The organism is Leifsonia sp. Root112D2, assembly GCF_001424905.1.
In the GTDB taxonomy this organism is placed as follows: Bacteria; Actinomycetota; Actinomycetes; order Actinomycetales; family Microbacteriaceae; genus Root112D2.
On record NZ_LMCU01000001.1, the window covers coordinates 628,153 to 675,149 of the forward strand.

The window sequence follows — 46,997 nt, forward strand, 5'->3', positions numbered from 1 at the left end:
AACTCCATCGAGATCGTCAGCGACGGCATCCTCATTCGGCTGTTCTCGGCCGTGGCCGATGACCTGCGTGAGGGCGCGCTCAACACCGACGCCTACGCCGAGCCCGACCAGCGAGCGGCTCCCCTCGAGCCGTGGCCCGATCCGGTTGGCGGTTTCACGCTGCGGGTCTACAAGCTCGCCGATACGCCCATCGCAGAGGGCCGATTCGGGCGCATCTTTAGAACCACCAACCTCATGGTGAACTTTCTTGCCGAGGAGCCCGGCCCGCGCGACAAATACAAGCTCTCGCCACACTTCCACGACGATTTCGAACAGATCTCGCTGGCTGTGAAGGGCACGTTCGTGCACCACATTCGCTACCCGTGGGGACCGGACTCGACACAATGGCGAGCGGATGAGAGCCGCGAGATCGACACCCCGTCGATCTGCATCATTCCCCCGCCCACCGTGCACACGACCCAGGGCATCGGGGCCCACCAGCAGTTGCTCGACATCTTCTCGCCACCGCGCGAAGACTTCTCCGCGTCGGGCTGGGTGCTCAACGCCGACGACTATCCGGCGAAGTGACCACGCTTCCGCTGCAGCGCAGCCTCTTTCGCGCCGCGCTGGCCAACCCCACGGCTCCCGCGCTCGGCACGTGGGTGAAGATTCCGGCGATGGAGAGCATGGAGCTCGTGGCCCTTGCCGGCTTCGACTTCGTCGTCATCGATCTCGAGCATTCGGCCATGAGCATCGAGTCCGCCTACCGGCAGATCGGGGTCGCACTGTTCGCGGGTGTCGCACCCATCGTTCGAATCCCGTCACTGGATGCGGGCATCGTGCAGCGCATTCTGGATGCCGGCGCCGAGGGCATCATGGTTCCCCACGTCGACACGGTGGAGCAGGCGCGCGCGGCGGCATCCGCTGTGCGTTTCGCGCCGCTGGGCACCCGTGGCGTCGGAAGCACGAGTCGGGCGGGGGCATGGGGCGCGGTCTCTCGCGAGGAATACCTGCGCTATGGCCAGGAGGAGGTTGTGCTGATCACGCAGATTGAGAGCAGGATCGCCGCACAGAACGCGGGTGCCATCGCTGCCGTTGACGGGGTGGATGCCTTGCTCATCGGCGCCGCGGATCTCTCGACGAGCGAGGGCAGATCCGAGAACGACCCGGCGGTGGCGGCGATAATCCACGAGGCTATTCGCGACACCAAGGCTGCCGGAGTTCCTATCGGCAACGCAGGCGGGCCCACGGCGGCATCGGTTCAGGCAGCCGTTGACGCGGGCTACAGCTTCACCCTGATGGGCAACGATGCGAGCCTGCTCGGCGGGGCCGCCGCGGCGGCGCTCACCGCCGGTCGCACCGTGAACTACGCCTGACACCACCCCCGTCATACGACGGCGCCGGCGTGCCGGTTAGCATTCAGCAATGAAAGAGGAATCGACGATGGACGAAAACGCACAGGGCAGCACCGGTCTGTTGAACGGCAAGGTCGTGCTCATCGTGGGCGCGAGCACCGGAATCGGAGCGGATGCGGCGCGCGTGTTCGCGCGAGCCGGCGCATCCGTCATGCTCGCGGCTCGCAGCGAGACGCTGCTGAAGGCCATCGCCGACGAACTCACCGCCGACGGACACAAGGCTGCCTTCGTCGTCGGAGACATCAGTGTCGGCGCGGACGTGGCACGATTCGTCGACGAGACCGTCGCAACCTTCGGTCGTCTCGACGGTGCGTTCAACAATGCCGGCATTACCCAGAGCGGCCGTATCGACGAGGTCTCTGAAGAAGATTTCGACCGCCTCATGGCCGTCAACGTGAAGGGCATGTGGCTGTGTCTGCGCGAGGAACTGCGCGTGATGCGTGTGCAGCAATCGGGGGCGATAGTGAATGTGAGCAGCGTCGGTGGCGTTCGCGGCAGCTCCGGCTTCGGCGCGTACCAGGCGACGAAGCATGCGGTCATCGGCCTGACCCGCACGGCCGCGCATGACAGCGGTCCTGAGGGCATTCGCGTGAACGTCGTGGCGCCGGGACCGATTCTGACCTCGATGCTCGTGAAGACCGACGGCGTGATTCCGCCCGGCGTGCAGGCCCGTATCGCGGCCACTCCCCTGCGCAAGGCCGGCACGGGTGCCGAGGTTGCCGAGACCGCGGCCTGGCTGCTGAGCGACCGCGCAAGCCACATCAGCGGCGTCGTGCTGCCCGTCGACGGAGGCTTCACCGCGTAGGCGGGCTAGCTCGCCGCCCCAGATCCGGGCAGGGCGTGAATCCTCACCCCTTCGACGACGCGGTTCACGGTGCCGTCGGGAAAGGGATTGTCGGGTGTCATGCCCAGCTCAACCGAGAAGGCCAGTGCCAGAAGCTGCGCGAAGACCACATACGGCACGGCCAGCATCGCGTCTTCGACCTCCGCCAGCCCGGGCACGATCCACTCGCGCAGGCCAGAGACGCCTTCGAGAGGCGTGGATGAGATCACGACGAGATTCTGGGCGGGAAGGGCGCGGCTGAGTTCGGCGATGATGTCGAGGTCGTACTGGCGCGTGTACGCATCCGAGGAGACGTAGACGAGAACGAGCGTCCTGTCGTTCAGCACCGACTTGGGCCCGTGCCGAAAGCCGAGGGCGGAGTCGAAGTACGAGACAATCTTTCCGGCCGTCAGCTCCAGGAGCTTAAGGGCAGATTCGCGGGCAAGGCCGGTCAGTGAGCCGCTTCCCAGGTATACGACGCGTTCGAAGCCGCCATGGGCGAGCTCACGAATGACGTCCTGTTGCGATTGGAGCGCATCCGTCGCTGCCGTCGAGAGGGCTTCGAGCAACTCGTCGTTGCGCCCACCGAGTATGACCAGGCACGACAGGAGCATCGACGTGAAGCTCGAGGTCATGGCGAAACCCTGGTCGTTTGCCTGCGGCGGCATGAGAACCACTGCGGAGTTCTCGCGACCGTTGTGGTTGGTGAAGAGGGTGCCCGTGGCGTCGCAGGTGATGATGAGGTGCTTGATGCTGCCCAGAACCTCATCGGCGAGGTCGGTGGCTGCGGTGCTCTCGGGGCTGTTGCCTGACCTCGCGAACGAAACGAGAAGGGTGGGCACGTCTTCGGCGAAGGCCTCGCGCGGGTTCGAGACGATGTCGGTCGTGGCTATCGCCTCGACGCGGCGACCGAGGGCCCGGCTCAGCGCGGGAGCCGCGATGTTTCCCACGAAGGCGGATGTTCCGGCTCCGGTGAGCACGATGCGCAACGTCGGCAGTGCCAGCAGCGGGGCGAGGAACGCATCCAGATCGGGCCGCTGCCTCTCGATGTCGCGGGCGAGCTCGCGCCAAACATCCGGCTGCTGGGCGATCTCACGGCTGGTCGCTTCCGCTCCGTGAGCGCTCATGAAGTCGGTGCGGGTGGTGCTAGACAAAGGAGACTCCTTGGGCCTGAATTCGAAGGCGCTCGCGGTTCTGCATGGTGCCGCCAGCACCAGCCGGCGGCGTACGCAATATTTGCACCCAGTGCGCGATTTACACAAGATTCGCTCACTTTTTATGCGCGTTCTTGCATGCGTTGTGCAATTGAAATGAACACCAATGGACACGTGCGCAGAACCTGGCGCACGGTACTCCGTACGAGTGCGAGGTCATCCGCATCCGGTCGCGGGCGTCGCAGCTGATTATGAACAATTGCTTCGGGCATCCGGGGACGCTGCGATAGCGTCTACGCTATGGAATCGACACTGAGGCCTCCGTTCCGCGCCGACGCCGTGGGGAGCTACCTTCGCACCGAGAACATCCGCAACGCGCGGGATCGCCACGCCGCCGGAGAGATCGATGATGCAGCGCTGCGTGACGTCGAAGACCAGGAGATTCGCCTGGCGATCACGCAGCAGGAGAGCCTCGGGCTTCAAGCCGTGACCGATGGCGAATACCGGCGTGCCTATTGGCATTTCGACTTCTTTGGCGGGCTCGACGGCATCGAGATCGGCGAGGGGCCGACCGGCATGGATTTCCAAGGGATGAAGATCAAGCCGCTGGCCGTGCAGATTGTCGGAAAGGTGGGTTTTCCCTCCGACCACCCGATGCTGCGCCACTTTAGCTTTGTGCGAGACCACACCGACCGGGTGGCGAAAATGACCATTCCGTCACCCACCGTGTTGCACTTCCGGCTGGCGAGCGAATCGCTGTTGACCCCCATGTACCCCACCACCGACTCGCTCTTCGAGGATCTCGCCGCCGCATATCGCGACGCGGTTTCGGCGTTCTACGAAGCCGGATGCCGGTACCTGCAGTTCGACGACACCGCATGGGCGTACCTGTGTTCCGACGCGGAGCTGGCGAAGGCCCGCGCGCGTGGTATCGATGTCGACAACATTCAAGCCGCGTACGTGAGGCTCATCAACGACTCGATTCGCGACAAACCGGCCGACATGGTGATCACCACCCACGTGTGCCGCGGCAACTTTCGGTCGTCGTGGATCGCATCCGGGGGCTACGAACCGGTGGCCGAGAACCTGCTCGCAGGGTGCAACTACGACGGCTATTTTCTCGAGTACGACTCGGAGCGCGCCGGCGGTTTCGAGCCGCTTCGATTTCTGCCGCACGGCAACAAGGTGGTTGTGCTGGGCCTGATCACCTCGAAGTCAGGTGATCTCGAAGATCAGGGTGACGTCGAGAAGCGCATAGCCGAGGCAACGAAATACGCTCCGCTCGAGCAACTCGCGCTCAGCCCCCAATGCGGCTTTGCCTCGACGGAAGAGGGCAACGTTCTGACGCAGGATCAGCAGTGGGCCAAGATCCGCGAAGTGGTCGACATCGCGCACGCGGTGTGGCGGTAGTCCTCAGCCCAGCGCGGCTGTCGCCGCTCGCAATTCATCCAGGGCCGTCAGGGTTTGCCTGGTGAGTTCATCGGGGGCATCGCTGCTGCTCTCTGACCACGCGGCATAGCCGCGCTTGAACGCGAGGATGCCGAGCTCCCCCGCCAGATGCGCCGTCGCGTCGGGAACGCCGCGAGCGATGAGGGCGGTGGTCATGGCGGCCGCCAGCCCGACGCTTTTGAGCGCGTCTCGCTCCTGAAGCTCGGCGCTGGCATCCACTGCGGCTTTCAAACGAGAGCTGAATGCATGGTTCATCGGGCCCATGGCGCCCGACACGCGCTCAAGTCCGGCGGCGACCGCCTCGAGCGGGCTGACACCAGCGGGCGCCTCGGCGACGCCCTCGGCCAGCAGTTGGCTCAGCGTCTCCTGCCCCGCCACCAGCAGTTCGCGCTTGTCAGGAAAATGGCGAAAGAACGTGCTCTTGGTGAGCCCAGCACGCTCGGCGATCTGTGCCACCGTCGTGGCGTCGTAGCCCTGTTCCGTGAACAGGTCGACGGCAGACATGACGAGCCTCTCGCGCGCCCCCGGTTGCCATCGACCCATGGGTTCATTCTACGCGATGGTACTTTTGTCCCATCACGGTGTAGAGTTATGGGATACAAGTCCCATCACTCATTAGGAGAATCTCATGCATGTCTTCGTCACCGGCGGCACCGGTCTCATCGGTTCCGCCGTTGTCGCCGAGTTGCTCGGCGCAGGCCACACCGTTCTTGCGCTCGCACGCTCCGACGCGTCCGCTCAGGCGGTTGAGACAGCGGGAGCCAAAGCACTGCGCGGAGACCTCGCCGACCTGAATGCCCTGCGTGCCGGGGCAGCAGACGCAGATGGCGTGATCCACCTGGCATTCGGCAACGACTTCAGCAGCACCGAAGCGTTCACCAAGGCGATCGACGAGGAGAGCGCCGCACTCGTAACACTGGGTGAGGAACTTCTCGGCAGCGACCGCGCCTTGGTCACCGTGTCGGGCACGCCGCGGGCGTCCGGCCGCGCGTCGACAGAGGCCGACCCCGTGCCGACGGATGGCCCGGTCGGCGGTCGCGGGCGCACCGTCATGGGCATCCTCGACCTTGCCTCTCGTGGGGTTCGCAGCAGCGCCGTGCGCATGCCCCGCACGGTACACAACCAGGGCAATGGTGGATTCGCCGGCGTACTGACCGCCGTCGCCCGCCAGACCGGCGTGTCCGGCTACCCTGGCGATGGAACCCAGCGCTGGCCGGCCGTGCACGCGCTCGACGCCGCCGTGCTCTTTCGCCTGGCGCTCGAACTGGCGCCGGCCGGAACGTCCTGGCACGCCGTGGCAGACGAAGGTGATGCGGTGCGTGACATCGCCGCGGTCATCGGTCGGCGGCTGGATCTTCCCGTTGAGAACGTGCCGGAAGAGAGGTTCGGCGCACTCGGCCCAATCTTCGCAGCCGACCAGCCCGCATCCAGCACCCACACGCGAAAAGCGCTCGGCTGGGAGCCGACCCACCCAGGCCTCCTGGAAGACCTCGAGAATATCCAACGCTGAGTGGCCGGACCTTGAGGCGCTGCTCATCGCCGTCGTGACGCTCGGGCATCGACGCGACGTCTACGAGAGATAGAACACGAACGGGGCGCAAGGGCACTCTATGAAGACCGCAAAGACTACCGACCGTAAGCCCCCTCCGCTTCCTCAGCCGTCGGTCGCGTGGGCCTCACGCGCAATCTCTTCGAGTTTGGCGTCGGCACCGAGAAGCTGCACCAACGCATCCTGCACATCGGCGACGCGGCCTTGGCCCACGAGCGATTCCCACTGGGCCCGGAGTTCGTCGAACACGGCCTCGCCCTCACGCATCAGCAGATTTCCGCGATCCGTCACGCGCAGGCGCGCCCGCCTCGCGTCTCCCGGATCGGGGCTGCGAAGAATGTAGCCGCCCTCTTCCAGAAAGGCGACGGTCTTCGCCGCGGCCTGCTTGGAGACCGACGTGCGCCGCCCCACTTCGGAGACCGACTCGGCTCCAGCCACGACAGCACGGAGGGCAAAATCATGGGCCGGGCGCACACCGGGATGGCCTCGCGCGGCGAGTCGATCCGTCGCCTCTTCTGCCAGGAACCGGAACCCGCCCAGCAGCAGCAACGCAAGATCGGCACCACTTCGAGACATGGGTCAATCGTAGACACTGGCCACATCGACAACCAGGTTGTTTATCTCAATCAATTATGACAACCTAGTTGTCTTACTCATTGACTTTCGCCAGGAGACCCTCATGAATCTCGACCACGCAACCGCTGCCGGCGTTCGGCACGAAACCATCGCTGTGAACGACACCAGGCTGCACTACGTCGCCGCAGGAGACCATGGCGCCCCGGTGCTTCTGGTGCACGGATTCCCGGAGACGTGGTGGGCCTTCAACAGGCTGATCCCGCTTCTCGCCGCCCACCACCGCGTCTACGCCGTGGACCTTCGCGGCTTCGGCGACTCGGAGACCGCCGACGAGAGATTCTCGGCTGCCGTCGCCGCCGAAGATCTGCACGCGCTGATCGAGCACCTGTCCGTGGGGCCGATGCATGTGGTGGGGCAGGATGTCAGCGGCGGCGTGGTCTATCGGCTCGCCGCCACGCATCCCGAGACCGTCATCAGCCTCACCGCGGTCGAGTCGGCGCTGGCAGGATTCGGCGCCGACGCACTCGCCGACGCCACTCACGGCGGCGCCTGGTATATCGGCGCGCTTGCGGCCCCGGGCATTGCCGGGATGCTGTTCGAGAAGCGAGCGCGCGACTTTATTGGAGAGTATCTGTACCCCCTCTATGGCGTCCCCGCTTCGGCCGTCAGCCCGGCAGACGTCACCGAGTACGCTCGCACATACGGCAGGCCCGGCGGATTCTCCGGCGCCGCAGGCCTTTATCGCAGCATGCTTACCGAAGGCGAAGAGTTGCGCACACTGGCACACGACACGCCATTACGGATGCCCGTGACCACGATTGGCGCCCGCGGTGGTGGGTTCACCCACGACGCGTTCCGCAACGTCACCACGCAGGACGTGGCAGACATCCGGCTTGACGGAATAGGCCACTACGTTGCGCAAGAGGCCCCGCAGCTGCTCGCGAACGCGCTCATCGAGGCATTCGCCGGCAATGCTCCCCTCCCGCTCAGTAGCCGAGGCCTCCGGAGTGTTTCCGGGCGGGGGTAGAGCCAAGTAGGTTCAAGAAGTGCTGAGATCCGCTACCCAGAATCGTTGGTTGACCGTGTGGTCACGCTCATCGCCGTCACGAGGGGTGATCGTACTTCGCGACGGGGTTGCGGGCGCGCTGCTGTTCGTACTGGCGCTCCTTCCGCTCGGCATCCCCGGCCTCGAGCTTGGTGGCTTGCACCACAGCGTCCCGCTGTGGCTTACAGTGATGCTCACTTTCGGGCAAACAGTCGGTCTTGCCCTTCGCCGGGTTTGGCCAGTGGGTGCGCTGTTGCTGATCGGTGTGTCGTTTGCGGCGGCGCAGCTCAGTGGGACCGATACGGGTCTGGCCGGCCTCGGCCTGCTCATCGCGATCTACTCGTTCGCCGCATACCAGAGCGTGCGGAGAACCGAATACGGTGCTCTAGGGACTGCCGGTTACATCGCTCTGGCGGTGGCGCTCCATCTAGCCGGATCTCCCGCGCCCTTTCTCGACTGGGTAACGTTCTTTTTCGTTCTGAGTACGCCGTGGCTCGTTGGCCTGCTGGTTCGGCGCCGCATGGCGGAGCAGAGTGCCCGTGAGACCCTTGCTGCGGAAGCGGCCGTGCAAGCCGCGAAGAGCGAGTTAGCGCGAGACCTTCACGACATCGTCACGCACCATGTCACGGCAATCGTGGTGCAGGCCGATTCGTCGGCGTACCTCGATCCGCACGATGTAGCCGAGCGTGCCATGACGCTCACATCCATCAGCGCCACAGGTCGCCGGGCCCTCCAGGAACTTCGCTCACTCCTCGGGGCCCTCGAATACACTCCCGTCGGGGCGACGTCGGCAAACCAGCCGCTGGGGCCCGCGCCAAGTGACGTATCCGCGCTCGTTAACGAGATTCGTGCCACCGGATACCCGATCACCCTGACCCAGGGTGATCTGCCCGACTTCTCACAGGCGCTGTCCATCACCCTCTATCGCATCGCGCAGGAGGCCACGACGAACGCCATGAGGCACGCACCCGGCGAACCGATCGCGATCACGCTGGTGAGCGTTGACGACCGCGTCGAACTGACGATAGAGAACCGTACCGCATCGAGTAATCCGGGTCCGCCCGGCCGCGGCCGACGTGGCATCGTCGATCGCGTGGCGCTTCTGGGTGGCACCGTCGACATCGGCGTCATCAGCGGATTCTTTCACGTCAGGGTCGTCGTCGATGCCGGGGCTCAGCCGTGAGCGCCCCGCTGCGCGTCGCCCTCGTGGACGACCAGATGATGGTGCGTGACGGCTTCGCGCGCATCGTGCGGGCACAACCCGACATGGAGCTCGTTGGTGTGGGCTCGAACGGCCACGACGCCATTGAGCTCGCCCAACGGTTGGAGCCGGAGGTCATGGTCATGGACATCCGCATGCCGTTATTAGACGGGATTTCGGCGACTCGTGAGATTGTTACCGCGGCTGCGCGACCACCGAAAATACTTGTCGTCACGACCTTCAACCTCGACGAGTACGTGTTCGATGCCCTCCGCGCCGGTGCAAGCGGGTTTCTCCTGAAGGACTCGGCGCCCCAGCAGCTGCTCGATGCGATTCGCACTATCGCGCGTGGCGAGGCGCTGGTTGACCCGACGGTAACACGGGCGCTGATCGGGGCATTCGCCGGCCGGATTCGGCCGCCGGTCGATGCCGCCGCCTCCGCCGATCTACTCACTCCCCGAGAGACCGACGTGCTGCGCCTCCTCGCGAGAGGAATGTCGAATACCGAGATTGCGGCGGAGCTCGTCGTGACCCGCGAGACGGTAAAAACCTACGTGTCGAGGATTCTCCTCAAGCTTCAGGTGAGGGACCGGGTTCAGGCGGTCGTCTACGCATTCCGTACCGGAATCGCGAACGACTGAGAACTGTCACCCTTTGGGGGACCCGCGCCGGTCGCGTGTTTTCTAACGTCGGTAGTGCGGCAATCGCCGCAGCCACGAAGGAGAATTCGCCATGAATGCACAACGCAACGCTCAACTGCTTGCCGATCGGAGGCCAACTTCTCCACACGGTGTGAAACGAGGATGGGCAGCCCGAATCTTCCAATTCCCGCTGACCTGGATGGTCATCGGGGTCGTCTTCGTGTTCCTGACTGACGCCATCCTCGTCGGCATCGGATCCGAGATGGACACAACCGGCGTGGTCGTCACCGCGCTGATCGGGGGTGCAGCAGGGCTGGTGTTTTACACGCTCGTGATGAAGTTCGTCGCGCGCAGGCAGACGCCCGAGCTGGCCGTGCGCGGCATCGCACGCGAAACGCTGCTCGGGATGGCCATCGGCACAGGATTCATGGCCGTCTCCTACCTCATCGTCATCGCCACCGGCGCCTACCAGGTCACCTGGGCGCCCCAGAACGTATTCACCACAGTGGCTGTCGCGATAGCAGTGAACGCCGGTGCAGCCGTCGTCGAGGAACTGACCTTTCGCGGCCTGATCTTCCAAGCTGTCGAGCCGCTCGGCGGGCGCTGGCTCGCCCTCGCAGTTACCGCGGTGGCTTTCGGTGGGGTGCACCTTCTCAACCCCGGCGCAACCCTCTGGAGCGCGCTCGCCATCGCTATCGAGGCGGGGGTTCTGCTGGGGGCCGCATTCCTCTGGCGCCGCAACCTCTGGTTCGTCATTGGTCTGCACTTCGCCTGGAACGTCGTCGAGGGCCTATTCGGCATTCCCGTCTCAGGTCACCGCGACCCCGGCCTGTTCGTCACCACGCCCCACGGTGCCGGGATACTCACAGGCGGAACCTTCGGAATAGAGGCATCGGTCGTACCAGTTCTCGTCAGCCTCCTCATTGCCGTGCCGATGCTCATCGCCAGCGAGAGACGCCGCCGCGCCGCCATATTGGCGTGACCGATGCCGGCGCCTTCTGCGGAGCGAGCGGTCGGTGTCTGGGCGGCGGCCAGAGACATCCGCTTGACGACAGACCGGAGATTGCACGATACAGAGGACGAATCTGCGCAAATTGCCGGTCTATCATCAAGAGTCCGGTTTATCGTGCAGCGCCCTCACGCATGCATCCACCAGTCTTTGTGCGGTTCTGAGAAAAAGAACCCCCGGACTAGCGCGACTTCCGCGTAATTCCGGGGGGTTCCAGAGCCTTAACAAAAGTGCGCCCGAAGGGATTCGAACCCCCAACCTTCTGATCCGTAGTCAGATGCTCTATCCGTTGAGCTACGGGCGCAGGTGGTGTGTCGGGCAAGGCCCGGAACACCGTGACCGCGGCGGTAAACCGCGCGCAAGCCACAGTAGAGACTACAGGAGCCACCCGCGACGCGCCAATCGTCACCGAGGACGATAATGGAGGCATGAAAGTCATCATGTTCCTGATCTGCTTCGCGATCTTCCTGCTCGGCTTCTACCTCATGAGCATCGCTGACGTGGTCACCGGCGGCGAAGCCATCACGTTCATCGGCGGCATTCTCGCCGTGGCACTCTCCATCGCGATTCCCGTGCACATCCTGCCCAAATTCGACTGATTCAGGCGCACGTTCAGTTCGCGGCCCGGGTCACTCACCGATGATGGCGAGACCGCGACCGCGCAGTGGGCGATGATCCGCGGCGAGCGAGGCCAGCAGCCGTTCGTTCGTGCCATGCACGTGCTCGACCAACAGCCGGGAGGCGGTGTCGGCGTCGCGGGCAACGACCGCATCGACTATCGCGCGGTGTTCCCGCCAGGCCGTCTCCCGCGCCTCGGGCGTGCGAATCTCCAGCCACCGCGTGCGCGCGAGACGCACCATGGAGGCGCGCACGGCATCCGTCATGAACTCGTTGGCCGAGAGCCGCGCGAGTTCCACGTGAAAGTCGGTACCCGCCCGCAGCCCGGCCTCACCGTCTGAGCCCGCATCGCCGGCCACCGCCGCGGGCCTGGCCGCCTCCAGAAGTTCCATCACCGCAGCAATATCGGCGTCGGATGCCCGCTGCACGGTGAACCGCACCGCCGCCGCCTCCACCGCCTCCCGCAGCTCTGCGAGCGCCCGGATCTCGCCGAGGTCGATGGGCGCCACTCTCCAACCGCGACCGACACGCTGCACGAGCCCCTCGGTCTCGAGGCGCATGAGAGCGGCGCGGGCGGGGGTGCGGGATGCCCCGAAACTGGCCTCAAGGCCGCGCTCGGTGAGGCGCTCCCCCGGCGCGAGGTCGAGCGCGAGAATAGCCGCGCGCATCCGGTCGTAGATCTGCAGGGTCTGAGCTGCCTCGGCCACGGTACTCCCGAATTTCACGTCACTTTTTTTGGTATACCAACCCGGTATACCGTAGCCTAGCAAAGTTCAGTGAGGAGTTCCATGACCGCGCCAGTCAGTACCAAGCGCCGCCCAACGATGGCCCACCCGGGCCGCGCCTGGACGGCGCTCGGTCTGGGCGTCGCGGCGCAGACATCCGGCACCGTGTTCGTCAGCGCCCCCGCATTCCTCATTCCACTGCTGCACACCGAGCGCGGCATGTCGCTGGCGCAGGCCGGCCTGCTGGCGGCCGCGCCCACCCTCGGCATGGTGATCACCCTCATCGCCTGGGGTGCGCTCGTGGACTGCATCGGCGAAAAGTGGGTGATCGCCGGCGGGCTCGCCCTCACCGCACTCGCGGCCGCCGCAGCCATCGCCGCCCAGGGCTATGTCGCACTTGGGCTCTTCCTGCTGCTCGGCGGCATGACCTCGGCGAGCACGAATGCGGCCAGCGGTCGCGTGGTGGTGGGCTGGTTTCCGAAAGATCGACGCGGGCTGGCCATGGGCATCCGCCAAATGTGCCAGCCGCTGGGCGTGACCATCGCGGCGGTCACCATTCCGACTATCGCATCGGCGTCGGGTGTCGGCGCGGCCATGCTGGTGCCGCTCGTAATGACCGCGGTCTTCGCGGTGGCCAGCGCCGTCGGCATCAAGGACCCGCCGAGAGCACCCCGACCGACGGATGCTGCCGCCACGGCATCCGCAAACCCCTACCGTTCCAGCGGGTTCCTGTGGCGCATTCATGCCGTGTCGATTCTGCTCGTGGTGCCGCAGTTCACGCTCTCGACGTTCGGCCTGGTGTGGCTCGTGGCCGAGCTGCACTGGCCGCCGCTCGCCGCCGGAGTGCTCGTGGGCATTGCGCAGTTCGTGGGAGCGGTGGGGCGCCTGTTCGTCGGCGTGCTCAGCGACCGGGTCGGCAGTCGGGTGCGACCGCTGCGGTGGGTGGCGATGGCCGCGTGTGCCGCGATGCTACTTCTCGCCGCGTTCGACGTAAGTTTCTGGGGCGCGGCCGCCGTCATGTTCGTGATAGCCACCACCATCGTCGTGGCCGATAACGGGCTGGCCTTTACCTCGGTGGCCGAGGTGGCCGGCTCGGCGTGGGCCGGTCGCGCGCTGGGGGCGCAGAACACCGGGCAGTTTCTCGCGGCATCCGTGGTGGGCCCCGCCGTGGGCGCCCTCATCGGACTGGTGGGGTACCCGTTCGCCTTCGTCATCGTCGCGCTGTGCCCCGCGGTCGCGGTGCCGCTCATCCCTGGCGCCCACGCCGAGCACGACCGGCTGTAGCCGCGCCTGGGGCGTGATTCACATGTTATGTCCAGAAACCGTGGCGTAACGTGGCCTGCCGTGCCATGACGCACACGCGTTTCGAACCGCGCCCTCGCGCGTGATTCGACGCAACGACGGTTGCTGCCGCGCTATCCCGGCTCGCTCCCTCATCTGACGATCCAGTTCTGGTGAAGCGGATGCGACGCATGCGGTGCACCGTCGTCGATCAGCTTGCCCTGACATCCGCGCCCCTGCGATGGGTCGCGCTCTGTCTACTCCGCTGACAACCATGGTTGTCGACGGCGACGGGCAAGGAAGCCTCCAGCATTGGAACCGCGTGCCCCGCTCCTCAACCCCCCGCAAGCAATCCACCCATCGTTCTCCTCTCTTCTCTTTCTCCTCCGCTCATTCCCGCGGCCACACCCGTCGAAGCCGCATTCTGAGCCGCGTGCTCGCGCTGACGGTCGCCACCGTCGCCGTCGGCACCGTGCTGCTCTCCGGACTGGCCACACCGATGATCGAGCGCGCATCGGCCGACTCGCCCTCCTCGACAACTGCCGCCGTGACGCCCACCGGCCTGAAGCCGATGGACATCGCGTACTTTCCGAAACTCGCCCGCGAAAGGGCGGATGCGCAGGCTGCCGCAACACTCAAAGCCGCGCAGGCCCTCGTCGCCACGGCTCCCGGCAAGGTGAACACCAGCGCCGTCACCGTGAAGATCGCGTCGCTGAGCAACTACACCCTGCTCGACGTCGGCACGGTGATAGCCCTGACGAAGGACACCAACGCCGCGGTGGCGCAGACGGCGCCGGCCGTCGCATCCGCCAATCGCGCCATCGCTGAAGCTCGCGCCGCGGCCGCCGAAGCACAGCGCGCGGCCAACACCGTTGACGGGGCCCGGGCAACCGCCCGGAGCCTGGCCTCATCGCAACACGGTTGGGGCGACGGCGAGTTCCAGTGCCTCGACAGTCTCTGGCAGAAGGAATCCGGCTGGTCGTACGCGGCGAGCAACTCCGGCAGCGGAGCGGCAGGAATCCCCCAGGCGCTTCCCGGCAGCAAGATGAGCTCCGCCGGCGCCGACTGGGCCACCAATGCCACCACGCAGATTCGCTGGGGCCTCGACTACATCGCCCGCGCATACGGCACACCGTGTGCCGCGTGGGGTCACTCGGGCTCGTTCAACTGGTACTGATCCGGGCTGCGTGCTGCGTCGCGATCAGGGCACGCGGTAACCCGCAGCGCGGAACAGTTCGTACCACTCGGCGCGCGTGAGTGGGATATCGGATCCCTGTGCCGCGCCGGCGACACGGTCGGGAGTGGTGGTGCCGAGAACGACCTGCATCTGCGCCGGGTGCCGAGTGATCCATGCGGTTGCAACCGCGATCGCCGGCACGTCGTAGGTGCCAGCCAGACGGTCGATGACGGCATTCAGCTCGGGGTACTCATCTGAGCCGAGGAAGGTTCCGGTGAAGAATCCGGCCTGGAACGGCGACCACGCCTGCACGGTGATCTGGTTGATTCGGCAGTAGTCGAGAATTCCGCCGCCGTCGAGCACGACGGACTGGTCGAGGCCCGCCATGTTCGCCGCCACACCATGCGCCACGATCGGGGCGTGCGTGATCGACAGCTGCAGCTGGTTGGCGACGATCGGCTGCTTCACCGCCGTCTTGAGCAGGTCGATCTGACGGGGCGTGTGATTGGAGACGCCGAACGAGCGCACCTTGCCCGAGGCCTCAAGCTCATCAAACGCGCGCGCTACCTCGTCGGGTTCGACCAGCGCGTCGGGGCGGTGCAGCAACAGGATGTCGATGTAGTCGGTATTGAGAGCCTTCAGCGAGCCCTCGACCGAACTCACGAGATGCTCGTACGAGTAGTCGAAGTATGGCCCGTCCGGCACGATGCCGGCCTTGGTCTGAATCGTGATCTCTGCCCGCTGCGAGGCGGTGAGCTGCATCGCCGTGGCGAAACGATCCTCGCACTGGTGCAGCCGCGCACCATAGACATCCGCATGATCGAAGAAATCGATGCCGGCATCCCGCGCAGTGCCGATGAGGGTTCGGATCTCGTCGTCGCTCTTCTCTGCAATTCGCATCAGGCCCAATACGACGTTCGGGGCGGTACGGCCTTCGGAGCCGAGGGGAACAGTCTTCACGGTGAGTCCTTTCGAGATGACGATGAGGTGAGGGCGCTGCTCAGAGTGCGGCCGCGAGGATTTCGCGTTCCTCGTCGGTCAGAGTGAGTTCCGCGGCGAGCACCGAATCGCGGATGCTCGCGGGCCGCGAAGCTCCCGGGATCGGCATGACGACTGGGGCCAGCGACAGCTCCCAAGCCAGTGCGATCTGCTGCGGGCTGACGCCGCGCGCGTCGGCAACCTTCTGGAAGATTCCGTGATCCGTTCCGATGCTGCCCGCCCGCGAGATGCCACCCAGCGGCGACCACGGAAGGAACGCAATGCCCAGCTCGGCGCAGTGCGTGAGCTCGGCCAGACTGGAGTTGAACGCAGGCGAGAACTGGTTCTGCACCGAAACGAGACGGCCACCGAGAATCTCGTTCGCCTCGTCGATCTGAGCGACGTTGGCGTTGGAGATACCTGCCATCTCGATCACTCCCTCGTCGAGAAGATCACGGATCGCGCCGACGGAATCACCGTAGGCAACCTCGGGGTCTGGCCGATGGAACTGATACAGCCCAATCGCCTCTACCCCGAGACGCCGAGCGGATGCCTTCGCGGCCTCCTTCAGATACTCCGGTCGCCCGTTCAGCGTCCACGATCCGTCGCCGGGCCGCAGATGTCCGCCCTTGGTCGCGACCAGCACGTGCGACGTGTCGGCACCATACTCGCGCAGAGCCTGGGCGATGAGCTGCTCGTTGTGACCAACTTCGCCGGGGTCACGCTGGTACGCGTCAGCCGTGTCGATGAGGGTCACCCCGGCCTCGAGAGCGGCGTGAATCGTCGCAATCGAACGTTCAGCATCCGGTCGCCCCTCGATCGACATAGGCATGCCGCCCAGACCGATCGCCGACACCGAACGAGTACCAATGTTGCGCTGTTGCATCGCGTTTCCCCTTGCCCGTAGCTCGTCGTCCTGCAGCTTTACGATACGGAGCCACGGGCGAGAAAGTCCAACTGCTGAAACTCATGCAATTCAGCAGCGGTAGCTATGAATGGGTGGTCGTCACGAACGGGCAGCCTCCTACTCTGCAGTGAAATATTTCTCTGCGGCCTCAAGGCGTGGCACCGGTACGCCGAACCGGCGCGAGTCGGCGAGGGCGTCTCGACAGATCGCACGCGGCTCTTCGGCGGTTGGATCAGACTGCGCCTCCAGGTTCGTGCGCAGGGCCTTGATGTGGTTGATCAGCCATGACATCACCGCGGCTGTCATGCCGGCCGGCATTCGGAATGGCAGAACGGCCATGCGATGCCGATCGAGGTCAATGCCTCGCTTCTGGACGACGGGAAGCATCTCGCGCGCCACGAGCAACGCGTCGCGCAGATCTTTGGGTGCACCGATGAGGTGCGACAGCGACCCCAGCCGCACGCCCTGAGAGTGCATCCCCGCGTTGAAAGCGAAATGGATCCACAACCAACCGCGGATGTCCGATTGTTCCGAGATCGAGAATCCTGCCCCCCGGAACACACGCCGCACCGCCTGTTCGCGAGGAGTCGGAGGCTGGCCCAGGGTACCGAATACGACGGTCGGACTGAGCCCCACGCGCAGCACGTCATCTTTTCCAAAGCCGCCCCCGGCTCCGGGGAATCCCCATGCGAGCCGATCCGCCGGGAGGGGAGCGACGGCCTCCAAAGGTTCCGCCCAGAGGTTGCCGAAGATCAGAACCGTCGCGTTGCCAATGCGCGGGGCCAGGAAGTCTGCAGCCTCGGCGAGGCGATGGTGCGACACGCTCACCACGATGAGCTCGTAGTCGTGGTCGGATGTCAGCTCCTCCCTGTAGCGAACCGGCCAGGTCCCGACGACCCGTTCGCCCCACGGACGTCGGCGCAGATCGCGCAAATCGATGTCGATCGAATCGCCGTACATCGCGGAACGGCCCGGACGCACGTAGAAATCGACCTCGTTTCCGGCACGCGAGAGCGCCCACCCGTACGCTGACGCGATCACGCCACGGCCGAACATCAGGATCTTCATGTCAGTCTCCACCTATGATAATTTCAAACGGAGACAATCTCCATTAGCGAGAATATGGAGACGATCTCCAATTGTCAAAGCGAGGAATGATGGTCGAAGGCAAGCCGCTGCGCGCGGACGCTCGTCGGAACAGGGATGCCCTGATCTCCAAGGGCCGGGAGATCTTCGCCGCCGGCGATGAGAGCGTTCGCTTCGATGATTTCGCCAATCTGGCCGGTGTCGGCACTGGCACGCTGTATCGGCACTTTCCGACGAGGGAGTCTCTCGCCGCCGCGGTGTACGAGGCAGAGGTCTCAACGCTGTGCGAACTGGCCCGCACACTCCGGAACGCCCTGCCCGCCGGGGAAGCACTGACAACCATGCTCCGACGCTGGGTGGACCACGTCGATGCCGATCACACTCTCGCGCGCAGGCTTGCCGCATTGCTGACTGCAGCCCCCGACCAGATGGTGCGCGGTGGTCGCGAGCTGGAGCAGGCCATCGCCGAGTTGGTCGCCGATGGGGTCGGTGCGGGTGTCGTGCGCGACGACGTTCCAGCGGGAGCGGTCATGATGGCCCTACACGGCATCGGCGCGGCTCACGACCGACCCGAGTGGCGTGCCGAAGCCGACAGCGTCATCACCTTGATCATCGACGGCCTGGCCCGGAGGCCCTAACCGTAGACATCGATAACGGTCTTCGATTGAGGAGCGGAGACGGAGAGATTTGAACTCTCGGTTCCCTTACGGGAACTCCACCTTAGCAGGGTGGTGCACTAGGCCGGACTATGCGACGTCTCCAGCGCATCCGCTTGGCAGATGCACGACAGCAATCATATCTGGCCTGCGCGAAAACCCAAGTTGAGCGGCACTCGGCCGGCCCACGCACGCCGCCTGACGTCGTTGCTAGTTGCCCTTCGAACACGTTGTCGTACTCGCGGACTGCCCCTGAATGTTGTCGGGAAGGGTCACGGCCGTTCCGTCCGGTGCGGCCGTCGAGGTGCTCGTCGTGCTCGGTGGGCTCGTCGTCGAGCCGGTGGGAGGCGCGGTCGTGGCGGAAGCATCCGGCACCGTCGGCGCATTCGTGCTGACGACGGCTCCGCGACCCACGGTTCCACCGAGCTGGATGGGCCGGTCGTTCTTCAGCGCGTTGAACAGCACGGCTGCGGAGTCGTAGTCCGGAACGACCCGGTTGCTGTCATCCGGGTCAGCGAAGACCGGATACTGCACAAACACCATCTTGTCGAGATCGATGTCTTTGAGCAGCATCGCGATCTGGTACACCGTGGTGAGGTTGTTCAGGCTTGCCGAGAACTCCATGTTCTTCAGCGCCGCGTTCGCTACTCCCCACACCTTTGCGGGGTTGGTGAGCGTTCCGCCATCTTTGACCGTACGCACCAGTGCGGAAAGGTACACCTGCTGGTTGCTGATGCGGCCCAGATCGCTGCCGTCACCCACCCCTTCTCGAGTACGAAGGAAAGAAAGCGCCTGGGCGCCCTTGAGCGTGTATGTTCCCGGGTCCATGTGCAGCTCGGGATCGACCAGATCGTCATCGATACGGGAAGCGACGCACACCTGCACACCACCGACCGCATTTGCCATGGCGATGACACCGTTGAACTTGATGTCGGCCGCGAACGGAATCGTGATGGCGTCATCAACAAGCGACTGCACGGCAAGCACGGTGCACGCCAGACCGCCCTCGGCGAGCGTCGTGTTGAACTGCGACTTGGAGCGGGCCGAGAGCATGCCGCCCTGTCCATCGGGACACTCAGGAATCGGCACCATCAGGTCTCGGGGAAAGCTGACGACGGTTGCCGATTTATGGTCGGCGGCGACGTGCAACAACATGGTCACATCGTTGTTTCCCGGTCCGGAGCTGTCGGCCAGGCTGCCGTAGTTCCCTCCCTGCCCCGTGCGGGTGTCCACGCCGGCGAGCAACAGGTTCACGCCTCCGGGGTACGTGCCAATGTCGGGCACCGGGCCTGATGTCTTCTCCCCCACGAGATGAATCACCGGCTTGGCGGATCGCGACAGATCCCACGCCGCGTAGCCGACCACGGCGACCGAGCTCACCACAACCACGGCAACCGTGGAGGCGAGTACCTTCACGATGGTGCCCACCGGGCCGCGCTTACGCAAGCGCCCGTGGCGGGCGATCGTGGACCGCCCTCGACGTGCACGCGCATCGGATTGGCTCACGACGCTCCGTTCGAGTTGGTAATGGGGCGAACTTGCGCGGAGGGCGTGGGATTCGAACCCACGACTTACCTACCAAGACTATGGAAAATGACGACACTTCCCAGTGTTTTCAAGGCATTAGGCTCACAGCGGCACGCGTCGATCATCCTCGTTCTTGTTCAAATGTGGCCAAAATGTGGCCAAGCGGCCGGGCATGATTTGCATGTGATGTGTGATGTCTCAAGACATCGGTGACACTTCTGCCTCAATAGATCGGTGACAGTTCCGGGGTTCTTCGTGGTGACAGTTCTTCGTCGATGTTTGACGGATGAGCCCAGTTGAACCTGTTGATCCTCGTGTCCGTCTCGCGATCGCCCAGTGGCCTGATGATGCGCCGCGCGGGTCGGTGACGACCTTCTGTCTTCTGTCTTGAGCACGGTCTGTCTCGCAAGACGTTTTACGCGATCCGAAAACGCGCGCTGCTGGAAGGGCAGGCTGCAGCGTTGGAGCCTCGCAGCCGTCGCCCTGCGCTGAGTCCGAACCGCATCGCTGACGACGTGAAGGCTCGGGCGGTGGGGGTTCGTGCCGCGCTGGAGCAATCCGGTTTGGACCATGGCCCGATCAGCGTTCACGAGAAAATGCGATCGCTGGGCATGGAGCCGGTCCCGGCGGTCTCGTCGTTGGCGCGGATCTTCCGCGAGGCGGGTGTTGCGCGGGTGGAGCCGAGGAAGAAACCGCGAGCGTCGTACCGGCGGTTCGTCTATCCGGCGCCGAACGCATGCTGGCAGCTCGACGGGACCGAATACGTCCTCACCGGTGGACGCAAATGTGTGATCTTCCAGCTCATCGACGATCACTCCCGCCTGGCCGTCGCGACCCATGTTGCTTGGGGTGAGACCTCGGCTGGTGCGATCGCGGTCGTCGCGAAAGGGATCGCGGCTCACGGCGTTCCGCAGCGGCTTCTCAGCGATTATGCCGACCTGATGATTATGCCGACCTCGGCCCGGACGGCCCGGCTGGGCGGGGGTTCCGTGCTGGCCAGGTCGGCATAATCACAGGGCCTCCAGGAAGGCGAGTAGGGGATCGGGTGGCCGGTAGTGGCCGGGAGGCGTGCCCGGTGGGGCGACGCGAGCGATCGCTTTTTGTTTCTGACTCATATCGGCGTGTAGGTAGATCTGGGTGGTGGTGGCGGGCTGCTCGTGGCCGAGCCAGAGCGCGATGATCGTGACGTCGGTGCCTGATTCGAGCAGCCGCATCGCGGCTGTGTGACGCAGCGTGTGCATCCCGACGTGTTTGGTCCTCAGAGAAGGACAGGTCATGCGTGCGGCGTTGAGGTGACGGGCCAGGCGGTGTTCGACCGCGTCGCGACTCAGGCGGCTTCCAGTGCGGGTGGGAAACAGCGGGTCTGTGTCGGTGCCGCCGCGTTCGCGTAACCAGACTCGCAACACTTCGACGGTGTGGGGTGTCAGCGGTGTTGCGCGTTCTTTGCGGCCTTTGCCGAGGCAGTGCACGTAGGCGCCGGCTTGAAGGTGAACGTCGTCGATAGTCAGCCCAGTCAGTTCGGAGATCCGTAGTCCGGTCTGGCCGGCCAGTACCAGCATGGCGTGGTCGCGTCGCCCGGCCCAGGTGGTCCGGTCGGGTGCGGCCAGTAGCGCGTCCAGTTCGGTCCCGGTCAGCCAGGTCACCAGTCGGCGCTCGTAGCGTTTGGCCGGGATCGCCAGTACCCGCTGGATCGTTGCGGCGTGTTCCGGATGTCGCAGCGCGGCGTAGCTGAACAGCGAATGGATCGCGGCGAGCCGGTTGTTGCGGGTGCGAGCCCGGTTGCCCCGTTCGTGTTCGAGATGAGTCAGGAACGCGCCGATCAGCGGTGCGTCGAGATCGGCGATGTCCAACACGCTGGGCTTTTTGCTGGTGCGCTCGGCGGCGAAGCGAAGCAGCAGCCGGAACGTGTCCCGGTAGCCGCTGATCGTGTTAGGGCTGGCGTCGCGTTGGCCTATCAGCCGGTCGGTGAAGAACGCTTCTAACAGGGGCGCGAGGGCGCTCATGATCAGGCCCCGAACCGACGGTCCAGGCCGGCAGCGGCCAACTGCATCAACTCCGGCACTGCGGAGAAGTACCAGTAGGTACTGGCTGGGCTGACATGACCCAGATAGGTCGACAGCACGGGAAGACGGCCGGTGATATCGGCGCCGTCGCGTTGCCAGCCGATGAGAGTGTTCACCACGAAACTGTGTCTGAGGTCATGAACACGAGGCCGTTTCCCGGGCGCGGTCGGCAAGCCAGCTGGAGCGAGCAGAGATGCGAAGGCGACATCCACCATGTTGGTGCTCACCGGACCCCCGGTGCCGGATACGAACAACGTGTTCGCACGCCCTGTGGGGGCCAACCGGTCGCGGTGGCAGATGTAGTCGGCCAGTGCGCTGGTGACGCTCGGGTGTAACGGCACGAGCCGGTCCCGGTCGAACTTAGCGTGCCGCAACAGCAACACGCCGGTGCCCAGGTCCACGTCCGGCACGGTCATGGCCAGCGCTTCACCGACCCGCATGCCGGTGGTCGCCAGCAGGCCGAACAGTGTCTGGTAGGTGATCGCGCGTAGTTGCGGGCGCAACTGCCCGGTAGCGGCCAGCAGCCGGATGATTTGCTCGGCAGAGTAGATGTAGGGCACGTGGCGTTGCTGCTTGCCGAACAGCCCGCACGGCGGGATCTGAGTCGCCGGGTCGATGGTGGCAAGGTAACGGGCGAACCCGCGCACCGCGCCGAGCCGGTGCGACAAGGTCACCGGGCTCGCCCCGACCGATAGCCGTGTCCAGGCGATCGCCGCCTCGACGGTAACGGCCTGAGCGCCGATAGCCTCCAGGTAGGCGAGGAAGTGCGGTAGCACCTGACCGGGGCGGGCCAGTTTGAACCCCAACGCCCGGCGCAGCCGCAGGTAGTCAGCGACGTGCTCGGCCAGTACGGCGTTCATCGTGTGCCCCCGAGCGGCCAGGGCGACGCCACGGTGCGCAATCGTTCAACATCGACACGGGCGTAAATGCTGGTGCTGGTGGTATCGGCGTGCCGAAGAACCTGCCCGATCTGCTGCAACGGCACCCCGGCGGCGACCATGTCGCAGGCCAGCGCATGCCGCAGCCGGTGCGGCCCGAGCGGGGTCAAGCCGGCGCGGATACTGGCCCGGCGCACCAAGCATCCCACCGCCTCGCGTGTCAGTGCGGCCCTGGGGGCGATGCTGCGCAGAAACACCTCCCGCAGCGCCGTCTCCGGCGGCCGGGCATGACGCAGGTAGGCGGCGATCGCCTCACCGACCTCGACCGGTAACGGCAACCCGTCCAGCCGTTTCCCCTTGCCGTGGATTGTGACCTGCCCGGTGCGCCAGTCGATGTCCTCCAGCCGTAGCACGGCGACCTCGCAAGCACGCAATCCCAACCGCATCAGTAGCAGGATGACCGCGTAGTCACGGCACCCGTCCGCGGTGTGCCGATCACACACTTTCAGCAACGCCCGAGCATCAGTTGTGCTGATGCCCTGCGGCAAGACCGACCGGCGCCGCCCGGTCACCGCCAACGACGCCGCGGACAGATCGGTATCGATCACACCAGTCAGGTAGCAATAACGCAGGAAGGACCGCAGCGCGACCGCGAAGAACTGCGCCGAACCGGCCGAGACCGTGTCGGCCTCAGCCAACACGGCGTGGGTCACCGCCGCGGTATCCACCGCCGACAGGTCCGCGCCGTGACCGTGTCCCTGAAGGAATCGCCGAGACCGAAGCGCGTAGGCCGAAATCGTCGAGGCCGCCAGCCCGCGTTCTTGGAGCAAGAACCGCGCGTAACCATCCAGCAGCGCGTCGACCGCCGAGACCGGCGGATCTGGCTCGTCAAGCGGTGCGCCGGCTGAGGCGAGTACCTCCAGCAACGGTGCCAGACTGGTCCGGGTGCAAAACGCGACATAGCCACCCCTGCGCCGCTGGCCCAGGTATTCATCAACCTGCGCCGCTGTCAGTTCCGCCACCGCGAGTTGCCGCGCCGCCATCCACTTACTCAGGTGAGTCATCACCTGCAAATGCGGCACCCGCGTCAACGGCGCATAACCACGAACAGCCAGCACCCCCATCAGCTGTCCCGCGTATGGCTCCAACGGGCCCACCACTTGCACCGTGATGACTTTGCTCTTCGGCTTGGACATCCTGACCTCCTTCTCCGACAATCGGTGAAAGAAGCATCAACCCAACCGCAGGATTATGCCGACCTGGCCAGCACGGAACCCCCGCCCAGCCGGGCCGTCCGGGCCGAGGTCGGCATAATCATCAGGTCGGCATAATCGATCTTGTGCCGACGTCGGCACAACGTCGATAACGGGGCCGCGTTGAACCCTTCCCGGCGCGGGGTCCTCGGCCAGCTGGTCGCCTATGTCACCTCGCTCGGGGTTGAGCCCATCACCGGCAAACCCTATAAACCGACCACGCAGGGCAAGAACGAACGCTTCCACCAGACCCTGTTCCGGTTCCTCGACAAGCAACCGATGGCAGCCAGCCTGGAGGAGTTGCAGGAGCAGGTCGACCGGTTCGACCAGGTCTATAACCACGAACGCCCCCACCAGGGGCTGCCAGGCCGGGTCACTCCCTCGCAGGCTTGGGCGGCGACCCCGAAAGCTGAACCACCGCGCCCCACGCCGAGGCCCGCTGCGGCCCTGCCGGACGGTGTTCGGATGACCCGTATTCGTGACAACGGAACCGTCTTCGTCCGCGGGATCCGCTTCCAGGTCAGCCGCACCCTCTTCGGAACCCTCGCCTACCTCGTCGAAGCAGACGACTCCCTGTTGGTCTTCGACGACCAGGGCACCCTTCTCATCGAGCACCAATGGCCGAAACCCGGAACCAAATACGTCGGCAGCGGCCGACCGAAAGGACCCCGCGGACCACGCAAAACCTTCTGAGCGTCACCGATGTCCTGAGACATGAAGTGTTACCTATGTCCTGAGGCAGAACTGTTACCGATGTCTTGAGACATCACAATTTGCATGTGATGTTGTGATGTATCAGGACATGCCTGACAGTTCTGCATCAGGACATGCCTGACAGTTCTGCATCAGGACATGCCTGACAGTTCTGCATCAGGACATGCCTGACACTCAGAGAGTCCGAGGTTGTCGTCCCCGAGGCCGTCCCGAGCCGAGTTGTTTGATTCCGGGTCTGGGCCACCGGTATTTCATAAGCTCGGTGCCCTGGTCGTCGAAGACGAGCAGGTGTTGGTCGGTTTCGACGAGATAGACGCTTCGGCCGGCGAGAAGCCGGGTGACGTGGAACCGGGTTTGCCGCACCTGGACGATTCCGTTCCTGGCGACCGTGGTGCGGCGGATGCCGTCCCAGCCGACGGGCCGCAGCTGGTTCTTGGCCCGGGGTGGGTCGGCTTTCGGTGTCGCATCCCATGCCTGCTGCGGGGTGACTCTGCCGGGCAGTCCCCTTAACTGAACGGTATTGAGGCTAAGGGAAGTTCGAAGTCTAAGAACTGCATGAGCCGTGCGATTACGACTGCCCGAGCTGGTCGTCGAGGTTGAATACTTCGTCGAGATACTGGAAGGCCTGGTCGACGGGAACGTCGAGGTCGACGAAATGGTCGGCCATCGATGCCTGCCAGCGAGCGTTAACCTCGGTCGCTGCCATGCCGTCGAGGTTCGCTTGCAGGTCTTCGGCCTCGAAGTAGCCGATGAGCAGGCCGTCCTCGCGCATGAAGATCGAGTAGTTGTGCCAGCCGGTCTCTTGAAGTGCCTTGAGCATGTCTGGCCAGACCGCAGCGTGCGCGGCCCGGTAGGCAGCGAAATGCCCGGGCTTCACCTGAAGCTGGAAGCAGAAGTGTCTCATCGCCATTGGTCCAGCCGATTCATGTCGACGTGGCGGTGTTCGATTCCGAGCAGGGACGCAGCTGCGCGGATGTCGGCGGCCCGATGCCCGACGCAGAGGGCCCAGTGATGGCCGATTCCGGTCTGGGACCATTCGTCGACCCACTCGCCGGGATCGCCCCCGAAGCCAACGCGGGATGTCGTGTTGCCGATCGCCAGCAGTGGGCCGGGGGTCACGACACCCTCACTCGTGATGAACACGAAGCTGCCATCGCGGTCCTGTCCGATGCCGAAGGTGGTGACCGGGCCCCGTTTCACGTCGAACTCGACCGAGACGCCGTAACCGCGCTTGCCGTGATAAACGCCGAGGCCGCGCAGCAGCGGGTCGCGTTCGGAAACGGCGAGGTGAGCTGGTCCGTCGTGGCCCATCTCTACGACGTTGTCGTTGAAGTTGAGGGCCTGGATCTCGGTAAATGATCCACCGGCGCCGATGGTGTGCGCGGCGAGCAGGGCAAGGCTGGTGCGGAGCTCGTATTCACCGACGAACGGGATTCCCTGGGCGGTGAGGAGTGAAGCTCCGAGGATCATGCCGGCGCCGAGGCGTTCGTGCAGTTCCCCGCCGAGTCCGCGGTGGTAGTACGCGGCAGAGTCGAGGTCGAAGTCATCCACCATCCGGTCAAGGCCAACCGAAACGCGGGCGCCCCAGGTGAAGTCTTCCTCCTTGACGGACGGGTCGATGGTGAATACTGACCGGGCCAGGGCGACGCGCTCGGCAACCTGGGCATCGGTGACTTTGTCCACCCGAACGCGGAGGTCATCGAACTCGAGAACTTCGACGTGGGAACCGAACTGGGTCGAGACGAGAGTCAGGTCGGTGGAGACATCCAGCATCCCCGGATACACGTGACCCATCAGGCCGTGGCGGGCGTTTCGCAGAGTCGCGCGGACTCCGGCTGCGTGCACCCACTGGGTGATCCGGGTCCACGCTGATTCCTGTTTCAGGTGGCCCGAGACGGAACGGAACGGGATCCCGGCTCGCTTGAACACGTTCGCAACCTCCGGCACCGGGCACTGCCCGCAGTATGCGAGCCATTTGCCGGTATCGAAGTTGGCGTGATCCATCGCCTCGGTCGGCTGCAGGTCGATGACCAGCACCGGGGTTTTGGTGCGCTGCGCGATGGGCAACACCATCGAGGATGTCAGGTAGGTGGTGAGAAAGATGACGATGAGATCGCAATCTGCGACCCGCAGCTTCTCTGCTGCGATGTTGGCCTCCTGCGCATCGGAGACGAAGCCGGCGTCGATTACCTCGGCGTCGAGGGCATTGAACCGGGAGGTGACATAACGGCTCGACTCCTGCAACTGCGGGAGGAGCTCAGGAAACTGAGGCCAGTAGGCAGCTAGCCCTCCGGCAACAAGGCCGATCCGGGTCTGGCGGCGCCGCTTCTGCGGAAGCAACTGGTCGACTGAATCGGCCTGGGTTTCGTTCCGTTCTTCAAGTAAGGATGGAACACGATGAACAGAAGATATTCGCCGGAGATGCGTGAGCGTGCGCTGCGGATGCTCGCGGAGTCTCGGGGCGATCACCCGAATCTGATGAGCGCGATTCGCCACGTGGCTGGCCTGCTGGGGATGAGTCCGGAGACGTTGCGGCTGTGGCAGCGGCGCTACGAGGTTGATGCCGGTGTGAAGCCCGGGGTCACGACCGAAGCCGTTGCGGAGATCAAGCGTCTCCAGCGAGAAAACGCTGAGCTGCGGAAGGCCAACGAGATTTTGAAGGCCGCGAGCATATTTTTCGCGAAGGAGCTCGACCGCCCCTCGACGAGATGATCCGGTTCATCACTGAGCACCGGGATCGTTTCGGGGTCGAGCTCATCTGCCAGGTCCTTCGCCCGGCAGTGAGAGGATTCCTGACCTCACGCGGCTATCGTGCTGCTGCGGGCAGGACGCCGTCCGCGCGGCAGCTGCGTGACGATCTCCTGGTGCCAGAGATCGCTCGCCTTCATGCGGAGAACTACGGCGTCTATGGGCGCCGGAAGATGCATGCCTTGATGCGCAGGCAAGGATGGGTGATCGGCCGAGACCAGGTCGAGCGACTCATGCGAGAAGCCGGTGTTCGCGGGGTGCGCAAGTCGAAGAAGGTGTTCACGACGAAGTCCGACCCAGCGCTGCAGCGGCCGCAGGACCTCGTCAACCGCCGCTTCACCGCCGAGGGTCCGCGGCGGCTCTGGGTCTGCGACGTGACCTATGTCGCGACGTGGTCAGGGGTTGCGTATGTCGCGTTCGTCACTGATGTCTACTCGCGCCGCATCGTGGGTTGGAACGTCGCAGCGACCCTGCGGGCAGAGATCCTGCCGCTGCAAGCGCTCGATATGGCCGCCTGGGACGCCGGCGGCGACCTGACCGGCCTCACCCATCACTCGGACCACGGATCGAACTACATGGCGATGGTCTACACCGACCGGATCGTCGAACTCGGAGCGGTGCCCTCCACGGGAACCGTCGGCGACTCATACGATAACGCCCTCGCTGAGGCGATCAACAACCTTTACAAGACGGAGTTGATCCGCCAGCAGGGTCCGTGGCGCACAGTCGAACAGGTCGAGCTCGCCACCCTCGAATACGTGTGGTGGTGGAACAATCAGCGCCTTCACGGCGAACTCGACATGCGCACCCCGCTCGAAGTCGAGCAGGCGTACTACGCTGACCTCGAACCAGCCCAACCGGATCTTGCCGGACCAGGCTCCCAATAGGAACGAAACCCAGGCCGATTCAGCCGTGTGGCAGATCGGTGGTTGTACCGGCCCCACCTCGGGATCCGACCAGCGCGACGTCACCGGCCAGAAGGTCGTTACCGCGTGCGCGGGGGCTTTGGATCCACCACAGGCACGTTGCCCGACAGTTGATCGTCAGCCTAAAACTCAAGACATAACCTCCAAGTCCTGGCCACCACGAAAATTCGCGCGAAGTAGTCCGACGAAAGCGGCGGTGATGTACGGATCGCGCAGGGCCACTTCGGCTGTGAGTCGATCACCGCCTTCGCGATCGCCACCGGCCGTTTCGCCCAAGCCAGCCCAGCAAGTTTCTCGCGGGAAACAACAGCCTCCTTGGTCGCCACCGTGGGCTGGCGGCTCACCGGCGGTACATCGGTTCCGTGTCGTGGTAGACCGAGTCCTGTTGGTGGTTTGGCAGAATGACGATCCGAGCCTTGGACGTGATGTGTGCCGAGGTGAAGTCCGGGTTGCATGTGGGCCAGCCCTTCTGCTTCACCTCCACTGCGACACAGTTCCAGGCAACTCCGGCCGGGAAGTATTCGATAAGCATGGTGCCCGCCATATCGCATGTCTTGTTGGAGTCTGGTTCCACGCAAATGTCATAGCCGGTCGTACCCAGTGCATCTGGCTTAAACGTGTCAGCAACGAACGCCCCTTGATGCTGCGCTACAAGTTCCGCCGCGCTAAAGCAGTTGTTAGGGTCGGACTTCGTGCACCAAGTGCCGGAGAGAGCCGCGGGGAAGCCGGCTGGAGCCGTGACGACTGGTGGAGCGGTCGCCGGTGACGCAATGGTGGTGGGCGCTGTTACGTAGATCGTGTAGCCGCTGGGATTGAGCGCAGTGTCTGCCGCAGCACCGAAGCCGTTCATGGCCGTGCGGACGCCGCTGACGAGCCAGCTGATGCCGCTGGCAATCGTGGTCCCGATGAAACCTAGTCCGGCCTTGCCGATCGCCTTTTCCATGCATCCGAGCGTTGTGCCCACGGCGTCATCGAAGTAGGTGGTCGCCTGGCGTGCGGTCTCGACCTTCGCGGTCATCATGCTGCTGTAGCCGGAGAGACACGACTCCCAGTCGAACAGAGACTCGAGCGCCCCCTTCTTCATCCCGCCCTTGCCCATGCGGCCGAGTACCTCCCCGAGGGTGTCGACCGCGTACTGCGCCGCTGTGACGAGGTACCCGGGAACCGATGGTTGAACCCGCACTCCCGACTGACCCGATCCGGTGATCTTGTACTGCACGGTCTCACCGGGTCCGACCAGCGTGACCGTGTTCCCTGCAAGGGATGGGCGTTCCTTGATGATGTTCGAGACGATCGCGATGAGATCGTTCGCTCCCGACTCCTGCGGAGTGATGCCGGGCGAGCTCTCTGCGCCAACGAAGTAGCCGCGCGCGTTCGTCACCTTCAATTGCGGCGCCCCGGAGCCGTCGAGACCGAGGCACCAGTAGACACGACTGCCGCTATCCGAGGTGACCTTATATCCCTTCTGTTTCGCCTTCGCCTCGTCGGTGCAGCTTGGCGCCTTCCCCGTGCCTGCGTAAAACTTGTCCATCCGGGCACGTGCCTTGTCGAGCACGTCGTTCCACCACATCGTGAACCAGGTCGAGAAGTGGGTTGTCGTCACGACAGCGATGTTTCCTTCAACGATTACACCGTCTGCTGCCGTTAACGTTGTGCCGTCCTCGGTGGAGGTCACCAGCGGGGCGGGCTCTCCCTTTGCGAAGTCGTGCTTGAACCCCAGGGTCGCAGGGCCAACCAGTTTTGCTTCGCCAGAGAGCGCGATCTTCCAGCCCTCGACGCCCGCACTGTCGGTGACGGATAACGCGGTCAAGGTTCCGCTCCCGGCGATGGACGCCGCCGGTATGTCGACAGTCAGCCGGTTGCCTTCAGTCGCGAGCTTCACCTCTTGACCGGAGTGCACGGCCACGCTCGCGGTGCCTGTGTCGGCGTGCTCTTGGGCGCACCCGCTCACCAGCGCGCACAACAGCACAATGACGGTTGCGGCCGCCGCAATTCGAGAGCCATTCGGGTTGACCATTGCACAATTGTGGCGCACTGCGCCGAGATCGACGGTACGACCCGATGGACCTGCCCCTCAAATTGGCCGTCCTGCCGATCAATGGGTCTGTTCTGTTAACGGTCGTTCCGGCTGTATTCATCTATTGGGTTGCACGGCCGGCTGGCGGTCTTGGAAGTTCATGGGGACCGCGTTCAACGCGGGTCGCGTAGCGCTGTTGCCAGACGATGACCCCATTTTGGGGGCGCTCACAATGGTTCCCCAGAAAGCGCCGCAATCGCTAAGCTAAACCATCCTGCTCGCCAGGCCCATCCCGTCTCAGAGGACCATTCAGTGACCGCACCCGAGAAAACCGTCGCTGTGGAGCCTGCAACGGCTCCACGATCCGCATCTCGCCTCCTGGCGACTCAAATCAGTACCGGAATCGCAGTGGTACTCGCACCGGCAGGCTATTTCGCCATCTTCAGGTCTCAGGAACTGTTTCACCTCGGCGGCAGCGGGTTGATGCTGGCTGCGTTTTGGATTGCCGCGCTCTTGCTGATCGCAGGCTGGGTAATCGCGGCAGTCGCCCGGCCCGTGAAAATTCGCGCTCTTGCTTTCCTTGTTGGCGCGATAGTCGTCGCGCTGCCCCTGTACACATTCGTCGCTGACATGATCGACTTTCGGCCAGCGCTGTTCTTCGTCAGCGTGATTGCACAAGCATTGGCACTGTCTGGATGGCTCATCGTCCGACAGCGCCCGGGGCGCGCCTTCGCTGCCCTCCCGATCCTCATCCTTTCGGCCGGAGCCGCGCTCAGCCCACGGGTTGACGTTGGATGGGCCATCCTTGTCCTTGTTCCGTCCGTGGCTGCTTGGGTCGCGTTTCTTATCGGCCGAGGTGATGGCGCTGCCGAGAGGCGCGCGGCGGCGATGACGGCCGCGCAAGCCTCGCGAGTCGAAGTCAACGCACAGGCGATCCGAGACTGGCAGGCCGCCTACGAGCTGGCTAATCCCGGACAGCCAATCCCCGTCATACAGCCCAACTTCCTGCCGAGCGCCACTGCGCCGCTGCAGACTGACCGCACGAACACGCTCGCCGTGCTCGCGTTCATTTTTGGCATCTTCGGTGGCTACCTCGCGATCGTCTTCGGTCACATCGCCAAATCTCAAATCAAGCGCACAGGTGAGCGAGGATCCGGCCTTTCCACCGCCGGTCTCGTTCTCGGGTATGCGTGGGTGGTTGGGACTGTCGTGTTCTGGGCCGTGTTTGCGATTCTTGTGTCGACGCACTGACCCGTGCGCCTCGACGCTGTCTGCGACGATACTGACCGGGCCGTCGACTGTTCACTTTTCATGGCTCGCAACGGTCCAGTTTTCAAGCGTTAGCGACACCTGTGGGCCTCGAACTGGGGTGAAGTTGGGCGGCTAGGCATCCCATAGGCTTCGGTTGGCGCGTTTCTCGCTGCTTCCAACATCCCGACGAGGAGTCCCTGTGATCTCGGTCTACCAGTTAGCGATTTTGCTGTTTATCGTCCTAGCTGTCGCCCTACCGATAGTTTTCGTCGTTCGAGCTTCGCGCCGACGAGGTCGGGCGATCGAGAGTGGTGAGCTTGTGCTGCAGGACAAGACCAGCGTGCTGTCAATCGTGGCGTTCGTTATCGTCTTCTTCGGAGCGATCCCCGGGATCATTCTTGGGCATGTGGCACTCTCTCAGCTAAAAAAGACAAACGAGAAGGGCTGGGGTCTTGCGGTAGCGGCACTATGGATCGGATACGCCGCACTTGGATTGACCGTCGCGCTCGTCACCGCAGGATTCATAGCGGCACTGAGCCAGCACTCTTAGAGGATTCCCGCGGCACCCGCGCCCATTCACGGGAGAACAATTCGCGACCTGCTCGGAGCGACAAGTTATTTGGCAATCCGCTGAATCAAGGATTCAAGGCGACAACTTAGGTGGTCGTTCCAAGCGCGCCAATGCTCGGATCGACGGGCCTGCAGGACGATGCTTCGCGCCGTTCAGGCTTCGCGAAGCGTTTCGAGACCAGCAGCGAACGAGTCTTCGAACCGAGCGAGTCGTGACGGGGGCACCTCGTTGCTGACGGCGACCTCTCGCCACCGACTGATCGCGTCGGCGACGTGCTCGAGTGCTGCCCGGGCCTCGGCTGCGGAGAGCCGGCAGGACCGGGCGAGCTACATGAGGCCCTCTGTTTCGTCGGCGTGGGTATCGGCGCCGGCGATCGTGGTCTGGCGCATGTCGGCGTCCGGGTTTGGGTTCACGTCGAACGCGGGACTGAACTTCCATCCTCCGCGGCCGCGGAGGAACCCGTGGTTGCGGAGGTGGTCGTCGGTGTTGTTCAGCCCGACGCTGACGGCGACGCGGCGAAACAGCTGGTGTGCGTCCTCGCGCGGCTGCGCACTCACCTCGGCGAGACGATCGGCGATGTCGGCATAGTCGGCTGTGTCTCCATCGCGATGCCCGAGCAGGGTCATCGCGCTCATGTAGCCGATGCGGTTTGCTGTGCCAGCTGCCGCACCAGGAGAAGTCACAGCGCGATCGAATCGGTGGAGGAGAAGCAGGTGCCGGTCATCGATGGGTGTCAGGCGGTGCGTCGGCACAAGCACCCCAGCTGAAGCTGCGAGGTCCAGTGCGGTCGCCTCCCAAGCCATGACATCCCATTCGTCCTCGTGGTGCGGGAACTTCGCGATGAGCTGGCTGGCGTCCGTCGTCGTCGAGCACGACCGCTTTCGGTCGGGCCCCGCCGAGTGAGCCGGTTCCTGCGGCCAGGAGGGCCTTCACTGCTTCGTAGCTGCCATCGCTGGTATCTCTGGCTGTGCAGTGTCGGCGGCATGGAGGAGTTCGGGAAGATGGATCAGTCGAGGCACGGCGTGGTCTGGATCCAGGAACACAGCAGCTGGATCAGCGTCAGCGCGGAACCGGAGCGCGCCCTGGCGGGTGATGTCCCCGACGCCAGTCAGGAAGTCCACATCATCGAGCTCGCGGGCCCGACGCGACTCCTGGCGTGCAAGGCCTCGTTCCCGCTTCTTGATAAGGTTGCGCCCCCAGCGGTCCGGCGCGGAATCCGCGAACCCCCCGGGTAGCCCCGGCGTGTGCTGGGTGCCGGAGACCAGACGCAGAGCCGGGTCGATCTCGTACGCGGCCGGGTGAGCGAGGTAGGACCGGTCGTACTGGAAGGTCGTGGCAGTGAGCCGGCCGCGGGTGCGATGGAACTGCGCGCGACCAGCAAGCACGGTCGCTTCCTCGAGGTCGACGTGGACCTCGAGAGCGTCATACCGAACCTCGTGCTGTGTCATCGGACACGCTGCCGGTTGAGCAGGTCCGCGCGGGCGCGGCCGAGATCGGTGTCCAGCGGGTCCAACGCTTTAGTGACCGTCTCGAGGAGCCCAAGCGCGCGGGCCACACGCAGGACCACATGGAAGCTCACGGTCGGATCACCGTGCTCGAGCTTGCGAAGAGTGTCTCTTGTAATGTCGGCACGCTCTGCGACCTGGGCGGCGGTGAGCCCGAGGATTTTCCGCCAACCGGCGAAGTCCTTCCCGATCTCGCGGGCGGATCGGAGGATCGCCGCAGGCAGTTCTGCCACCATGGGGCACCTCCGAGGGTAAATTAGTGAAGATCCTGTCCGCCAGTATGGCATATAACGGATGATATGGCCGTCATTACGCGGATGGCTTGCCACGGAGTTCCGCCCGAGCTCGACGAGCAGTGTCGCCGGGGATGTTCCTGAGCACGGTGGCGCCGGGGTAGACGTATGGGTCGACGAACGGCTCGCCGCTCTCGAGCGTCACGCCCCCTTCGCCTTGGCGCAGGCCAGACGGACCGGCGCGGCACAGCGCTTACGTCGCGATGTATTCCTGGCGAACGGCGCCATGCGTGGCGTTCTCGACGTACCCGAAGTCCTGATCGGAGTTCAGACTACGGCATCGTTGGAGCGTCAATCTGGCCGGGCTCGAAGCGGCGAGAGATGATCCGCTCAATGGTGGAGGGTTGACGGCGAACGGCGATCAGGGTGCGGAGCGCAAGATCAACAGTCTCGCGATTCGAGGAGGTCCCGGTCAGCTGTTTGGCTTGCTTGGGTTGGTCTTGGTCGACGTCGATTGATTTGATAGCCATGGCGCCTCCGTCGATCTATATAAGTGATTACATAAGACCGACGCGGAGCTGTCCAGCTATTGAGGCATGCACCAATGCAGAATGACGACCGGAATGACGGGCTGTTCAGTCTCGCTCGTATCCCGGGATCGAGGCTAGGCCGCTGCTCAGACCTCGTGGCTGAGCGTATCGGACGGCTCCACCGCCATCGGAGTGAATTCTCCAGCATCCGATCGCACCCGCATCTCGGCCTCGATCAGGGCACGGGTACGGCCCAGCCGTGCGAGCATGGCTGGATCACTGAGCTTGCGCAGGCGGGAGACAGGGCCGGCGATCGAGACAGCCGCGGCCGGCTGCAGGTTCTCGATACGGATCGGCACGGCGATACTGGCGATTCCGAGCTCCGCCTCCTCGACGCTTAACGCATAGCCGCGGGTCCGGACGCCGCGCAGCTCTGCCTGCAGCCGTTCCAGCTCCGGCAGGCTCAGTTGCGGGCCGCCACCGCTGAGGAACACGTCGACCACATCGTTGGGCGACTTGTTGGCCAGGATTGCGCGACCGCCCGCCGAGCTGTGCGCCGGCAGCACGAAACCGTCGCGATCGCCGGCGTGCGTCGGGTAGTCCGCCTCGGCACTCATCAAGAACCGGATCGAGGTGCCGAAGAGGGCAATCAGATAGCTGCTCTCCTCGATCTCGTCGCGGAGCCGCTCAAGGTGAGGGCGCGCGCAATGGATGAGGTGCTTAGTGTAGCGGGCCGACACGGCGCCGACGCCGATCGAAGGTCCGGGCCGGTAGCTGCGCGATTCGTCCTGTGCTGCGAAACCCCGGAACACCAGCATCGACATCAACCGGTGCACGGTCGACGGCGACAACCCCAACTCGGCGGCCGCCTCTTTGCCGCGCAACTCCCCGCGATCGCGGAGCATCTGGAGCAGCCGAAGAGCGTTGTCGACGGAGTTGAGGGCGTATGCCGGCTTGCGCCGTTGCGCGGGGATGGCCATGAGCTAGAACCTAGCGATGCCGGCCGGGAGACGCCTTCATGGCTCAGACCAGGAAGCTTTCATCCGCTCCGAAGGCGAACATGTCCTCCGGGGAATGCAGGGTCTTCGAGAGCCCCTGCATGTGGGAGTAATGGGCGAAGGTCTCGAGCACGTGGCGGTTGCGCTCAATGCCGTAGTCCCAGTAGCCGCTGCCGAGAGCATCTATGGTCTCACTCAGGTGCTCCTGGAGCCACGGCAGCATGACCTTGAGGGCCGAACGCTGAGCCAGATCGGAGTAGGCCAGTTGCAGCGACTCGTCGAACGCCTTCATGAGCGATCGCGCGATCCACGGATTGGCCTCGTAGAGGCTCCGCTTGAGCGCGACCACATGCATGATCGGAAAGATCTTGGTGCGCTGGTAGTACTCCTTCTCGACCGACACGAAGTCGGGGAAGAGATGCTGAACCTTCGGCGAGGTGCCGTAGGAGTCCGGAGCCGGTGCGGTGTAGATCGCGTCGATCTCACCCGAAGCGAGCATCTCCGACAGGTTCGCCCCCTCGGGGACGGTGCTCACGCGGATCTCGGGAGGCAGGTCGAGCGGGATTTTCTCCTCGCGCTTGCCGGCCCCGTTGAGCACGCCGGTGACATACTCGACGCTGTCGACCGGCACACCGTACTCGTCGGCGAGGAGCCCCCGCTGCCAGACGCCCGCCGTCATCTGGAACTCCGGCGTCCCGACGCGTTTCCCGACCAACTCGACAGGCGAACCGATCTTGTCGGTGTTGACGTAGATCGACTGGTGCCGGAAGAAACGCGACGGGAACACCGGAATGGCGATGAACGGCGGGTGTTCGGCATTCAGCGTCAACAGGTACGACGACAGGCTGAGCTCACACACATCGAACTCATGTCCGCGCAATGCCCGGAAGAAGGTCTCCTCCACTCGCAAGGGCAGAAAGTTGAGATCGATCCCCTCCGGGCGCACGCGGCCGTCCTGCAGGGCACGAACGCGGTCGTAGTCCCAACAAGCGAAACTGAGCTGGAGACGGGACATGAGGCCTTTCCTGTGTTTCTGTTTTCCGGATGGCGATGTTCGCGAGAAAGGTTACTTCTGGTCGCGGTACTCGCCGCGAGCGTAGCGCTCGAACGGCGCTGGTGCCACGGTGGCACGGATTTCGACCTGCTTGTGCGGCTCGATTCCGCTCTTCTGCGAACGCGGGTTCTCGCCCCACAGAACGGTCACCTCGGTGCCGGGCTCGCTCAGCGACTTGTCGATCGAGGCCAGCGAGATCATCAGCTTCTCGTTCGAGATGTACCCGCAATCGAGTGACTGTCCGACGAGCTTGCCGTCCTTGAGCACCGCGTCCTTCTGATACAGCGCATAGCGCGCCTTGGGGATGTTGATGATCTTGGCGGATTCGCCCAGCTGGTAGAGCGAGCCGAAGACCGCGGTCACGTCGTCCGAGTTCCAGACCAGCGAGACCTTGGCGTTCGGGCCGCCGTCCTGGATCTTCTTGAGCGCCTCACGGCCGACGAAGTCGTGGTCGAAGACCACGTAGTGGCCATACCCGAGATCGTAGGGGGTGAGGTAGTACTCCTCGATCTCGTCGTGGTTCAGGCTGCCGCCGAGCGCACCAAGCGTCGCGGTCGTGACCCACTCGCGGAATCCCTTGTTCTTCTCACCCGAGAAGATGCCGGGGAGCGTCGGGGGGATCCAGCCGGACTCCAGGTTGGCGGTGGAGTACGCCTTGGCGCCGACGTGCTTGAGGCCGAACTCGTCTCCGGCGGCGACGATCGCGTTCCGGACGTCCTCGCCCTCGACCCACGGTCCGAAGAGCTCGTAGCCGGGCTGACCGGCCATGCCGTGCCGCAGCGCATGCACATGGTGTCCGCCGATGGAGAACCCGGCCATGTTGAAGAACTTCACATCCGGCAGTTCGCCGCCGAGGACCTTTCTAATCAGCGGGCCGGCGTTCGGGCCCTGGACCTCGTAGCGGTAGAGCACCGGGGGCTTGCCCGGCTCGCGCACGGCGGTGTTGTCATCGCGGGTGACCGTGACGTCGTAGTTGCCGATCTCCACGTGATACTGCACCCAATCCATGACGATCTCGCGACCGACGAGATCGAAGCCGCCGTCGGGTAGGGCGAACAGGATGACATCGCCGATGTAGCGGCCGTAGTAGTCCGCGACGATGAACTGCTTCGCCTTGCCCGGGCCGAAGTTCTTGAAACTGTTCGTACCCAGGCCGGACAGGAGCTTCAGCGCGTCCGGACCCTCCAGGAAGAGATCGGTCATGTGGTGCGACTGGTCCATCAGGACACAGGCGACCTTCCACGCGTGCTGCTCCTCCTGCCAACTCGTGTGCTCAGCCACGATCGGCAGGGTGTGAGCTCGCGCCGACCAGTTGCGCAGCAACGGGAGCGGACCCCCGGCACGCTGGATGGCGTCCTCGAGCTTTTCGGTCATCGTGTTCACTCCTTCATGCGACATGGGGCGTCGTCCGCGATGGGCCGCAGCACCTGGAGCGGCTTCGTTGTCGGACGGGCGCAATACTGGCGTGCGACCATCAAGGCGGCCCGCCAACGAGTATCGTCGCAGGGTTCAAGAGCGGACCACACATAATTCCTCTGTGCAGAACTTCCGGAGCGGACATCACCAGGCCCGCCCTAAGCGCACGTGAAAGGCATGCAGGCCGCCGAAGGTGCTCATCCGGCCACTCGTCGGCGGGCCTCGGCCTCGATCGCCGCGATCGCTTCGGAGACGACGGCGGAATCCGACTGCCCGGCGAGAAACTCGTCGAGTTCGATCAGCGCCCGAGTTACGCTGGCACGCTGCCAATTGAAATCGGGAATGCGGTGCGAATCGAGTACCGCCACCACATCATCGGTGGTGAGGTCCAGGCTCCTTCCCAACCGACCTTCGAGCGCGGCGACGACGTCCGGGACATCTCCCCCCTCCAGCCGAGCGCGAACCAGGGCGCCGAGCTCGTGGTGCGCCATCCGGAACGGAACATTCTGTTCGAAGACCAACATGTCGCACGCCTCGCTCATCAAGGCTTCGCCCCAATACGCCTTGCGCTCGAGCTCGTCGAGGTTGAATCGCCCCGAGTCGAGGACCTCTTCGATGAAGACGGTGTGGGACACGGCGTCCGTCGCTGCTTCATACAAGCTCGCCGCCTGGAACGCCGACTCCAGGCCTTCGGATGGGGCGATGCTCGTCGTCAGCTGCGCCGCGAGTCGGCCAGCACCTACCGACGCTCCTCCGATGATGGCCTGGAAGCCGAACGGATTCTTCTTCTGGGGCAAGCCCGAGCTTCCTGCTGCATCACTGTCGTCGAGGGCAAAGAGGTCGAACTCGGACGTCATCCACAGCCGCAGGTCTTCCGCCAGTCGTGCGATCGCCACACTCGTTGCCTCGAGCGCGAACATCGGCTCGAAGAACTGATCCTCGGTCGCGTGCTGCTGGTGACGCAGGCGCGCAACGCGCGTGAAGCCGAGTCGCGGCCACACCCCGTCGGCCAAGCGCTTCAGTTCGGGTCTCTCGTTGTTGATCGAGGGAGCGAGGTCGAGACGATGGTCGACCTGGTCGAGCCGCTCGACATGCGGCACCAGATTGGTGGCCCAGGAGAGGAGGTACTCCCCAAGAGTCGACACCATCGCGTGCTGCAGGTGGTGGTACACGGGCATCGGGACGTCTCGGTGCTCCTCTCCGAGCCGGCGCAACGTCGTGATCAGGCGCAGCAGTGCGACGCGCTGCTGCGCGAGGAGTTCGCGGAAGAACAGTCGTGGCAGATATTGCTTGAGGCTCTCGGTGCGGTTGCGGCCCAGGTGCAAATGGCCGGCCACATCCGGACCGACCCGATCGATCAGCCACGCTTCGCGCAAGGTGAGCAAATCGAGGTCGAGGCCGGTGGTTATCAGCTCTCCACCGTCGGGCAGCAGATCCACCAGTACCGCGAGAAGCTCGCGCCTCTGCGGGGTGTCCGGCGAGCCAGCGTCGCTCGCGGCCATGAGGTAGACCAGGTCGGTCGCCACCATATAGCGGGCCAGGTAGGGGACGGCGCGGGCCTCCACCCGCGAGATGACGCCGCGGTAGGCGGCCGACTTGCCGCGGGACAACCGGCCGCCGACGCCCTCCACGATCCGTACGCCTTCGTCAAGGGAACTTTCGGTCATGAAGTCACACTCCCTACCACCTGGTCGCGCACCTCGGCGCGCGCGATCTTGCCCGGACCGCTCATCGGCCAACTCGTCACGAAGCGCACCTCTCGGGGCACCTTGAAGCGGGCGAGGCGCTCGACGCACCAGGCGAAGACATCGTCAGCGGCGAGCGCCGGATCAGTCGCCTGGATGACGGCAACGCAGACCTCGCCTAGTCGTGGATCGGGCCGGCCGACGACCACGGCCTGGGCGATGCCTGGATGCCGCAGCAGCGTGTCCTCGACCTCGGCCGGCGATACGTTCTCGCCTCCGACGCGCACGATCTCCTTGCGCCGGCCGACCAGGCGCAGACAGCCGCGCTCGTCGACGAAACCGAGGTCGCCGGTTCGATAGCGGCCCCGCGGGTCGATCGCGTCGCGCGTGAGCTCCGGCTCGTCGAGGTAGCCGTTCATGATGCAATCACCGCCCAGCAGCACTTCGCCCACGGCGCCTCGCGCGACCGGCTCGCCGGTTTCGACATCAACGACCGTCATCTCGACATTCGGCATGGGCGAACCGACGGTATTCAGGCGGATGTCAGCGTCATCACTCAATCGTGCGACCGTCCCCGAGAGATGCGTTTCGGTCATGCCGTAAGGCGAGATCAATCGCACACCCAGTTGCTTCTCGACCTGCGCGTTCGTCACCGGAGGAGCCAGCGTCAGCGCCTTGACGATGCTCCGGGGGAGACCCGTTTGCATGTACTCGACCCAGTGCGGTTGGTGCGCGATGGTCGCCGTGCAGACATAGTGCTTCATCATCGCGACCGCCGTCTTTGCTTCGAAACGGGACTGCACCACGCTCGACGCCCCTGCAACCAGAGGGACGAGCAGCGCCGTGAACAGACCGCCGGCATGATGGAAAGGCAGCGGACTGAACATCACGTCCTGCGACTCCAACTCCAAGCTGCTGTAAGTCGTTGCGGCGGCGCGCAGCGCCGGGCTTTGACGCAACACCGCGCCTTTCGGCCGCCCCGTGCTGCCGGAGGTGAACAGGACGATGGCAGGCTGCTCGCCTGTCGTCGAAGCCGTCCTCGCCCCCGCGTCGCCGGCGCGTCGATGAATCCGCAGAGATCCCTCGTTGAGGCGGATACCTTGATCGTCCTGAACGCCGGCCAACTCCAGGACCTGCCATCCGACGGCACCGTCGAGCGGGTCCTCGGGATCCACGGTGACGACGAATCCAGGAGCGGACTTCCCGATCACGTGCCGGAGACCGTCGGCGCGCTCGCGGGTGTTGAGCGGCACGATAATCGCGCCGAGTCGCAGCACCGCGAAGAACAGTGCGACCCACTCGGCCCGCGCACCCGCTGCGATCAGTACACGATCTCCCGAGCCGACCCCGACAGTTCGCAGCCGCTCGGCCAACACCTCTGCACGTCGGTGCACGTCGACGAGAGTGAGTGCATGATCGTCGATTGTGTAGGTCGCTCCGACCTGGTTGTCCAGCGCTTCCTCAAGCGCGGACCACATTGTCAGCTGACGGGTTGCGGCGCTCATGTCATGCCCGACCGCGCGTGTTCAACCCCGGCTTGTACTCCCCCTTGAGGAAGTCGCCGATGCCGTCGTCCCGCCAGGAATCGCTGGTGCGGATCGTCACGGTCGCCTCGCGCGCCTCCGAGTAGGCCATCGCCTCCTCCCACGGCATGTTGAGTGAGAACCGGTAGGCCTCCTTCGTCGCGCGCAGCGCCTCCGAGTTCTTCGTTGCCAACTCGGCGGCGAGCTCGAGCACGTTCTGACGCAACTCCTCATCGGGCACCGTATAGGTGACGAGGCCGATCTCCGCGGCGTGGGCGCCATCGAAGGGACGGCCGGTGAGCGCCAGCATCAGGGCGTCGCGCGGTCGCAACAGGTTGGCGAGCGCCTTGCTCACCGCACCACCGGGGAACGTATTGAAGTTGATCTCCGACAGGCCGAAGGTCGCGCTCGACGCCGCCACCGCGATATCGCAGGACTCGACGATGGCGAAGGCGCCGCCGAAGCAATACCCGTTGACCATTGCGATCGTCGGCTTCGGAAAGTAGCGCAGGGTACGACCCCGCCAGTCCACGGCGAGCCGGGTGATCCGCTCGTACTCGTTGGGGTCGTCCCGGAGCTCGAGGAAGAACTCCTTCAGGTCCATCCCGGCGCAGAACGACTCACCCGTCCCGGTGATGACGAGCACACGAGTCGCGTCGTCGTAGCGCAGATACTCGAGCGCCTCGGTCATGTCGATGTGCAGTTGCGGACTCATCGCATTGCGCTTCTCGGGTCGGTTCAAGGTCAGGATGCTGGTCAGTCCCTCACGATCGATGCGGATCGTCTCAAAGATCGGATCAGTCATGAGGAAACTCCCGTTTTGTCGGATCGGAAAACAGGCTGCTGGCGGGCATGGTCGCCGATCACGATCCTGAGGTCAGCCATCGCGGCGGCCAGTCGGAGCGGCGCGCCGAAGCCTTCGACGACTGGCACTCCGAGTTCTCGAGAGACCTCCTCCGGCGAGATGTGCACCGGGCACTGGCTGATCCCCATCGGCAGGATGACGTCGGCTCCGAGCTCGACGAGCTCACGGCCGGCTGTCAAAAATGAATCGATCATCGAGGTCTCATTGGCCGCGATGTCGGGCAGGTCATACCCGCTGGTACGGATGCCGAGCACTTTGTCCGACATGCCATAGCGCGCGAGGAGCGCCCGGACCAGGGACGCCTGGGGACCATAGGTGATCAGACCGAACGCGTCGCCGACCATGGCGGCCATGTGAAGCATGGCTTCGGTCGGACCGACCACGGGGATCCCCACTGCCGACTTGCCGCCCCACACCCCCAGGTCAAGCGTTCCGAGCGGCACAACCGCGTCATATCCCTCGGCCTCCGCCTGACGGAACGCATCGATGAAGACGGCGCCGAGGCTGTCCACCTCTGCCCGAGTCAAGTGGGTGTACGGCGTGACCGGAACCGATGTGATCCCGATCTCCAATCCCGGCCCGGCGTACGACATGATCACGCGCTCGCGTCTCTCCCGCTCCATTCCCGGATACTGCCCAACAACCATGGCGACTCTCGCCATCAGCTGACCTCCTCTTCAATCGGAACGACCCGGATGAGCTCCGGTGGTATCTCCACGTCCAGCTCGTCGCCGGGACGGTGGTCGAACGACGTCGACTGCATGCGCAGCGAGGTGCCGGCCGCATCGAGGTCGTAGAAGGTGATGTTGCCGAGGAATGTCACATCGGCGACGCGCGCCCTGATGCGATTCCTACGATCGGCGTCGCGCGCCGCGCGGATCCACTCCGGACGGATCACCACGGTGCCGGCGCCGGCCGGCGCAGGATCGTCGAGCTCGAGAGTGATCGCATCCAACACTCGGACGCTGCGCCCACCGACCGCCACTTCGCCGCGCAGGAGATTGGCGGAGCCGACGAACGACGCCACGAAGGTGTTCCCCGGGCGGGCGTAGATCTCAGCAGGCATTCCCTCCTGCGCGATCGCCCCGTCACGGAGCACGATCATCCGGTCAGCGATCGCCATCGCCTCTTGCTGATCGTGGGTGACATAGACACAGGTGAGCCCGGTCTGTTTCATCGCCTGCCGAAGCTCCTGTCGCATCGACTCACGCAGCTTCATGTCGAGGTTGCTCAGCGGTTCGTCGAAGAGCAAGAGCTTGGGCCGCATGACAAGACTCCGAGCCAAGGCGACGCGCTGCTGCTGACCACCACTCAGCGTGGAAGGGTAGCGATCTCGGAGAGCCTGCAACTGCACGCTCTCCAGAGCCTCCTGCACGCGGGACCGCAATTCGGCACGGGAGACGCGCGCCACGCGGAGGCCGTAGGCGACGTTCTCGAATACCGTCATGTGCGGCCAGAGCGCATAAGACTGGAAGACCAAGCCGATGCCCCGCCGCTCCGGACTGACGTCGATACCGTCGCCCGAGAAGATGACGTCATCATCGAGGGTGATCGTGCCGCTGGTCGGGGTCTCGAGCCCGGCTATGCTTCGCAGGGTCGTGGTCTTGCCGCACCCGCTCGGCCCGAGGAGAGCGACGATCTGCCCGGTCTCCACCGTTAAGCTGATGCCGCGCACGGCGGGCTCGTCTCCGAAGTTCTTGGTCAGCTGGGTGACCACGAGGCCCGTGTTGCCGGTCATCCGAGCCGTCCCCTCCGTCTGTCCCCTGCACCCAATATGCGGTTGAAGAGCAGCAGCGCGAGCCCCACAATGAGCCCTTGAATGACTGCGTACGCGAATGCCTGGATCGGCCCGCTCATCTGCACGGCGTTGAAGATCTTCACGGCTACCGTTTCGGAGTTCTGGGTGGCCAGGAGCACCGAGGCGGTCACCTCGTTGACGGCGTAGATGAATACCAAGACCCACGCCGAACGCATCCCCGCGCTCATTAGGGGGAACTGAATGGTGCGCATGCGCCTAGCAAGGCCAGCACCCAGAAGGCGAGCTGCCTCGTCGAGTTGCGGTGAAGTCTGCCGGAGGGAGTTGGTTGTCGCCCGTACCCCATGGACGATTGCGCGGGTGACGTAAGCGATCAAGAGCACCCAGATGGAGCCCCATATCCCCGCGGGAAGTCCGACATAAGCCCAGAGGATTCCCACCGCCAGCGCGGCCCCGGGAATGCCGAGGGTGAGGATCGACAGGTAGTCGAGAACCCCGCGTGAACGCGTCCGCCCGTAACGCAGACCGTAGCTGATCAGTGCACCGAGGAAGGCGACGATGGTCGCCGCGAGCAGGGCGAGGATCAACGTGTTGAGGAGTGGCTGGGGACCGGTCCCACTGAAGATCCGCTGGTAGTTGGCCAGCGTGAACGACGATGCGGTGATGTGCGGGGTGACAAACTTCAGGAACGACCCGAAGACCAGTCCCCCGACGGGCAGCAGGATCGCAACGACGAGCCAGAGCGCGATGAGCACCTCGGGCAACCATCGGAACCGACGAGGCTCGAAGGTGCGCGAGGCACGGTACTTACCTGCGATGGTCACGTAACGGAGCGCATTTCTCGAGAGCCTGCGATAGATGGCAATGCCAATGACCGCGATGAGCAAGAGGGTCAGACCGAGCGCCGCCGCGAGGTTCGGGCTGGACGGCTGGTAAGTCACGAGGTAGTAGATCTCGGTCGGCAGCGTATGAAAACCCGCACCCTGTCCTAGCAGCCCGGGCACCGAGAAGTCCTCCGCACCCAGGAGGAAGACCACGATGAACGTCGACAGGATCGAGGGCGCCAGCAGAGGGATCGACACGCGTCGCAGTATGTTCCAGCGACTGCCTCCCAGGACGGCGCCGGCTTCTTCGAGTTCCGCGTTGAGATTGCGCACCGGCCCGATCATGTAAAGGAAGACGATGCCCGAAAAGGTGACCGTGAGAACCCACACGATTCCGGGAAGACCGAAGATGTCGAAGAAGGAGGTGTTCGGCAGGAGAACGTTGATAAAGCCGACTCGGGGCGCGAATAGCGCTTCCGCGCTCAGCGCCATCGTGAGCGGCGCCACGTAAACCGGAAGGATGACGATGTTCTCCCAGAATCGCGAGAAGCGCAATCGCATGCGGCCGACGGCGAATGCGATGGCGGTGCCGATGACCACGCTGAAGACGCCGGTCAGCGCTCCGATCAGGACGCTGTTGCCCAGGGCCGCCAGATATTCGGGCGTCGTGAACGCGCGCCCGACGTTCATCAACGTGAACGACTGGCCCGGTGCCCGCGGCGGTTGGCTGGAAAAGGCGCCGACCACGAGGGTCCCGGTGGGGATCAGAACGATTGCGCCGACGATCACCACCAGTACGCGGTTCAACCAGTCGGCATCGGTCGCACGCGACCGACCCCGCGACGAGCGAGCACCGGGGATCACACCGGCCATGGGTCCCAGGGGGGAAATGGGGGCAGACATCGTCTCTCCTGGCTCGCTCGCCGCGTCCGACTATCCGAAGATGCTGTCGAAGTCGCTCGTCAGCTGAGGTAGGTCGTCGTTGATCTTGGTCCAGTCGGGGACGAAGTATGACTTCAACGACGGCTCCTTGAACCAAGACTCTTTTGCGTAGGTCCGCAAGTCCTTGATCGCGGGGTTCACCGGGGTGAGTCCGACATCAGAGTTCCAACTCTGCTGACCCTGCTGGGACAACGACCACGCGACGAACAGCTTGGCGGCGTTCAGATGCGGAGCCGTCTTGGCGATCGTCTCGAAGAACGGCACTGCGAGCCCGGGCTCAAGAGAGCGCCAACGCACGGGCGCTCCCGCGGTCCAGGTGTCGGCGATCAACGTGCCTCCTCCGGTCAACGGTGCGTAAGCGATGGCGCCTGATGCCAACTGGGCTGACAGGGCGGCAACGCCGGAGAAGATCGTCGGCTGCAAAGTGGAGTCCAGCTTCTCGAGACTCGACTTTCCATACCTCTGTTCCATATAGAAGTAGGGCAGCTGTGTGGTACCTCCTGCCCGGACATTGGCCATGCCGGACTTTCCCTTGAGACCAGCGACCGCCAGCTGGTCCCATGTGGTGATCGAGGACAGCTTCTTGTCCATCGCCGGACCCACCGCGTCCTTATTCCAGGCAATGCCTATGGTGACGGTACCCACTGACCACCAGTACTTGGAATCCTTGAACTGCGCGGGAATGATGCGCTTCACGTTCGGCGGCGTCCAGCTCGTCAGAAGACCTTCCTTGGCATAGCTGTCCGCGGCGGCCGGACTGCTGTTCATCCAGATGTCGGCTCCGACCGTGCCAGCACGAGCCTCGGTGGCGAAGCGCTCGGCTGACGCGCCGCCGCTTAGGGCGGTCTTCTGAATCGTGATGCAGGGGAAGGCATCCTGGAATTTCTGGACCAAGGGGTTGAGATCGTTGCGGAAGATGAGCGTGTACAGAGTCAGCTGCTTCTCATCGCACGCCTTCTTCACGATGTCGGCGTCGAGTTCTGGAATGAGCTTCTTCGCCGTGGCGACTTCTGAGGCGTAGGGCCCCGAAGCGGCCCCGCTGCCAGTATCGGTGGGAGCGGGAGCGGGTTGCGATGAGCAACCCGCCAGGACAGTGGCGACAGCGACGGCCATGATTGCGCCGGTCACCTTCATGCTGCGAAAACGAGACATCTCTTGCATTTGACCTTTCTTCATTGAAAAACCAATCGTGAGATCTGAGGCGGATGAGGCCTCGACAGATCGTCCGTACACTGATGATATCCTATCCCCGATAGGATGTCAACGATCAGCTGTGGGAGATAGAGTGAGTGGGATCGTCGCGAACCCGGCGCCAGAGGCGTTCCAAGTTCGTGATCTGGTCGGGCATCTGCTCCGAGTGAGCCAGGCGCGGGCCACCGCCCTCTGGAGCCGCGAACTGCAGAACGGCCTAACCTCCACTCAATTCGCCGTCTTGCACGTCCTCGCCAT

45 protein-coding genes, 2 tRNA genes and 3 pseudogenes (1 of these 50 running past the window's edge) are annotated in these 46,997 nt (G+C 64.4%); 19 read left to right on the forward strand and 31 right to left on the reverse strand.

What is annotated here, in order from left to right; all coding sequences use genetic code 11:
* The 3 genes in view from ASC63_RS02875 to ASC63_RS02885 are tightly spaced (at most 49 nt apart) and all read left to right on the forward strand, a layout consistent with a single transcriptional unit that may run on beyond the window.
* Positions 1-567, forward strand: the 3' portion of a protein-coding gene (locus tag ASC63_RS02875; protein ID WP_200936735.1) for a hypothetical protein. 345 nt of this gene lie to the left of the window's left edge; the window shows 567 of its 912 coding nt (coding positions 346-912); its start codon lies off the left edge, out of view; the stop codon is at positions 565-567.
* Entirely contained in the window at positions 564-1,355 is a 792-nt protein-coding gene (locus ASC63_RS02880) for an HpcH/HpaI aldolase family protein (RefSeq protein ID WP_055809670.1), read from the forward strand. Before ASC63_RS02875 ends, ASC63_RS02880 begins: the two co-directional genes overlap by 4 nt.
* Positions 1,356-1,404: 49 nt before the next feature.
* Positions 1,405-2,199, forward strand: coding sequence for an SDR family NAD(P)-dependent oxidoreductase (locus ASC63_RS02885; protein ID WP_200936738.1), 795 nt, complete (start codon positions 1,405-1,407; stop codon positions 2,197-2,199).
* A 5-nt stretch (positions 2,200-2,204) separates the two neighbouring features.
* Here the strand turns inward: ASC63_RS02885 and ASC63_RS02890 are convergent, their stop codons facing one another.
* A complete protein-coding gene (locus ASC63_RS02890; RefSeq protein ID WP_200936741.1) occupies positions 2,205-3,371 on the reverse strand; it encodes an SIS domain-containing protein in 1,167 nt (388 codons plus the stop codon).
* 300 nt (positions 3,372-3,671) lie between these two features.
* Here ASC63_RS02890 and ASC63_RS02895 point away from each other — a divergent pair, with 300 nt between their 5' ends.
* Complete coding sequence (locus tag ASC63_RS02895; protein ID WP_055809680.1) at positions 3,672-4,781, forward strand: 5-methyltetrahydropteroyltriglutamate--homocysteine S-methyltransferase; 1,110 nt, start codon at positions 3,672-3,674, stop codon at positions 4,779-4,781.
* Positions 4,782-4,784: 3 nt separating this feature from the next.
* Here ASC63_RS02895 and ASC63_RS02900 read toward each other — a convergent pair whose 3' ends face one another.
* The gene (locus ASC63_RS02900) at positions 4,785-5,363 is read right to left on the reverse strand and encodes a TetR/AcrR family transcriptional regulator (RefSeq protein WP_055809683.1); all 579 of its coding nucleotides are present in this window, start codon (positions 5,361-5,363) and stop codon (positions 4,785-4,787) included.
* Between the two features lie 85 nt (positions 5,364-5,448).
* On the opposite strand from ASC63_RS02900, the gene ASC63_RS02905 reads away from it, so the two are divergent.
* A complete protein-coding gene (locus ASC63_RS02905; RefSeq protein WP_055809686.1) occupies positions 5,449-6,330 on the forward strand; it encodes an SDR family oxidoreductase in 882 nt (293 codons plus the stop codon).
* A 144-nt stretch (positions 6,331-6,474) separates the two neighbouring features.
* On the opposite strand, the gene ASC63_RS02910 is transcribed toward ASC63_RS02905, so the two are convergent.
* A complete protein-coding gene (locus ASC63_RS02910; RefSeq protein WP_055809690.1) occupies positions 6,475-6,945 on the reverse strand; it encodes a MarR family winged helix-turn-helix transcriptional regulator in 471 nt (156 codons plus the stop codon).
* A gap of 103 nt (positions 6,946-7,048) precedes the next feature.
* On the opposite strand from ASC63_RS02910, the gene ASC63_RS02915 reads away from it, so the two are divergent.
* The 4 genes from ASC63_RS02915 to ASC63_RS02930 all read left to right on the forward strand — a co-directional run bounded on the left by ASC63_RS02915 (position 7,049) and on the right by ASC63_RS02930 (position 10,814).
* Positions 7,049-7,972, forward strand: a complete 924-nt coding sequence (locus ASC63_RS02915) for an alpha/beta hydrolase (protein ID WP_055809694.1) — start codon at positions 7,049-7,051, stop codon at positions 7,970-7,972.
* An 85-nt stretch (positions 7,973-8,057) separates the two neighbouring features.
* Positions 8,058-9,173, forward strand: coding sequence for a sensor histidine kinase (locus tag ASC63_RS02920; protein WP_082487107.1), 1,116 nt, complete (start codon positions 8,058-8,060; stop codon positions 9,171-9,173).
* Complete coding sequence (locus tag ASC63_RS02925; RefSeq protein WP_055809700.1) at positions 9,170-9,832, forward strand: response regulator; 663 nt, start codon at positions 9,170-9,172, stop codon at positions 9,830-9,832. Before ASC63_RS02920 ends, ASC63_RS02925 begins: the two co-directional genes overlap by 4 nt.
* A 91-nt stretch (positions 9,833-9,923) precedes the next feature.
* Positions 9,924-10,814, forward strand: a complete 891-nt coding sequence (locus ASC63_RS02930; RefSeq protein WP_082487110.1) for a CPBP family intramembrane glutamic endopeptidase — start codon at positions 9,924-9,926, stop codon at positions 10,812-10,814.
* A 258-nt stretch (positions 10,815-11,072) separates the two neighbouring features.
* Here ASC63_RS02930 and ASC63_RS02935 read toward each other — a convergent pair.
* Positions 11,073-11,145, reverse strand: a tRNA-Arg gene (locus ASC63_RS02935).
* Between the two features lie 124 nt (positions 11,146-11,269).
* Between ASC63_RS02935 and ASC63_RS16450 the strand changes: the two genes are divergently transcribed.
* Entirely contained in the window at positions 11,270-11,440 is a 171-nt protein-coding gene (locus ASC63_RS16450) for a hypothetical protein (protein ID WP_200936744.1), read from the forward strand.
* A gap of 30 nt (positions 11,441-11,470) precedes the next feature.
* Here ASC63_RS16450 and ASC63_RS02940 read toward each other — a convergent pair whose 3' ends face one another.
* Positions 11,471-12,184: a GntR family transcriptional regulator gene (locus ASC63_RS02940; RefSeq protein ID WP_235491748.1), complete on the reverse strand. Its 714-nt coding sequence runs from the start codon at positions 12,182-12,184 to the stop codon at positions 11,471-11,473.
* Between the two features lie 63 nt (positions 12,185-12,247).
* On the opposite strand from ASC63_RS02940, the gene ASC63_RS02945 reads away from it, so the two are divergent.
* Together ASC63_RS02945 and ASC63_RS02950 are read left to right on the forward strand one after the other, a co-directional pair.
* The gene (locus ASC63_RS02945; protein WP_082487112.1) at positions 12,248-13,468 is read left to right on the forward strand and encodes an MFS transporter; all 1,221 of its coding nucleotides are present in this window, start codon (positions 12,248-12,250) and stop codon (positions 13,466-13,468) included.
* A 430-nt stretch (positions 13,469-13,898) separates the two neighbouring features.
* Positions 13,899-14,642 carry a hypothetical protein gene (locus tag ASC63_RS02950; protein ID WP_055809705.1) on the forward strand — a complete coding sequence of 248 codons (744 nt, stop codon included), beginning with the start codon at positions 13,899-13,901 and terminating at the stop codon, positions 14,640-14,642.
* Between the two features lie 24 nt (positions 14,643-14,666).
* Here ASC63_RS02950 and ASC63_RS02955 read toward each other — a convergent pair whose 3' ends face one another.
* From ASC63_RS02955 to ASC63_RS02965, 3 genes are all read right to left on the reverse strand, one after another.
* Entirely contained in the window at positions 14,667-15,602 is a 936-nt protein-coding gene (locus ASC63_RS02955) for an aldo/keto reductase (RefSeq protein ID WP_268765133.1), read from the reverse strand.
* Between the two features lie 40 nt (positions 15,603-15,642).
* Positions 15,643-16,506 (reverse strand): aldo/keto reductase, encoded by an 864-nt coding sequence (locus ASC63_RS02960; RefSeq protein ID WP_055809707.1) that lies wholly within the window; start codon positions 16,504-16,506, stop codon positions 15,643-15,645.
* A gap of 138 nt (positions 16,507-16,644) precedes the next feature.
* Positions 16,645-17,595: a ketopantoate reductase family protein gene (locus ASC63_RS02965; RefSeq protein WP_055809710.1), complete on the reverse strand. Its 951-nt coding sequence runs from the start codon at positions 17,593-17,595 to the stop codon at positions 16,645-16,647.
* Positions 17,596-17,666: 71 nt separating this feature from the next.
* Between ASC63_RS02965 and ASC63_RS02970 the strand changes: the two genes are divergently transcribed.
* The gene (locus ASC63_RS02970; protein WP_235491749.1) at positions 17,667-18,251 is read left to right on the forward strand and encodes a TetR/AcrR family transcriptional regulator; all 585 of its coding nucleotides are present in this window, start codon (positions 17,667-17,669) and stop codon (positions 18,249-18,251) included.
* A 34-nt stretch (positions 18,252-18,285) separates the two neighbouring features.
* On the opposite strand, the gene ASC63_RS02975 is transcribed toward ASC63_RS02970, so the two are convergent.
* Positions 18,286-18,374 (reverse strand) — tRNA-Ser (locus ASC63_RS02975).
* A gap of 105 nt (positions 18,375-18,479) precedes the next feature.
* Positions 18,480-19,775, reverse strand: coding sequence for an LCP family protein (locus tag ASC63_RS02980; RefSeq protein WP_055809712.1), 1,296 nt, complete (start codon positions 19,773-19,775; stop codon positions 18,480-18,482).
* 307 nt (positions 19,776-20,082) lie between these two features.
* On the opposite strand from ASC63_RS02980, the pseudogene ASC63_RS02985 reads away from it, so the two are divergent.
* A pseudogene (locus tag ASC63_RS02985) lies at positions 20,083-20,740 on the forward strand (DDE-type integrase/transposase/recombinase); the annotation flags it as partial.
* Between the two features lie 66 nt (positions 20,741-20,806).
* Here ASC63_RS02985 and ASC63_RS02990 read toward each other — a convergent pair.
* The 3 genes from ASC63_RS02990 to ASC63_RS03000 are packed head-to-tail and all read right to left on the reverse strand — an operon-like array spanning position 20,807 to position 23,933.
* The gene (locus ASC63_RS02990; RefSeq protein ID WP_055809714.1) at positions 20,807-21,799 is read right to left on the reverse strand and encodes a tyrosine-type recombinase/integrase; all 993 of its coding nucleotides are present in this window, start codon (positions 21,797-21,799) and stop codon (positions 20,807-20,809) included.
* Positions 21,800-21,801: 2 nt separating this feature from the next.
* On the reverse strand, positions 21,802-22,719 hold the full coding sequence (locus ASC63_RS02995; protein ID WP_055809717.1) for a tyrosine-type recombinase/integrase: 918 nt from the start codon (positions 22,717-22,719) through the stop codon (positions 21,802-21,804).
* Positions 22,716-23,933, reverse strand: coding sequence for a site-specific integrase (locus ASC63_RS03000; RefSeq protein WP_200936747.1), 1,218 nt, complete (start codon positions 23,931-23,933; stop codon positions 22,716-22,718). The genes ASC63_RS02995 and ASC63_RS03000 overlap by 4 nt, the downstream gene beginning before the upstream one ends.
* A gap of 165 nt (positions 23,934-24,098) precedes the next feature.
* Between ASC63_RS03000 and ASC63_RS16005 the strand changes: the two are divergent.
* A pseudogene (locus ASC63_RS16005) lies at positions 24,099-24,407 on the forward strand (integrase core domain-containing protein); the annotation flags it as partial.
* 865 nt (positions 24,408-25,272) lie between these two features.
* Here the strand turns inward: ASC63_RS16005 and ASC63_RS03015 are convergent.
* Complete coding sequence (locus ASC63_RS03015; RefSeq protein WP_235491751.1) at positions 25,273-25,614, reverse strand: L-rhamnose mutarotase; 342 nt, start codon at positions 25,612-25,614, stop codon at positions 25,273-25,275.
* Positions 25,605-27,044, reverse strand: a complete 1,440-nt coding sequence (locus tag ASC63_RS03020; protein ID WP_200936749.1) for an L-fucose/L-arabinose isomerase family protein — start codon at positions 27,042-27,044, stop codon at positions 25,605-25,607. The genes ASC63_RS03015 and ASC63_RS03020 overlap by 10 nt, the downstream gene beginning before the upstream one ends.
* A gap of 57 nt (positions 27,045-27,101) precedes the next feature.
* On the opposite strand from ASC63_RS03020, the gene ASC63_RS03030 reads away from it, so the two are divergent.
* Positions 27,102-28,339 (forward strand): IS3 family transposase gene (locus ASC63_RS03030; protein WP_157487554.1). Its coding sequence is split into 2 segments (ribosomal slippage): positions 27,102-27,387 and positions 27,387-28,339, totalling 1,239 coding nucleotides; the frame shifts between segments, so codons are not numbered across the junction.
* 379 nt (positions 28,340-28,718) lie between these two features.
* Here ASC63_RS03030 and ASC63_RS03035 read toward each other — a convergent pair.
* Positions 28,719-30,284 (reverse strand): hypothetical protein, encoded by a 1,566-nt coding sequence (locus ASC63_RS03035; protein WP_157487555.1) that lies wholly within the window; start codon positions 30,282-30,284, stop codon positions 28,719-28,721.
* 423 nt (positions 30,285-30,707) lie between these two features.
* On the opposite strand from ASC63_RS03035, the gene ASC63_RS16605 reads away from it, so the two are divergent.
* Both ASC63_RS16605 and ASC63_RS03045 read left to right on the forward strand, forming a co-directional pair.
* Entirely contained in the window at positions 30,708-31,646 is a 939-nt protein-coding gene (locus tag ASC63_RS16605; protein WP_235491754.1) for a DUF4190 domain-containing protein, read from the forward strand.
* Between the two features lie 199 nt (positions 31,647-31,845).
* Positions 31,846-32,196 carry a DUF4190 domain-containing protein gene (locus ASC63_RS03045; protein ID WP_055809733.1) on the forward strand — a complete coding sequence of 117 codons (351 nt, stop codon included), beginning with the start codon at positions 31,846-31,848 and terminating at the stop codon, positions 32,194-32,196.
* Between the two features lie 347 nt (positions 32,197-32,543).
* Here ASC63_RS03045 and ASC63_RS03050 read toward each other — a convergent pair.
* The 12 genes and pseudogenes from ASC63_RS03050 to ASC63_RS03100 form a co-directional block, all read right to left on the reverse strand.
* A pseudogene (locus ASC63_RS03050) lies at positions 32,544-33,101 on the reverse strand (HipA domain-containing protein); the annotation flags it as partial.
* A gap of 45 nt (positions 33,102-33,146) precedes the next feature.
* Entirely contained in the window at positions 33,147-33,665 is a 519-nt protein-coding gene (locus ASC63_RS03055) for a HipA N-terminal domain-containing protein (RefSeq protein ID WP_055809737.1), read from the reverse strand.
* Positions 33,662-33,958 (reverse strand): helix-turn-helix domain-containing protein, encoded by a 297-nt coding sequence (locus ASC63_RS03060; protein ID WP_055809740.1) that lies wholly within the window; start codon positions 33,956-33,958, stop codon positions 33,662-33,664. The genes ASC63_RS03055 and ASC63_RS03060 overlap by 4 nt, the downstream gene beginning before the upstream one ends.
* Before the next feature lie 73 nt (positions 33,959-34,031).
* Entirely contained in the window at positions 34,032-34,160 is a 129-nt protein-coding gene (locus ASC63_RS16725; RefSeq protein WP_268765135.1) for a hypothetical protein, read from the reverse strand.
* 127 nt (positions 34,161-34,287) lie between these two features.
* Positions 34,288-34,485 carry a type II toxin-antitoxin system VapB family antitoxin gene (locus ASC63_RS03065; protein WP_055809743.1) on the reverse strand — a complete coding sequence of 66 codons (198 nt, stop codon included), beginning with the start codon at positions 34,483-34,485 and terminating at the stop codon, positions 34,288-34,290.
* A gap of 146 nt (positions 34,486-34,631) precedes the next feature.
* The gene (locus tag ASC63_RS03070; RefSeq protein ID WP_055809745.1) at positions 34,632-35,465 is read right to left on the reverse strand and encodes an IclR family transcriptional regulator; all 834 of its coding nucleotides are present in this window, start codon (positions 35,463-35,465) and stop codon (positions 34,632-34,634) included.
* Between the two features lie 43 nt (positions 35,466-35,508).
* Positions 35,509-36,498, reverse strand: coding sequence for a hypothetical protein (locus ASC63_RS03075; protein ID WP_055809748.1), 990 nt, complete (start codon positions 36,496-36,498; stop codon positions 35,509-35,511).
* A gap of 51 nt (positions 36,499-36,549) precedes the next feature.
* A complete protein-coding gene (locus ASC63_RS03080; RefSeq protein ID WP_055809751.1) occupies positions 36,550-37,911 on the reverse strand; it encodes an aminomethyltransferase family protein in 1,362 nt (453 codons plus the stop codon).
* A 239-nt stretch (positions 37,912-38,150) separates the two neighbouring features.
* Complete coding sequence (locus ASC63_RS03085; protein ID WP_055809754.1) at positions 38,151-39,584, reverse strand: lyase family protein; 1,434 nt, start codon at positions 39,582-39,584, stop codon at positions 38,151-38,153.
* Positions 39,585-39,616: 32 nt separating this feature from the next.
* Positions 39,617-41,143: a class I adenylate-forming enzyme family protein gene (locus tag ASC63_RS03090; RefSeq protein ID WP_055809758.1), complete on the reverse strand. Its 1,527-nt coding sequence runs from the start codon at positions 41,141-41,143 to the stop codon at positions 39,617-39,619.
* Between the two features lies 1 nt (position 41,144).
* Positions 41,145-41,966: a p-hydroxycinnamoyl CoA hydratase/lyase gene (locus ASC63_RS03095; protein ID WP_055809761.1), complete on the reverse strand. Its 822-nt coding sequence runs from the start codon at positions 41,964-41,966 to the stop codon at positions 41,145-41,147.
* Positions 41,963-42,619, reverse strand: a complete 657-nt coding sequence (locus ASC63_RS03100; RefSeq protein ID WP_442915062.1) for an aspartate/glutamate racemase family protein — start codon at positions 42,617-42,619, stop codon at positions 41,963-41,965. The genes ASC63_RS03095 and ASC63_RS03100 overlap by 4 nt, the downstream gene beginning before the upstream one ends.
* On the opposite strand from ASC63_RS03100, the gene ASC63_RS16730 reads away from it, so the two are divergent.
* Positions 42,567-42,695: a hypothetical protein gene (locus tag ASC63_RS16730; RefSeq protein ID WP_268765137.1), complete on the forward strand. Its 129-nt coding sequence runs from the start codon at positions 42,567-42,569 to the stop codon at positions 42,693-42,695. The genes ASC63_RS03100 and ASC63_RS16730 overlap by 53 nt on opposite strands.
* Here ASC63_RS16730 and ASC63_RS03105 read toward each other — a convergent pair.
* From ASC63_RS03105 to ASC63_RS03115, 3 genes are read right to left on the reverse strand one after another with little or no spacing between them, the layout of a single operon-like run.
* A complete protein-coding gene (locus tag ASC63_RS03105; protein ID WP_200936751.1) occupies positions 42,688-43,701 on the reverse strand; it encodes an ABC transporter ATP-binding protein in 1,014 nt (337 codons plus the stop codon). The two genes, ASC63_RS16730 and ASC63_RS03105, sit on opposite strands and share 8 nt — an antisense overlap.
* Positions 43,702-43,760: 59 nt before the next feature.
* Entirely contained in the window at positions 43,761-45,509 is a 1,749-nt protein-coding gene (locus tag ASC63_RS03110) for an ABC transporter permease (RefSeq protein ID WP_082487119.1), read from the reverse strand.
* A 30-nt stretch (positions 45,510-45,539) separates the two neighbouring features.
* On the reverse strand, positions 45,540-46,781 hold the full coding sequence (locus tag ASC63_RS03115; protein WP_157487557.1) for an ABC transporter substrate-binding protein: 1,242 nt from the start codon (positions 46,779-46,781) through the stop codon (positions 45,540-45,542).
* Positions 46,782-46,997: the final 216 nt, after the last annotated feature.

Bases quoted from the DNA above. Each gene is read 5' to 3' on its own strand.
- ASC63_RS03065 (WP_055809743.1), bottom strand. From the start codon at position 34,485: ATGGCTATCAAATCAATCGACGTCGACCAAGACCAACCCAAGCAAGCC.
- ASC63_RS03080 (WP_055809751.1), bottom strand. From the start codon at position 37,911: ATGACCGAAAAGCTCGAGGACGCCATCCAGCGTGCCGGGGGTCCGCTC.
- ASC63_RS03110 (WP_082487119.1), bottom strand. From the start codon at position 45,509: ATGTCTGCCCCCATTTCCCCCCTGGGACCCATGGCCGGTGTGATCCCC.
- ASC63_RS03000 (WP_200936747.1), bottom strand. From the start codon at position 23,933: ATGTCCAAGCCGAAGAGCAAAGTCATCACGGTGCAAGTGGTGGGCCCG.
- ASC63_RS03095 (WP_055809761.1), bottom strand. From the start codon at position 41,966: ATGACTGATCCGATCTTTGAGACGATCCGCATCGATCGTGAGGGACTG.
- ASC63_RS02965 (WP_055809710.1), bottom strand. From the start codon at position 17,595: ATGAAGATCCTGATGTTCGGCCGTGGCGTGATCGCGTCAGCGTACGGG.
- ASC63_RS02910 (WP_055809690.1), bottom strand. From the start codon at position 6,945: ATGTCTCGAAGTGGTGCCGATCTTGCGTTGCTGCTGCTGGGCGGGTTC.
- ASC63_RS02905 (WP_055809686.1), top strand. From the start codon at position 5,449: ATGCATGTCTTCGTCACCGGCGGCACCGGTCTCATCGGTTCCGCCGTT.
- ASC63_RS03015 (WP_235491751.1), bottom strand. From the start codon at position 25,614: ATGGCGATGAGACACTTCTGCTTCCAGCTTCAGGTGAAGCCCGGGCAT.
- ASC63_RS02915 (WP_055809694.1), top strand. From the start codon at position 7,049: ATGAATCTCGACCACGCAACCGCTGCCGGCGTTCGGCACGAAACCATC.
- ASC63_RS16450 (WP_200936744.1), top strand. From the start codon at position 11,270: ATGAAAGTCATCATGTTCCTGATCTGCTTCGCGATCTTCCTGCTCGGC.
- ASC63_RS02930 (WP_082487110.1), top strand. From the start codon at position 9,924: ATGAATGCACAACGCAACGCTCAACTGCTTGCCGATCGGAGGCCAACT.
- ASC63_RS03070 (WP_055809745.1), bottom strand. From the start codon at position 35,465: ATGGCCATCCCCGCGCAACGGCGCAAGCCGGCATACGCCCTCAACTCC.
- ASC63_RS02995 (WP_055809717.1), bottom strand. From the start codon at position 22,719: ATGAACGCCGTACTGGCCGAGCACGTCGCTGACTACCTGCGGCTGCGC.
- ASC63_RS03090 (WP_055809758.1), bottom strand. From the start codon at position 41,143: ATGAGCGCCGCAACCCGTCAGCTGACAATGTGGTCCGCGCTTGAGGAA.
- ASC63_RS02895 (WP_055809680.1), top strand. From the start codon at position 3,672: ATGGAATCGACACTGAGGCCTCCGTTCCGCGCCGACGCCGTGGGGAGC.
- ASC63_RS02960 (WP_055809707.1), bottom strand. From the start codon at position 16,506: ATGCAACAGCGCAACATTGGTACTCGTTCGGTGTCGGCGATCGGTCTG.
- ASC63_RS03100 (WP_442915062.1), bottom strand. From the start codon at position 42,619: ATGTCGTACGCCGGGCCGGGATTGGAGATCGGGATCACATCGGTTCCG.
- ASC63_RS03055 (WP_055809737.1), bottom strand. From the start codon at position 33,665: ATGACACAGCACGAGGTTCGGTATGACGCTCTCGAGGTCCACGTCGAC.
- ASC63_RS02885 (WP_200936738.1), top strand. From the start codon at position 1,405: ATGAAAGAGGAATCGACGATGGACGAAAACGCACAGGGCAGCACCGGT.
- ASC63_RS03060 (WP_055809740.1), bottom strand. From the start codon at position 33,958: ATGGTGGCAGAACTGCCTGCGGCGATCCTCCGATCCGCCCGCGAGATC.
- ASC63_RS02990 (WP_055809714.1), bottom strand. From the start codon at position 21,799: ATGAGCGCCCTCGCGCCCCTGTTAGAAGCGTTCTTCACCGACCGGCTG.
- ASC63_RS02900 (WP_055809683.1), bottom strand. From the start codon at position 5,363: ATGGGTCGATGGCAACCGGGGGCGCGCGAGAGGCTCGTCATGTCTGCC.
- ASC63_RS03075 (WP_055809748.1), bottom strand. From the start codon at position 36,498: ATGTCCCGTCTCCAGCTCAGTTTCGCTTGTTGGGACTACGACCGCGTT.
- ASC63_RS02945 (WP_082487112.1), top strand. From the start codon at position 12,248: ATGACCGCGCCAGTCAGTACCAAGCGCCGCCCAACGATGGCCCACCCG.